This is a genomic window from Spirilliplanes yamanashiensis, from assembly GCF_016863475.1.
GTDB classification, from domain to species: Bacteria; Actinomycetota; Actinomycetes; order Mycobacteriales; family Micromonosporaceae; genus Spirilliplanes; species Spirilliplanes yamanashiensis.
This window is the reverse complement of the sequence record NZ_BOOY01000009.1, coordinates 1-57,671: the sequence shown is the minus strand read 5'-3', so window position 1 is coordinate 57,671 and position 57,671 is coordinate 1. Positions and strand designations below refer to the sequence as shown.

36 protein-coding genes and 2 pseudogenes (1 of these 38 running past the window's edge) are annotated in these 57,671 nt (G+C 73.2%); 15 read left to right on the top strand and 23 right to left on the bottom strand.

All coding sequences use genetic code 11. The features are described 5' to 3' along the window. The 4 genes in view from Sya03_RS08750 to Sya03_RS08735 are tightly spaced (at most 46 nt apart) and all read right to left on the bottom strand, a layout consistent with a single transcriptional unit that may run on beyond the window. Positions 1-292, bottom strand: partial view of an alpha/beta fold hydrolase gene (locus Sya03_RS08750; protein WP_203937706.1) — the 5' end (the start) only. 2,177 nt of this gene lie to the left of the window's left edge; the window shows 292 of its 2,469 coding nt (coding positions 1-292); the start codon lies at positions 290-292; its stop codon lies off the left edge, out of view. Between the two features lie 46 nt (positions 293-338). Beyond that, on the bottom strand, positions 339-1,373 hold the full coding sequence (locus Sya03_RS08745; protein WP_203937705.1) for a glycoside hydrolase family 26 protein: 1,035 nt from the start codon (positions 1,371-1,373) through the stop codon (positions 339-341). Between the two features lie 11 nt (positions 1,374-1,384). After that, on the bottom strand, positions 1,385-2,887 hold the full coding sequence (locus Sya03_RS08740) for a DUF2207 family protein (protein WP_203937704.1): 1,503 nt from the start codon (positions 2,885-2,887) through the stop codon (positions 1,385-1,387). Positions 2,888-2,903: 16 nt separating this feature from the next. Beyond that, on the bottom strand, positions 2,904-4,388 hold the full coding sequence (locus Sya03_RS08735) for a DUF2207 family protein (RefSeq protein WP_203937703.1): 1,485 nt from the start codon (positions 4,386-4,388) through the stop codon (positions 2,904-2,906). 167 nt (positions 4,389-4,555) lie between these two features. Here Sya03_RS08735 and Sya03_RS08730 point away from each other — a divergent pair, with 167 nt between their 5' ends. Together Sya03_RS08730 and Sya03_RS08725 are read left to right on the top strand one after the other, a co-directional pair. After that, positions 4,556-5,128, top strand: coding sequence for a LemA family protein (locus tag Sya03_RS08730; protein ID WP_203937702.1), 573 nt, complete (start codon positions 4,556-4,558; stop codon positions 5,126-5,128). Positions 5,129-5,192: 64 nt separating this feature from the next. Further along, positions 5,193-6,029, top strand: a complete 837-nt coding sequence (locus Sya03_RS08725; RefSeq protein ID WP_203937701.1) for an alpha/beta fold hydrolase — start codon at positions 5,193-5,195, stop codon at positions 6,027-6,029. Here Sya03_RS08725 and Sya03_RS08720 read toward each other — a convergent pair. Further along, on the bottom strand, positions 6,026-8,398 hold the full coding sequence (locus Sya03_RS08720; RefSeq protein WP_203937700.1) for an FHA domain-containing protein: 2,373 nt from the start codon (positions 8,396-8,398) through the stop codon (positions 6,026-6,028). The genes Sya03_RS08725 and Sya03_RS08720 overlap by 4 nt on opposite strands. A 117-nt stretch (positions 8,399-8,515) precedes the next feature. Between Sya03_RS08720 and Sya03_RS30890 the strand changes: the two genes are divergently transcribed. After that, positions 8,516-9,862: a ricin-type beta-trefoil lectin domain protein gene (locus tag Sya03_RS30890; protein WP_239107233.1), complete on the top strand. Its 1,347-nt coding sequence runs from the start codon at positions 8,516-8,518 to the stop codon at positions 9,860-9,862. Between the two features lie 53 nt (positions 9,863-9,915). After that, positions 9,916-10,875 (top strand): TIGR03557 family F420-dependent LLM class oxidoreductase, encoded by a 960-nt coding sequence (locus Sya03_RS08710; protein ID WP_203937699.1) that lies wholly within the window; start codon positions 9,916-9,918, stop codon positions 10,873-10,875. On the opposite strand, the gene Sya03_RS08705 is transcribed toward Sya03_RS08710, so the two are convergent. The 4 genes from Sya03_RS08705 to Sya03_RS08690 all read right to left on the bottom strand — a co-directional run bounded on the left by Sya03_RS08705 (position 10,835) and on the right by Sya03_RS08690 (position 14,528). Then, entirely contained in the window at positions 10,835-11,362 is a 528-nt protein-coding gene (locus Sya03_RS08705; protein WP_203937698.1) for a metallophosphoesterase family protein, read from the bottom strand. The two genes, Sya03_RS08710 and Sya03_RS08705, sit on opposite strands and share 41 nt — an antisense overlap. Then, positions 11,363-12,955, bottom strand: a complete 1,593-nt coding sequence (locus Sya03_RS08700; RefSeq protein ID WP_203937697.1) for a GGDEF domain-containing protein — start codon at positions 12,953-12,955, stop codon at positions 11,363-11,365. A gap of 217 nt (positions 12,956-13,172) precedes the next feature. Then, positions 13,173-13,586 (bottom strand): globin domain-containing protein, encoded by a 414-nt coding sequence (locus Sya03_RS08695; RefSeq protein ID WP_203937696.1) that lies wholly within the window; start codon positions 13,584-13,586, stop codon positions 13,173-13,175. Positions 13,587-13,727: 141 nt separating this feature from the next. Then, entirely contained in the window at positions 13,728-14,528 is an 801-nt protein-coding gene (locus Sya03_RS08690; RefSeq protein WP_203937695.1) for a phosphotransferase family protein, read from the bottom strand. A gap of 84 nt (positions 14,529-14,612) precedes the next feature. Here Sya03_RS08690 and Sya03_RS08685 point away from each other — a divergent pair, with 84 nt between their 5' ends. Then, the gene (locus Sya03_RS08685; protein WP_203937694.1) at positions 14,613-15,236 is read left to right on the top strand and encodes an adenylyltransferase/cytidyltransferase family protein; all 624 of its coding nucleotides are present in this window, start codon (positions 14,613-14,615) and stop codon (positions 15,234-15,236) included. Continuing rightward, the gene (locus Sya03_RS08680) at positions 15,229-16,056 is read left to right on the top strand and encodes a deoxycytidylate deaminase (RefSeq protein ID WP_203937693.1); all 828 of its coding nucleotides are present in this window, start codon (positions 15,229-15,231) and stop codon (positions 16,054-16,056) included. The genes Sya03_RS08685 and Sya03_RS08680 overlap by 8 nt, the downstream gene beginning before the upstream one ends. Here the strand turns inward: Sya03_RS08680 and Sya03_RS08675 are convergent. Genes Sya03_RS08675 through Sya03_RS08625 form a run of 11 tightly spaced genes read right to left on the bottom strand, consistent with a single transcriptional unit; the run spans position 16,031 to position 26,663 of the window. Continuing rightward, positions 16,031-16,462: an HIT family protein gene (locus tag Sya03_RS08675; protein ID WP_203937692.1), complete on the bottom strand. Its 432-nt coding sequence runs from the start codon at positions 16,460-16,462 to the stop codon at positions 16,031-16,033. The genes Sya03_RS08680 and Sya03_RS08675 overlap by 26 nt on opposite strands. Beyond that, positions 16,462-16,989 carry a dihydrofolate reductase gene (locus tag Sya03_RS08670; protein WP_203937691.1) on the bottom strand — a complete coding sequence of 176 codons (528 nt, stop codon included), beginning with the start codon at positions 16,987-16,989 and terminating at the stop codon, positions 16,462-16,464. The genes Sya03_RS08675 and Sya03_RS08670 overlap by 1 nt, the downstream gene beginning before the upstream one ends. After that, complete coding sequence (gene thyA / locus Sya03_RS08665; protein WP_203937690.1) at positions 16,986-17,882, bottom strand: thymidylate synthase; 897 nt, start codon at positions 17,880-17,882, stop codon at positions 16,986-16,988. The genes Sya03_RS08670 and thyA overlap by 4 nt, the downstream gene beginning before the upstream one ends. Positions 17,883-17,918: 36 nt before the next feature. Further along, positions 17,919-18,686: an endo alpha-1,4 polygalactosaminidase gene (locus Sya03_RS08660; RefSeq protein WP_239107232.1), complete on the bottom strand. Its 768-nt coding sequence runs from the start codon at positions 18,684-18,686 to the stop codon at positions 17,919-17,921. Then, complete coding sequence (locus tag Sya03_RS08655; RefSeq protein ID WP_203937688.1) at positions 18,674-19,330, bottom strand: spherulation-specific family 4 protein; 657 nt, start codon at positions 19,328-19,330, stop codon at positions 18,674-18,676. Before Sya03_RS08655 ends, Sya03_RS08660 begins: the two co-directional genes overlap by 13 nt. Further along, complete coding sequence (locus Sya03_RS08650) at positions 19,327-20,196, bottom strand: NAD-dependent epimerase/dehydratase family protein (RefSeq protein WP_203937687.1); 870 nt, start codon at positions 20,194-20,196, stop codon at positions 19,327-19,329. The genes Sya03_RS08655 and Sya03_RS08650 overlap by 4 nt, the downstream gene beginning before the upstream one ends. Beyond that, on the bottom strand, positions 20,193-20,915 hold the full coding sequence (locus Sya03_RS08645; RefSeq protein ID WP_203937686.1) for a sugar phosphate nucleotidyltransferase: 723 nt from the start codon (positions 20,913-20,915) through the stop codon (positions 20,193-20,195). The genes Sya03_RS08650 and Sya03_RS08645 overlap by 4 nt, the downstream gene beginning before the upstream one ends. Before the next feature lie 15 nt (positions 20,916-20,930). Then, the gene (locus tag Sya03_RS08640; protein ID WP_203937685.1) at positions 20,931-21,923 is read right to left on the bottom strand and encodes an SDR family NAD(P)-dependent oxidoreductase; all 993 of its coding nucleotides are present in this window, start codon (positions 21,921-21,923) and stop codon (positions 20,931-20,933) included. Positions 21,924-21,937: 14 nt separating this feature from the next. Next, positions 21,938-23,290 (bottom strand): hypothetical protein, encoded by a 1,353-nt coding sequence (locus tag Sya03_RS08635; RefSeq protein WP_203937684.1) that lies wholly within the window; start codon positions 23,288-23,290, stop codon positions 21,938-21,940. Further along, positions 23,287-24,702: a GT4 family glycosyltransferase PelF gene (gene pelF / locus Sya03_RS08630; protein WP_203937683.1), complete on the bottom strand. Its 1,416-nt coding sequence runs from the start codon at positions 24,700-24,702 to the stop codon at positions 23,287-23,289. Before pelF ends, Sya03_RS08635 begins: the two co-directional genes overlap by 4 nt. After that, positions 24,699-26,663, bottom strand: a complete 1,965-nt coding sequence (locus Sya03_RS08625; protein ID WP_203937682.1) for a hypothetical protein — start codon at positions 26,661-26,663, stop codon at positions 24,699-24,701. The genes pelF and Sya03_RS08625 overlap by 4 nt, the downstream gene beginning before the upstream one ends. 467 nt (positions 26,664-27,130) lie before the next feature. Between Sya03_RS08625 and Sya03_RS08620 the strand changes: the two genes are divergently transcribed. Then, positions 27,131-28,756, top strand: a complete 1,626-nt coding sequence (locus Sya03_RS08620) for a ricin-type beta-trefoil lectin domain protein (protein WP_203937681.1) — start codon at positions 27,131-27,133, stop codon at positions 28,754-28,756. Here Sya03_RS08620 and Sya03_RS08615 read toward each other — a convergent pair. Further along, a complete protein-coding gene (locus tag Sya03_RS08615; RefSeq protein ID WP_239107230.1) occupies positions 28,734-29,126 on the bottom strand; it encodes a nuclear transport factor 2-like protein in 393 nt (130 codons plus the stop codon). The genes Sya03_RS08620 and Sya03_RS08615 overlap by 23 nt on opposite strands. A 78-nt stretch (positions 29,127-29,204) precedes the next feature. Beyond that, on the bottom strand, positions 29,205-30,395 hold the full coding sequence (wecB, locus tag Sya03_RS08610) for a non-hydrolyzing UDP-N-acetylglucosamine 2-epimerase (protein ID WP_203937680.1): 1,191 nt from the start codon (positions 30,393-30,395) through the stop codon (positions 29,205-29,207). A gap of 315 nt (positions 30,396-30,710) precedes the next feature. On the opposite strand from wecB, the gene Sya03_RS08605 reads away from it, so the two are divergent. From Sya03_RS08605 to Sya03_RS08570, 8 genes and pseudogenes are all read left to right on the top strand, one after another. Continuing rightward, positions 30,711-32,831 (top strand): trypsin-like serine protease, encoded by a 2,121-nt coding sequence (locus tag Sya03_RS08605; RefSeq protein ID WP_203937679.1) that lies wholly within the window; start codon positions 30,711-30,713, stop codon positions 32,829-32,831. A gap of 2 nt (positions 32,832-32,833) precedes the next feature. After that, positions 32,834-33,535, top strand: a pseudogene (locus Sya03_RS31840) (glycerophosphodiester phosphodiesterase); the annotation flags it as partial. 103 nt (positions 33,536-33,638) lie between these two features. Then, on the top strand, positions 33,639-34,208 hold the full coding sequence (locus Sya03_RS30880) for a type 1 periplasmic-binding domain-containing protein (protein ID WP_239107228.1): 570 nt from the start codon (positions 33,639-33,641) through the stop codon (positions 34,206-34,208). Between the two features lie 110 nt (positions 34,209-34,318). Beyond that, positions 34,319-45,034 (top strand): LamG-like jellyroll fold domain-containing protein, encoded by a 10,716-nt coding sequence (locus Sya03_RS08590; protein WP_203937676.1) that lies wholly within the window; start codon positions 34,319-34,321, stop codon positions 45,032-45,034. A 965-nt stretch (positions 45,035-45,999) separates the two neighbouring features. Then, a complete protein-coding gene (locus Sya03_RS08585; RefSeq protein WP_203937675.1) occupies positions 46,000-46,593 on the top strand; it encodes a hypothetical protein in 594 nt (197 codons plus the stop codon). Next, on the top strand, positions 46,593-48,617 hold the full coding sequence (locus Sya03_RS08580; protein WP_203937674.1) for an SPFH domain-containing protein: 2,025 nt from the start codon (positions 46,593-46,595) through the stop codon (positions 48,615-48,617). Before Sya03_RS08585 ends, Sya03_RS08580 begins: the two co-directional genes overlap by 1 nt. After that, entirely contained in the window at positions 48,614-53,509 is a 4,896-nt protein-coding gene (locus Sya03_RS08575) for a DNA repair ATPase (RefSeq protein WP_203937673.1), read from the top strand. Before Sya03_RS08580 ends, Sya03_RS08575 begins: the two co-directional genes overlap by 4 nt. A gap of 77 nt (positions 53,510-53,586) precedes the next feature. Further along, complete coding sequence (locus Sya03_RS08570) at positions 53,587-57,306, top strand: TIR domain-containing protein (RefSeq protein WP_203937672.1); 3,720 nt, start codon at positions 53,587-53,589, stop codon at positions 57,304-57,306. 13 nt (positions 57,307-57,319) lie between these two features. On the opposite strand, the pseudogene Sya03_RS08565 reads toward Sya03_RS08570, so the two are convergent. After that, positions 57,320-57,671 (bottom strand): annotated as a pseudogene (locus Sya03_RS08565) (hypothetical protein); the annotation flags it as partial.

Below are 57,671 nucleotides of genomic sequence, written 5' to 3'. Positions count from 1 at the left end.
CGGCGGGCAGCGTCGGGTCGAGCAGCACCACCGGCCGCCCCGACTTCAGCGCCCCCAGCATGCCCAGCAGCCCGTCGGCGGTCTGCGGCAGCAGCACCGCGACGGATGCGGTGACGTCATCACGCCGCAACATCGCGCCGATACGCTCCGACAGGGCATCGGCCTGGCCGAAGGTGTACGACCCCTCCGGCGACACTAGGGCCGGCGTGTCCGGCAGCGCCCGCGCCACGGCGCGGAACCGCTCGATCACCGATCGGGCGTCGCCCGGCACGGTGAGCGGCTCGTAAGACATGAGGGAAGGCTATCCTAAGTCGTTGATGCTCGATACGAGGAGATCGTCACACCGCCCCGCCGAACAGTTCTCTGTAGACCGCCGCCGACCCCGGGTTCGCCCGGCACTCCGGCCCCGTCCGGAACAGGCTCGACTGCACCCCACCGGCCGAACAGTCCGAGAAGTACGCCTCGTACGCCAGCCCGTCCGCGTGCGCCGCGAACCACGCGTGCATCCACCGCACGAACTCCGGGTTCTCCCGCCCCGCGTCCCCCGTCGGCACCACCCCCCACTCGCCGACGGAGAACAGCTTCCCGCGCTCGCGCGCGAACGCGTACAACCAGTCCAGCCCCTCCGGCGCCGCCGCCGTCGCCGCGAACTCCGCCGCACTGCCCGACGCCGGCCAGTGGTCGTAGTTGTCGATGCCGACGATGTCGACGTACTCGTCGCCCGGGTAACAGGTGGTGCTGACCCCGCCGCAGATCCCCGGCGGCGTCCCGTGCGCGTTGATCGTCCAGTCCAGCAGCACGTCCGGGTTCGTCGCGCGGATCCCGTCCGCCGCCCGCCGGTAACAGGTGATCCACGTCCCCGGATCGGCGGCGTGCCACGGCATGAAGTCCCCGTTGAACTCCCACCCGAGCCGCACGACCGAGTCCCCGCGCCCGTGCCGCGTCATCACCGCGCCGAAGTCCCGCCACAGCTGGTCGTGCGCCCCCCGCGCGCAGGCGGCGAGATCGTCCTGGGTGCCGTCCTCGGGCGTCAGCCCCTGCGAGATCACCAGCGCCCCGTCGAACCCGGCGTAGAACTCGAACACCCAGTCCGACCCCCGCGTCATCGACTCCCAGCTCGCCCGGTCGGTGTAGGTGTGCGCGACGCGGCACGGGCGACCGCGGGCGGCGCAGAAGCGCTCGGTGTGGGCCCGGTCGAGCACGGGGTCACCGTTCACACCGGACAGGCCGTTCGCACCGGGCCACGCGCCGACCGTCCGCGGTCTGCTCAGCAGGTCCGAGGCGCCGACCGGGGCGTCCTGCCCGGGGCTCTCGCAGGCGGTGAGGAGGGCGGCGGCGAGCAGCGCGGCGATCGCCGATCGTAGCCGCGCCATGACTCCACCTCTCATCGACCGTCGTGGGCGCCCACGATGCCATGCCCCGGGCGCCGGGGCCCGCGACTGTTGTGCTGCCCACCCGCGGCGGCGTGCGGCCGGCTGTCGACGAGGCAGCGGCTCCACGGCTGGACGACCGCGACCACGTCCGGGTGGGAGCGCAGCACCTCCGCGTCCGCGAGGCTCACCCACCAGGCGCCGATCGGGTCGGACCGGCCGTCGTCCAGCACGGCGACGTAGGCATGCACCCGGCCCACGCCGTCGGCGCCGCGGTGCGACGCGGCCGGTGCCCCGTCGTCCGGCGCCGGTATGCCGTGGATGCTGCCAGGGTCGTCGTACCGGCCCGACGGCACCAGGTGGATCACCCGCCCGGTGATGCGCCGGGGCCGCACCAGGTCACCGGTCGCGCGGACCGCCCGGTACACCAGCCAGGCGCCGGCGGCCGCCGCCAGCAGCCGGCCGGGCACCGGAAGCGGGTGGCCGCGCTGCAGCACCACGGCGCCACCCAGGACCGCCAGCCCGGCGAGGGCCACCGCGAGCCGCCAGCCGGACCGCAGGCCCGCCGTCCGCATCCGGGTGGACCGCGGGTACACGACGCGGACCACCCCGTCGCGGCCGCCGAACGTCGACCGCACGACGTCGACGCGGCCGACCCGCATGCCCACGACGGCGGCGGCCGCGGTCGCGGCGCCGAGGGCCACGCCGTACGGCAGGTAGCGGTCCCACACCGTGACCGAGGCGGGCCGCAGCCCGGCGAACGCCTCGTGCCCGCGCAACCATGCCGCCACCCCGGCCCAGTGACCCGCCAGCCGCCGGCCGTCGGGTGTGAACCGCTCGCGCCGGACGTCGCCCACGATGCGGGGGAACCACACGACCCAGAACGCGAGCAGCCCGAACGAGACGGTCGCCAGCAGCGTGACGACCGCCCACACGGGCAGCCGGCGGACGTCGAAGAACCCCAGGATCAGCGACGAGGCCCAGCAGTTGAGCCAGAAGAGGGCGAAGATCCCGAAGGTGAAGATCCCGCCGGCCGGGCCCTCGCGGCCGGTGGCGAGCAGCCCGCGCCGCCGCGCGTCCGCCCGCACCTCCGCGACGAGCCGCAGGTGCCACTCGTGGCCGTCCTCGCCGTGCCGCTCGCCCAGCTCCCGCAGGGTGAACGGCGCCCGACCGGGCGGTGGCGTCACCCGGCGCAGCACCCGGCGTTCGTAGGCGGCGAGCCCGGCCGGATCGTCGCGGCGCACCAGCACCACCGTGTCTGCGCTGGTCTCGTGCAGCTCCAGGTAGCCGCGGGCTGCCAGGTCGAGCAGCGTCGCGGCCGCCGCGTCCGGGGCATCGGCCAGCCGGTTGACCAGCAGGCTGACGATCGCCGGTGGGGTGTCGACCAGCTCCGGCGTCGGCCGGGCGCGCGGCACGGCCGGCCGGGTCCCCCGGGCCACCACCCGGACGGCCAGCCCGATGCCGGCGATCACCAGCACGTAGCCGGCCAGGGAGACGACGCGTTCCGTCAGGTCCATGGCGCTGCCGGCCGGCTCAGACCCGCAGGAGCGACGACGCCTCGTGCGGGCGACAGCCCACCAGGCACCGGCTCCACGGCTCGACGCGCGCGACGACGTCGGGCGTGCGGCGGAGCTCGGCGGCCTGCCGGGGGGAGACCCACCAGGCGCCGATGGGGTCGGACACGCCGTCGTCCAGCACCGCGAAGTAGGCGTACGTGACCGCGTAGCCCTCCCCGGCCCGGGTCACCTCGGCGTCGCGCAGCTCCGTCGGCACCTCCGGCGGGGTGTCCTTCCCGCTCCCGAGCAGGTCGTGGGGGTCCTGGTACTGGCTGCACGGCACCAGCCGCACCACCCGGCCCGTGACGGTGCGCCGGAGCACCAGGTCGGCCAGCGACCGGACGACCCGGTACGCGAACCACAGCGCGAGCAGCGCGCCCACGGCCGCCAGCGACAGCTGCACCGGCCGCGGCAGGACGTCCGCACGTCCGCGCTGCAGCGCGACGACGCCCGCGAGCACGGCCAGGCCGGCGGCGGCGGTGGCGAGCCGGAGGGCGGACCGCATGCCGGTGATCCGCAACGGTGTCGACTTCGGATAGTCGACGCGGACCAGGCGTTCCCGGCCGCCGAACGTCGAGCGCACCAGGCCCACCCGGCCGGTCCGCAGGTCGACGGTGGCTGCCGCGCGCGGCGCCGCCGAGACGGCGACGCCGTGCGCCAGGTACCTGTCCCAGAGCCCCACGGCGGCGGGCGGCAGGTCGGCGAACGCCTCGTGCCCGCGCAACCACGCGGCCACGCCGGCCCAGTGCCCGGCGACCCGCCGGCCCTCGGGGGTGAACCGTTCCCGGCGCGCCGAGCCGCCCAGCCGCATCAGGGGCACCAGGCTCACCGCGAACAGGGCGAGGACCAGGACGGCCATGGTCACCAGCCCGGCCAGGGGGTGCACCCGCTCCCCGCCGAGCAGCATCAGCAGCGACCCGCTCGCCCCGCAGGTGGGCAGCAGCAGCACCAACAGGCCGACGATGAACACCCAGGTCGCGGGGTTGTCCTTGCCCGTGCTGATCAGGCCGCGTTCCTGTGCGTCCTGGCGCACCTCGGCGACCAGGCGCAGCTGCCACTCGTGGCCGTCCGCGGCGTGCCGCCGGCTGACCTCTTCCAGGGTCAGCGGCTCTGCCTTCCCCGGTGGAGTGACCCGTTCGAGCACCCGACGCTCATACGCGGTAAGGCCGCCGGGGTGGCGGTTGCGGACCAGCACGCGGGTCTCCTCGCCGGCCGGGAACAGCTCGACGCGGCCCCGCGCGGCCAGGTCGAGCAGCGTCGCCGGGGCGGCGTCAGGTGCGTCGGCCAGCCCGTTCATGAGGAGATTGACGACGGCCGGGGGAGTGTCGATGAGGTCGGGCGTCGGCGTTCCGGGTGGTACGACGGGGCGGGTGAGCCGCGCCGTCAGGCGGACGGCCAGGCCCACGACGACGACCACCATGACGTAACCCACGAGCCACGCCACATGCGGCAGCCAGCTCACGACATCCCTCCCCCCGGCAGCGTGCACCGACATGCTGCCGTGCAGGAGCCTCCGGTCCGTGCCCTGTGGATCTGCACTTTCAGGCTGGGGTGCGCGTCCGGCGGCTGCCTAGCCTCGACGGCACGGCGCCGCGGGACACGCGGAGCCATCCCGTCGTCGGAGGAGCAATGACCGTGGGTACGGCAGCGATCACCGCCATCGCGGCGGCCTTCCTGGTCGTCGTTGTGCTCGGATGGGCGGTGGTGGCGTACAACCGCCTGGTGCGGCTGAGGACGCAGGTGCGGTCGTCGTGGGCGCAGATCGACGTGCAGCTCAAGCGGCGTCACTCCCTCGTTCCCAACGTGGTGGAGACCGTGAAGGCGTACGCCGGGCACGAGCGCGAGACGTTCGCGGTGGTGACGGCCGCGCGGGCGGCCGCCGAGTCCGCCGGCACCGGCGCCACCACCCAGGCGAGCGCGGAGGCGGCGCTCAGTTCCGCGCTCGGCCGGCTGCTGGCGGTGGCGGAGGCGTACCCGCAGCTGCGGGCGAACGAGAACTTCGCGGCGCTGCAGACCGAGCTGGCGCGTACCGAGGACAAGATCGCGTACGCGCGGCAGTTCTTCAACACGGCCGTGCAGGCGTACAACGCCGCCGTCCAGTCGGTGCCCACCAACCTGATCGCGCGACTCGGCGGCCACCGCCCGGAGTCCTACTTCGAGGCCACCGCCGAGGAACGTGGCGACGTGGACGTCCGATTCTGAGCCGCGCCGGCGTGGCGGATCCGCCTCCTCATATGGTCGACGAGGGCGGACGAGGGGAATGGCGATGAGCGGCGAGACGATGGTGCAGGTGAACGGCGTCGAGCTGTGCGTGGAGAGCTTTGGTGACCCCGCCGACCCCGCCGTCCTCCTGATCGCCGGCGGCGCCAGTTCCCTGGACTGGTGGGCCGACGAGTTCTGCCGCCGCCTCGCCCACGGCGGCCGCCGGGTGATCCGCTACGACCACCGCGACACCGGCCGCTCCACCTCCTACCCGGCGGGCGAACCGGGGTACACCGGCGCCGACCTGGCGGCCGACCCGCTCGCCCTGCTGGATGCGCTCGGGGTCCACCGGGCCCACGTCGTCGGGTTGTCCATGGGTGGCGGGATCGCGCAGCGGATCGCGATCGAGCACGGCGACCGGGTGGCGACGCTGACGCTGATGTCGACCAGCCCGGGCGACGTCGAGGAGGAGCAGGAGCAGGGCCAGCGCCAGGAGCCGCCGCCCGCGCCGGACTGGACGGACCCCGAAGCCGCCGTCGAGGGGCTGATGAGGGACGTCCGCTCGGCGGCCGGGTCGGTGACGATCGGCGAGGACGGGTTGCGGCGGCTCGCCGAGCGGGTGGTCGGCCGTACCCGGGACATGGCGGCCAGCCAGGTCAACCACTGGGTGGCGGAGGCAGGGCCGGAGCCCAAGGCCGGCCTCGACGCCGTGACCGCGCCGACGCTGGTCCTGCACGGCACGGAGGATCCGCTGTTCTCGCTGGCGCACGGGCGGGCGCTGGCCGAGCGGATCGCCGGGGCGCGGCTGGTGCCGCTGGAGGGGCTGGGGCACGAGCATCCGCCGCCGGCGCTGTGGGACGTGGTCGTGCCGGAGATCCTGCGCCACACGGCGCGGGGCTAACGCACGCGGCGGGGCCGTTCCTCCCGGCGCCGCAGCGCGACCAGCGCCGCCACCCCGAACAGCACCGCCAGCCCGGACAGCACCGCGACGGCCACCGCGAAGGCGCCGCGCGTGTGCACCCACAGCGCGTCCGCGGGCAGCAGCAGCCGGAAGGCGCGCAGGTCCACCGACGACGCCGCCGCGGCGAACCCCCACCGGGTCGGGCTCACCACCGCGATCGCCTGGAGCCACGGGCGGTCGCCGATGCTGAACAGGCCGCCGCTGAGCACGAGCTGCGCCATGACGGACACGACCAGGATCGGCATGGTGTGTTCGGTGCGGGAGACGAGCGCGCTCGCCAGCAGCCCCGCCATCGCCGCCGTCAGGGCGGTGAGGGTCAGCACGAGGGCCAGTTCCAGCCACGCGGAGCGCAGGATGAGGCCGTGCCGGGGCAGGTCGCGGCCGAGCAGGCCGAGGGCCGCCAGCAGCGCCGACTGCACGACGCACAGTGCGGCCGCGGTGGCGATCTTCGACAGCAGGTACACGCCGGGTCGCAGGCCGACGGACCATTCGCGCAGGTAGACGGGGCGTTCGGCGACGAGTTCGCGGACGCTGGTGGCCATGCCCATGAAGGCGGCGCCGATGACCAGGATGACGAGCAGGGTGGCGGCGCCGAGCTGGGGCGGGGCGCCGGGCCGCAGTGCGAGGCCCGCCGACGACGGGGCGGTCTGGACGACGGCGGCCAGGAAGAACGGCAGGCCGAGGAGCAGGCCGAGCTGGCGGCGGTCGGCCAGGGCGAGGGCGGCCTGGCGGTGCATGAGCAGGCCGAACTGCCGCCGCCGGCTCTGCCTCGGCGGCAGGGGTGCGGTGGTACGCGGGGGCGGGGTCACCGCGGGCTGGGTGCCGGTCGCGTACCGGGTGGCCCACGAGGTGGCCTCGTCGCTGAGGGCGGTGAACGCGTCGGCGTAGTCGGCGGCGCCGAAGTGGGCGAGCAGCCGGTCCGGGGGGCCGAAGTAGGCGACGCGGCCGCCGCGGGCCAGCACGAGGACCTTGTCGCACATGTGCAGTTGCAGGGTGCTGTGGGTGACCACGACGACGGTGCGGCCGCGGTCGGCGAGGTGGCGCAGGCCGCGCATGACCTCGCGGTCGAGCAGCGGGTCCAGGCCGGAGGTGGGTTCGTCGAGGTACAGCAGGGACGGCTCGGTGAGCAGCTCCATCGCCACCGAGGCGCGTTTGCGCTGGCCGCCGGACAGCCGGGCGATCTGCAGGTCGCGGCGGGCGGTCAGGTCGAGCTGGGCGAGCACGGAGGTGACGCGTTCGTCGCGGGCGGCGGCCGGCACGTCGTCGGGCAGGCGCAGCGCGGCCGCGTACCGCAGGGCCTGGCCGACCTTGAGCTGGTCGTGCAGGACGTCGTCCTGGGGCACCAGCCCGATGCGGTGCCGGACCTCGTCGTAGGCCGGGTAGAAGTCGATGCCGTCGACCAGCACCCGGCCCTGGTCGGCGGCGCGGGCGCCGGTGAGCGCGCGCAGCAGGGTGGACTTGCCGGCGCCGCTGGGGCCGATGATGGCCAGGAACGTGCCGGGGTCGACGGAGAACGACACGTCGGCCAGCACGGGGGTGTCGCCGTAGCGGACGGTCAGGTGGTCGGCGGTGAGCGCGGCGTGCCGGGCGCGGCCATGTTCGCGCAGGCCGGTGCGGCCGTCGTAGGAGAAGGTGCGGCGGCCGACGGTGAGCCGGTCGCCGGGGCGCAGCGTGGAGCGGTCGACCGGGTGGCCGTTGACGAAGGTGCCGTTGCGGGCGCCCAGGTCGGTGACCTCGGCGCGGCCGGGCCCGGTGAGCGTGACGACGGCGTGGTAGCGGGAGACCAGCAGGTCGTCCACGACGACGCGGTTGTCGGGCACCCGGCCGATCGGGACGGGACCGCGGTCGAGGGGGTGCAGGGCGACGACGTCGTCCGGGCCGGCGGCGGCGAGCGGGTTCGGGCCGGAGACCGTGGGCAGGGCGTGCCGGTTGGGGGCCGGGTCGACGCGCAGGGTCACGGCCGGGCCGGAGCCGGGGCCGCCGAGGCGCAGCACCAGGGTCTCGCCGGGGCCGAGCAGCCGGGTGCCCACGGGGGCGTCCCCGGCGAACGTGCCGTTGCGGCTGGTGTCGGTGACCAGCCAGCCGTCGGGGCGGCGTTCCAGCAGGCAGTGCTCGCGGGAGACGAGCGGGTCGTCGACGACGACCGCGCAGCCGGGGTCGCGGCCGACGACGAGGCGGCCGGTGTCCGCGAAGCGGAGCTCGGGCTCGCCGGAGCGGGTGACGTGGAGCGGCAGCATCACCGTCCAGTCGATCATCCGGCCGGGCCCGCGCGCCGGGAAGCGGGCGAATTGCCGCAGCGGCGGTAACAATTACGCTCCCCGGCATCCCAGATGTTAAAAAATTCTTAGAAACTCATTGACGGGCATCGACGGGCGTCACGATGCTGTGAACACTCCCGTCCCCCTCCGTCTAGGAGCCGGTTCTCGATGAAACGCTCTCTGCTCCGCCGGACGGTGCTCGCCGCCGGCGCCGTCGCCGTGACCGCCGCCCTCACCGCCGTCGGCATCGTCGCGGCCCAGCCCTCCAGCGCCGCGGTCGCCTGCGGCGTGCTGTTCGACGACTTCACCTACGGCTCGAACGCCGACCCCGCACTCGCCCAGCGCGGCTGGCACCTGCGCGGCAACCAGGGCGGCCCCGGCGTGCCGGGCGCGACCTGGTCGGCGGGCAACATCTCGTTCCCGACCGTGGACGGCCAGAAGGTGGCCCGCCTGCAGGCCAGCACCAACGGCACGGCCGCCGGCACCAGCCACGCCGAGTTCTCACTGTCGGACCGGCGCTTCTTCGAGGGCACCTACTTCGCGCGGATCAAGTTCGCCGACACGCCCGTGTCCGGCGCCGACGGCGACATCGTGAACCAGACCTTCTACACGATCAGCCCGCTGCGCTACGCGTTCGACCCGATCTACAGCGAGCTGGACTTCTCCGAGTACCTGCCCAACGGCGGCTGGGGCGAGAGCGGCCCGACCAACTTCCAGACGTCCTGGTACACGTACCAGGCCGACCCGTGGGTGCAGGACCGGCAGTACAGCAAGCAGAACCGCAGCATCGCCGGCTGGCGCGACGTGATGGCCACCGTCGCGAACGGCGAGATCAAGTACTACATCGACGGCCAGCTCGTCGGCACGCACGGCGGCAAGTTCTACCCCCGGCAGAACATGTCGATCGACTTCAACCAGTGGTTCATCGACCTGACCGGGCACTCCGGCGGCACCAGCGTGTGGCACCAGCACGTCGACTACGTGTTCCACGCCAAGAAGCAGGTGCTCAGCCCGGCGCAGGCCACCGCCCAGGTGAACGCGTTCCGGTCGGCCGGCACCACGCACACCGACAACGTCACCGGCGACAACGGCTGCACGCCCGGCACCCCGGGCAACCCGCCGCCCGCCGGCAGCGGCAACCGGCTGATCAGCAACTGGAACGGCAAGTGCATCGACGTGCCCAACTGGAACTACGCGCCCGGCCAGCGCCTGCACGTGTGGGACTGCCTGGACATCACCAGCCAGGCGTTCGAGTTCGTCGGCGGCACGCTGCGCAGCCAGAACAACCTGTGCATGGACGTCGCCGGCGCGGCCACCGCGGACGGCACGCCCATCCAGCTGGCCACCTGCAACGGCCACCAGGCCCAGCAGTTCGTCCTCAGCGCGGCCGGTGACCTGGTGAACCCGATGGCGAACAAGTGCGTCGACATCGCCGAGTGGAACGGCAACAACGGCGCGCTGCTGCACCTGTGGACGTGCGTCGGCGGCGCCAACCAGAAGTGGCGTCGCGGCTGACCCGGATCGACGCGCCCGGTTTGTGTGCCGGTCTGCCGGGAAGGCAGGTCGGCATGCAGATCGGGTACAAGCTCGTCGCCGAGGGCTTCGGCCCGCAGGAGCTGATCCGCCAGGCCGTCCGGGCCGAGGAGGCCGGGTTCGACTTCGTCGAGATCAGCGACCACTACCACCCGTGGCTCGACGACCAGGGCCACTCGCCGTTCGCCTGGACGGTGCTCGGCGCCATCGCCGCGAAGACCACCCGGCTGCGCCTGGCCACCGGCGTGACGTGCCCGAGCGGGCGCTACCACCCGGCGATCATCGCGCAGGCCGCCGCCACCCTGGCGATCGTGTCCGACAACCGGTTCACGCTGGGCGTCGGCGCGGGCGAACGGCTCAACGAGCACGTCGTCGGCCAGGGCTTCCCCAGCGTGCGGGGGCGCCACGAGCGGTTCCGCGAGGCGCTGGAGATCATCCGGCTGCTGTGGCAGGGCGGCTACCAGTCGTACGAGGGCAAGCACCTGCAGCTGGAGGACGCCCGCGTCTTCGACCTGCCGGACCGGCTGCCGGAGATCGCCGTCGCGGTCAGCGGCCCCGCCTCGGTGAAGATCGCCACCGAGCTGGGCGACGGCCTGTTCGCCACCGAGCCGAAGGCCGAGCTGGTCGAGGCGTACACCGCGGGTGGCGGCACCGGCCCGCGCTACGCCGAGGTGCCGGTCGCGTGGGCGCCCGACGCCGACGCCGCGGCGCAGGCCGCCTGGACGACCAGCCGGTGGGCGGTGACCGGCTGGAAGGTGATGGCCGAGCTGCCGAACCCGGTGAACTTCGAGGCCGCGTCGGCCACGGTCACCGTCGACGACGTCAGGAAGCAGTTCGCGTGCGGCCCCGACCCGGAGACGCACGTCGAGGCCGCGAAGCCCTACGCGGAGGCGGGCTTCGACCACCTCGTGCTCATGAACGCCGGGCCCGACCCGGACGGCTTCCTGGACTTCTTCACGAAGGAGCTGCAGCCCCGGCTGCGTTCCCTCGGCTGACCGGGTGCAGGCGGACGTCCGCGAGGCGTCCGCCCGCCACGGCCGCCGTCAGGTACGTGCACTGCGGCTGCCGGCGGCGGTCCGTCGGCGAGCCGGGGTTGAGCAGCCGCAACCCGCCGGGCGCGGTCGTGTCCCACGGGATGTGCGAGTGGCCGAAGACCAGCACGTCCGTGTCCGGGAACAGGGTCGCGCACCGCCGCTCGCGACCGTCCCGGCCGCCGGTCTCGTGCACCACCGCCAGCCGCAGCCCGTCCAGGTCGGCGCGGGCCACCTCCGGCAGGCGGCGGCGCAGTTCCGGGCCGTCGTTGTTGCCGTACACCGCGATCAGCCGCCGGCTGCGCGCCTCCAGGGCGTCCAGCAGCGGCACGTCCACCCAGTCGCCGGCGTGCACCACGACGTCGGCGGCGTCGACGGCCGCCCACAGCTCCGGCGGCAGGTCCCGCGCCCGCTTCGGCACGTGGGTGTCCGCCATGACGACCAGCCGCATCTACGCCCCGCTCCGGTGCCGCCGCAGCCCGTGCGCGGCGCCCGTCACCACGCGGTCGCGGCCGCCGCGCTTGGCCGCGTACAGGTTGCTGTCCGCTGTGGACAGCAGGCCGCGCTGGGTCGGTTCCACCTCGTCGTCGGTGCTGGCCGCGCCGATGCTCACCGTCACCGGCAGGCGCCCGGTCACCTCCGCCCACGGGTACGACCGGATCCGCACCCGCAGCAGGTCGAGGCAGGCCACCGCGGTCGCGGCGGTCAGTCCGGGCAGCGCCAGCAGGAACTCCTCGCCGCCCAGGCGCGCCGCGAACCCGGCCGGCGCCAGCTCGGCCACCTCCGCGTCCAGCAGGCCCGCCACCACGCGCAGCACCTGGTCGCCGACGTCGTGCGACAGCTCGTCGTTGACCCGCTTGAAGTGGTCGAGGTCGAGGATCGCGATGGTCACCGGCGCGCCCGGGTCGGCGATGAGCGCGGGCAGCTGCTCGTCGACGAACCGGCGGTTGCGCAGCCCGGTCAGCGGGTCGCGGCGGGCCTGCTCGCGGAAGCGCTCGGCCTCCTCGCGCGCCTCGGCCGTCTCGAACATCGCCTGCCGGGTGCGCGCCTGCGCCTCCCGCCGCGACGAGTGCAACCGGTCGTAGGCGGCGAAGAACGCCTTGTGCACTGCGTACGCCTGCGCGAACTCGCCCCGGGCGGCGTGCAGCTCGGCCTGCTCCTGGTGCACCCGGACGAGCACCTCGCCGAGCCCGCGCTCCTCGCAGATCCGCCGGCTGGCGTCCAGCGTGTGCTGCGCCCGCTCGGTCGCGCCCAGCCCGCGCTGCGCCCGGCAGAGCGTCAGCAGGTACTCGGCGAGCTGGTCGGCGGTGCCGTGCCGGCCCTCGGCGTGCAGGGCGATGCAGGCGTGCAGCGTGCGCTCGGCGTCCGCGTACCGGTGGTTGCCGATCTGGATGTTGCCGATCGTGTCGAGGTCGGCCGGGTCGAGCGGGAACCCGTGCGCCGCCGCCTTCGCCCGCAGCCGGTCCACCACCGCGGCGGCCTGCTCGTGCTCGCCGGCGGCGTACTCGGAGTAGGCGCGGTTGTTGAGCACCGCCATGTGCAGCCGGTGCGCGCCGTGCGCGGCGGCGAGCTGTTCGGCCTGCTCGTAGCGGGTGCGCGCCGCCGCGATCGAGCCCGCCTCGGCCAGCGCGTCGGCCAGTTTCACCCGGTGCCACACGGTGGCGTGCGGCGTCGCGCCGGCGTCCAGGTACTCGACGGCGCGGATGGCGTGCTCCAGGCTGGTGGCGGGGTCGCCGAGCAGGTGGTGCACGCTCGTGAGCAGCAGCTGGGCGCGCGCTCGGATCATCGACCGGTCGTTCTCGTCCGCCCACTGGTCGATCTCGCGCATGCGGCGGGCGGCGGCCGCGATGTCGCCCCGGCGCATCCACATGTTGGCCTGCACGAGGCGGGCGCGGACCGCCAGCTCCTCGTCGCCGAGCAGCGCCGCCTCGCGCTCCAGGCGCTCGGCCGCGTCGAGCGTCGCCGCGACGTCCCACACGAACCTGTCCTCGAGCGCGGTCAACCCGGCGGCGAGCTGCTCGAACTCGGCGACCGAACCGTCCACCACGGCCCCCTCAACCCCGGATCGGGTTAAAGGTTACCTCTCGGTAGCCAGTTCGCCACGAAACCGCTCACTCATTCGAGGGCGGTCGATCGTGACTCGCGCGCATGATCATCCGTCGGGTGTGGACGGGTGCACAGAGGACCCGCGCGCCCGGTCGGCGTACCCGCGCCGCGGAACGATCTTGCGCGGCATTCGTCCCTTATGTTCATAAACGTCCTTATCGGACGTCGTGCGCGGCGCTCATCATGTGGCTGCTCATCCACTCGTACACCCACAGCCAGGCCGAGCTGGTCGACGCCGACCAGTCGCCGGACACGTCCTGCACCGCGCGCACCAGCGCGTGCCCCACGAACGGGTAGTGCTCCGGCCGCACCGCGTACCGGTGGGCGTGGTCGGCGCCCAGCCGGTGCAGGTGCGCCTCCATGCGCGGGGCGCGGCGCTCCGGGTCGTCGACCAGGGCCCGCACCGCGTCGAACAGTGCGCCGGCCAGCCGGTCGTTCTGCGCCGTCATGTCCGCCGGGAACATGTCGCGCACCCCCGGGGCCAGCTGGAACAGGTGGTGGTAGAACCGCTCGGCCAGGGCGGCGGGCTCGTCGGCCACCGCGGCCGCGGTGCGCTGCACCTGGGCCATGGCCGCCTGGTTCGGGCGCTCCGGCGGGCGGCGGTGCAGCGCCCTCGTTGCCGAATACTCACGGCGATGCCCCGATGACGCTTCGATCATGGCCGCCACCCTATCGTCCTGATAGGACGGGCCGCCCACCCCTCCGAAACGTCAGACGAACAGCCACCCGAGCGACCGCAGCGCCTTCGCCGCGTACGCCGGCGCCGGCTGGTCGAGGCCGAACGCCAGGTCCTCCAGCGTGCCGCAGCGGGCGTGGAACACCGCCCGGTCCCGCACCGCCGGGTCCGCGGCGACCAGGGCGCGCGGGCCCAGGTCCCGGTACACCAGCGCCACGTCCCGGGCCGGGTCGGCCAGCGCCGCGTCCGACCAGTCGAGGATGCCCGTGATCCGGCCGTCCGCGTCCACCAGGATGTGCTCGATCCCCAGGTCGTTGTGGGCGAACACCAGCTCACGCGCCGGTCCGGGCGGCGGCGCCGCCAGGAACGCGTCCACCGCGCCGTGGAAGCGCGCCGGGACCGCCGCCCGCAGCCGCGGCCACGCCGCCCGCGCCTCCGCCAGCCACTCCGCGGGCGGGGTGTCGTCGGCCGGGACCAGCCCGGCCAGGTCCGGGGTCGCCGCCCGCAGCGCCGCCGCCAGGCCCGCCACGGCCGCGCCGACCGCCGCGCCGCCGTCGGCCGGGGCCGGGGCGTGCAGCAGCGGGACGCCGGGCAGCCGGCGGTAGGCCAGGCAGCCGCCCGCGGCGAACACCACCTCCGGCACCGGCAGCGGGCTCACCGCGGCGACGGCCGCGAGCAGCCGCGCCTCGGCGGCCGGCGTCGGGCAGCGGACCACCAGGTCGTCGTCGACCAGCCACGCCGTGTGGTCCAGGCCGGCGCCCAGGCGCCGCGCCGACGCCGCCGGCGCCGCCGGAAGGTGCGCGCGGACCAGGTCGAGGACCTCGGCTGCCTCCATGGGCTGCCACGATATCCGCGTCACTACGATGGGGCCGGCGCGTTGCGTCAGAGTTAGGGTCCGAGCCGTGAGGGAGACGACGCCGTGGTGGTTGAGACCGCGATCGCGCGGCAGGCGGGAGCCGCGATGACACCCGCCGACTGGTCCACGACGCGGCCCATGCTGACCAGCAGCGGGCTGTTCGCCGACGCGTCGAACTTCGAACTGCGCTTCATCCGCGACTACGGGCGGATCTCCGAGATCGTCGCCGCCCTGCGCACGCTGGGCCTGCGGATCGTCCTCACCAGCGGCACGTTCGACATCCTGCACGAGGGCCACTCCATGTACCTGGAGGCGGCCCGCCAGTTCGCCGACTTCCTCATCGTCGGCGTCGACTCCGACGAGAAGGTGCGCCGCCGCAAGGGCCCGTCCCGCCCGGCCGTGCCCGAGCTGGAGCGGCTGCGCATGGTCACCCACCAGCGCGGCGTCGGCCTGGTCACCGTCAAGCCCGCCGACGAGCCCCGCTGGTCGCTCATCAAGGCGGTGCGCCCCGACGTGCTCGTGGCGACCGCCGAGACGTACACCCAGGTCGAGATCGCCGAGCTGGAGAAGGACTGGTGCGGGCGCGTCGAGGTGCTCGACCGGATGGCGACGATCAGCACGTCGAACCGGCTGCGCACGATGCAGCTGCGGCAGGCCGCGGAAAAGGCCGAGCGCCGGGGTGACTGAGCAGCTCCTGCTGTACCTTCCGGTGCTGCACGCCGGCTACGAGGCGCTGTTCGACCGGCACCCGGGCGCCGAGGTGCTGCTGCTCGGGCGCAGCTTCGCCGCCGAGGAGAAGGCGCTCACCAAGGAGATCCGCGCCCTCGACCCCGAGCGGGCCGCGCACTACCTCGTCGCCGCCGGCCGCGCGAAGGCCCGCGTCGTCGAGCGCGGCGACCTGCCCGCGGCGGTCACCGCGCAGACCCTCATCGTCCCCGACGAAGACCTCATGCGCCGGGTCGTCCAGCGGTACGGGCTCACCGCCGTGTACGAGCCCACGTTCCTGCGCTGGGACCGCGCCTGGGCGCAGGCCGCCCGCCCCGCCGGCTTCGACGGCGAGGTCGCCGCCGACGACCTGTCCCGCCTGCTCATGGGCCGCGCCACCGCCGAGGCGGCGCGCAGCTCCGACTGGTGGCGGCAGGTCGGCGCCGTCGCCGCCCGCGACGGCGAGGTCATCGCGGTCGCCCACAACACCCACCAGCCCACCGAGTACGCCCCGTACGCCGACGGCGACCCGCGCAACGAGTACAGCCGCGGCCTGCGCTGGGACCTGTCCACCGCCCTGCACGCCGAGGCCGGCATCGTCGCCGACGCCGCCCGCGAGGGCCGCAGCCTGGCCGGCGCCGACCTGTACGTGACGACGTTCCCGTGCCCGGCCTGCGCCCGGCTGGTGGCCGCCGCCGGGTTCCGGCGCTGCTACGTCGCCGGGCCGTACGCGATGCTCGACGGCGACCGCGTGCTGCGCGAGGCCGGCGTCGAACTCATCTGGGTGGCCGGCTCATCCTGAACCGCACCGGTTCGCCGCCCAGGTCGCCCACGATCACGTGCACGTGCAGGTGCCGGATGGTCGAACCGGTCAGCGGCGAGTCGCCGTTGCGCACCCCGACGCCGTAGTGCACCAGGCCGAACTGCGCCTCCACCCACTCCAGGGCGGTGAAGAAGCCGAGCCGGGCCGCGGGCGCGAGCTGCGTCATGCCCGTCACGTGCGCGTCCGGCACCAGCAGCAGGTGCCGCGCCGCGTTCGGGTACGGGAACCGGTTCGGCGTGACCGCCCAGTGCGCCGCCCGGTGCAGGACCTCCTGGTTCGCCTCCAGGTGCCCGGGGCAGAACAGGCACACCCCCGCCGCGTCGAGCCGCCGCATCTCCGCGGTCTGCTCCTCGCTGCGCGAGTTCTCCAGGTGGTAGAAGGACATCAGGACCGGACGTACTCCGAGTAGGTGACGGCGATCTGGTCGGCGTCGCTCTTCTCCGCCTTGACCAGCCGGAACGCGTCCAGCCAGCCCTCCGGCATGTGCACGTCGCCGTGGGCGTGGGTGTGCACCCGGGTCAGGAACACCCGGTCGACGAACGGCAGCGCCTGTGCGTACACCTGCGCCCCGCCGATGACGAACAGCTGACGCCGGCCGGCGAACCCCTCGATGCCGCGCGCCGTCGTCATCGCCGACGCGATGTCCGGCTGGTACGTCACCCCCGGTACCGGCGGCAGCCCCGTCCGCCGGGTGACCACCACCGTGAACCGGCCCGGCAGCGGCCGCCCCAGCTTCGCCATGATCGAGTCGTGGGTGAGCCGCCCCGCGACCACCACGTGCCCGTTCGTGAGCTGCTGGAAGTGCCGCATGTCCGACGGCAGGTGCCACGGCAGGCTGCCGTCGGACCGCCCGATCAGGTCCACCTCGTCCGCCGCCACGATCAGCGACGTCGACACGTTCTCCCAGCTCACGGCGCCACCGGGATCCGCGGCATCGACGGGTGCGGCTCGTAGTCGCTGAGATCGAAGTGCTCGGCGCGGAAGTCGTGGATGTCCGTCACCGCCCGCCCCGCGTCGTTCAGGTGCACGGTGGGCAGCCGCAGCGCGGGCCGGGTCAGCAGCTCACGCACCGCGTCGGCCTGGTCGGCGTAGATGTGGGCGTCGGAGATCGTGTGGTAATACGTCGCCGCCGGGTAGCCGGTCAGGTGCTCGAGCATCAGCAGCAGCGCCGCGTACTGGATCATGTTGGACGGCACGCCGACCGGCAGGTCACCGGAGCGCTGGAACATGTGCAGGTGCAGCCGCCCCCGGATGACCCGCACGTGCACCCACCCGTGACACGGCGCGATCGTCGTCCGCGGCGTCTTGCCCGCGCCGCGCACCTGGTACTGCGGGATCCACGGCGACACGAAGTGCGTCCGGTCGCCCGGCAGCTCCCGGATCTGCTCCACGAGGTGCGCGAACTGGTCGAAGCCCGGCCCCTCGCTCGTCGGGAAGTCGTGGAACGCCCCACCGTACGAGCCGGGCCCGATGTCGCCGGGCGGCAAGCCGCGCTTGCTCGTCTTCGCCTCGGTCGCCCAGGCCCCCCACCAGTCGCAGCCGAACTTCTCCAGCTCGGCGAGCGTGGTGGCCCCGTTGATGAACGCGCACAGCTCCCCGATCGGCTTGCGCCAGAACGACCGGATGCTGCGGTTCGTGATCACGGGGAACCCGTTGGCCAGGTCGAACCGCATCGCCTGCTGCATGAGCGTGTACGCGGCCGGACCCTGCCGGGTGGGCACCTCCTCCCCGTCGGACAGCACCCGCGCGAGCAGGGAGTGGTACTGCGGGTCGGGCGTGCGCTGGTCGAAGGGAACGTATTCCACGGTCAGCACCGTACTAGGCGACCGCGGGCGGGCGGGTCAGCAGCGCCGCAGCCGGGGGCCCAGGTCACGGTCCTTGCGGATCGAGCTGAGCCCCAGCCGGGTCGTCGCCGGGCAGTAGGCGGCCGGGTCGAGGTCGTACTCGGCGTGGAAGACGGCCTTGCCGGCGGCCACGAACGGGGTCAGGGCGGCGCACTCGGCGTAGGCGGCGCACTCCTCGTTGACCGCGAAGTCGAAGTCGGCGACCAGGGCGGGCACCTGGTCGAGGTCGTTCTTCAGGCCGGCGGCCAGGCCGCGGGCGTGGGCCTCGCGGGCGATCCAGCGGTTGAAGGCGAGCTGGTGGGCGGCGGTGAGAGGGAAGCCGGTGTCGTGGCGGTAGGCGTCCATGATGTCCGGCTCGACGCCGTCGAAGCCCTTGTCGCGGCACATGTCGAGGCGGGGGCGCAGGACCGGGGCGAGCCGTTCGGGGTCGCGGATGTCGAGCCAGCGTTCGCCGGGCCAGCCGGGCAGGGGTCTGCCGAGCACGGCGGGGGGCCAGCGGTGGGCGTCGGGGCGGAAGTCCTCGGCGGAGCCGACGGAGATGTAGCAGATGACCTTGCGGCCGCGGGCGTGCAGCTCGCGGACGGTGGCGGCGGGCGTGGTGAAGCCGTCGACGTCGAACACGGCGGCGTCGACGGTGACGTCGACGGCGCCGGTGAGCTGCCACTGCCAGGTGGTGCCGGGGGCCGGAGCCCAGCGGCCCGCGGGTGGCGGCGGGGGCGCGGGCGGGGGCTGGCAGCCGCCGAGGGCGAGGGTCACAGCGGCCACGAGGGCAGCCCGTCCCACGGGTTCACCCCCCGCCGGTCGGTGGCGTAGACCATGCCCGCGTGGTGGGCCGCGGCGCGGGTGCGCACGGCGGCGGCCTCGTCCGGCGGGCAGTCGTGGACGAGGTGCCAGAACATCGCGGCCGGGTGGTCGCGGACCCAGCGGGGGGCGGCGACGTCGCGGTGCGCGGTGGCCGGGCCCTCGAAGGTGACGAGGGCGTCGGCGAGGGCCGCGTAGCCGTGGTGCGGGTGGACGCCGTGGTTGAAGACGACCTGGGGCAGGCCGTGCCGGCGGGCGGCGGCGGCGAGCGCGGCGCAGTGCGACAGGTGGGCGGGGCCGGCGGGCACCCGGTCGAGGAAGACGCCGGTGACCGGGTACCAGGCGCGGTGCCGGGCGAGGTCCGCGACGACGTCGGCGGCGGGCCGGGCGCCGTAGCCGGCGTCGACGTAGCCGAGCACGGGCACCCGCAGCCGGGCCGCCACGGCGAGCAGTTCCCGCTCGGGGGCGGCGCCGGGCCCGCTGTCCACGTTGAACACGACCGCGCGCACGGCGTCGCCCGCCGCGGCCAGCGCCCGCCACGCCCCGGCGGCCACGGCCGGGTGGAAGTAGGCGGGCACCACCACACCGCCGGTCACGCCGCCGGTCACGGCACCGCGGCCCGGACGCCGAGGCCCATGTCGCGCAGCGACTGCGCCAGCGGCACGCGGGGGCGCCAGCCCAGCGCCGCCGTGACCCGGGCCAGGTCGGCCTGCTGCCACGTCACGGCCGCCGACCGGGCCGACCCGCCGCCCAGCTCGGCGGGCGGGGGCTGCTCGGCCAGCGCCGCCGCCAGCCCGGCCAGGTCGCGCAGGGCGGTGGCGCGGCCGCTGCCCACGTTGAGCAGGGCGGGCAGCGGGGCGCGGGCGGTCGCGGCGGTGCGCACGGCCGCCGCGACGTCGCGGGCGTCCACGAAGTCGCGGTGGCCGTCCAGCGGGCCCGTCGTCGCGGGCGGGCCGCCGTCCGCGGCGGCCCGCAGGCCGGCCACGAGCCGCCCGGGCAGCAGCGCCGCCGGGGTGCCCGGGCCGAGCGGGTTGAACACCCGCAGCACGGTCGCGGGCAGGCCGCGCCGGTGCGCCGCCGCCACCAGGGCGGTGCCGGCGAGCTTGCTGTGCCCGTACGCGGAGACGGGTTCCGGCTCGTCGGTCTCGGCCACCGGGCGGCCCGGCGCGGCCGCGCCGTACTCGGCGGCCGAGCCCAGGTGGACGAGCCGGGCGCCCGGCTCGGCGCGTTCCCACGCGGTGAGCAGGTGCGCCACGGCCACGACGTTCCCGGCGGCCAGCCCCGCCGCCGGGCCCGTCGTGACACCGGCGCAGTTGACGATCGCGTCCGCGCCGCGCAGCAGCCCCGCGATCGCCTCCGGCCCGGCCGTCAGGTCGACGGCGGACCGCGCCGGCGCGACCACGTCGTGGCCGGTCAGCGCCGCGGCGACGTGCCGGCCGAGGAAGCCGGCGCCGCCGAACAGCACGATCCTCACGGCGCCGGCTGCCGCAGCAGCAGGGGGCCGAGCAGCTCGAACTCGGCGTTCGCCCGGTCGTAGTCGTCGGGGCGGCCGATGTCGAGCCAGCGGCCGTCGAAGCGGTACTCGTCCGGGCCGGAGCCGGTGGCGAGCAGGTCGAGGACCAGCTCGTCGAAGCCGAGCGGCAGGCCGGGCGTGTAGTGACCGAGGGCGGACGCGGACATCCCGTAGACGCCCATGCTGACGTGGTAGTCGATGGTGGGCTTCTCGACGAAGTCGACGATGCGCCCGCCGCTGCTGGTGAGGACCCCGAAGTCGATCTTCACCTGGCGCGGGTAGGTCGCCACGGTCAGCGCCGCGCCCGAGCCGACGTGCCGCTTGAGCAGGTCGCCGTAGTCGAGGTCGGTGAGCACGTCGCCGTTCATCACGAGGAACGTCTCCGGCAGCCTGTCCCGCATGGCCAGCAGCGGCCCGATCGTGCCGAGCGGCGAGTCCTCCGACTGGTAGTCGACCCGCTCCAGGCCCCACTGGGAGCCGTCGCCCACGTACGCGCGGATGAGGTGCCCGAGGTGGCCGATGGCGAGGGTGGCGGTGCGGAAGCCGCAGCCCGCCAGCTGCCGCATGATGATCTCGAGGATGGAGTACCGGTCCCCGATCGGGACCAGCGGTTTGGGCAGGGACGTGGTGTACGGCCGCAGCCGCACCCCCTTGCCGCCGGCGAGGATGACCGCGTGCATGGCAGTTCCCTTCGGTTAGAGGACGTACCCGTCGGTGCGGTAGCGGGCCAGGTTGGCCGGGTCGAGGAACCAGTCGATGGTGTGCTTGAGGCCGTCGGCCAGGTCGAACAGCGGCGCCCAGCCGGTGGCGGCGCGCAGCTTGCGGCTGTCGCAGACCAGCCGCATGACCTCGGAGTTCGCCGGGCGCAGCCGGTCGTCCTGCGGGCGCACCGGCACCGGCCGGCCCATCAGCTCGCCGATGGTGGCGGCCAGGGCGCCGATGGAGATCTCGTCGCCGGTGCCCGCGTTGAACGTCTCGCCGACCACCACGTCGGCGGGCGCGGTGCCGACGGCGTGGAACGCGGCGGCGGTGTCCTGCACGAACGTGAAGTCGCGGGTCGGGTCGAGGGCGCCGAGCCGGATCTCGGCCGCGCCGGCCGCGAGCTGGCTGACCACGGTCGGGATGACGGCCCGCGCCGACTGCCGGGGGCCGAACGTGTTGAACGGGCGCAGCGTCACCGCGGGCACCCCGAAGCTGAGGTGGTAGCTCTCGACCAGCTTGTCGGCGGCGACCTTGCTGGCGGCGTACGGCGACTGCGCCTGCAGCGGGTGGTCCTCGCGGATCGGCACGGTGCGCGCGGTGCCGTACGTCTCCGACGTGGAGGTGTGCACGAGCCGCCCGGCCCCGCCCGCGCGCACCACCTCCAGCACGTTGAGGGTGCCGATGACGTTGGTGTTCACGTACGAGCGCGGCGCCCGGTAGGAGTGCGGGATCGCGATGAGCGCGGCCAGGTGGTAGACGACCTCGGCGCCCTCGACGAGCTGCGCGACGGTGGCCGGGTCCTCGACGTCGCCGGCCACCACGTCGACGTCGGCGAGCACGTCGGCGCCGAGGGTGTCCAGCCAGCCGCGGGTGTCGAACGAGTTGTACTGCACCATCGCGCGGACGCGGTGGCCCGCGGCGACCAGGCGCTCGGTCAGGTGCGAGCCGATGAAGCCCTCGGCACCGGTGACGGCGACCGTTGTCATGGCGTTCCCTCTCTCTACAGGTGGCGGTGCGCGCGGGACAGCGCGACCGAGGCGTACGCGGCCAGGCCCAGGAACAGGGCGCCCGCGGTGATCAGCTGGACCCGGTCGGGATCGGGGTGGGCGGTGAGCAGCGCGGCGTCGGCGGCGAGCGCGGCGGCGGCCCCGGCGACGACGGGCCCGCGCACCCGGAACGTCATGAGCAGCAGCGCGACGAACAGGGCCGCGCCGAGGGCGACGTATCCGGCCAGGGCGGCGGGGGCGGCCCGGGTGACCAGCAGCGCGCCCGCGGCGACCCCGGCGACCAGGACGGCGAGGTAGACGGCGGTGCCGCGGGCCAGCGCCAGCGAGGCGCGCGCCGCGAACTGGCGCAGCGTCACGGCGCGTTGCAGCCAGCGGTGGGTGTCGGCCCGGTACCGCACGAGCAGCCACTCGGCGACGCCCATGCTGACCGACAGCGGCACGAGCGCGGCCAGCCCGGCGGCGGCGCCGCCCGGGCCGCCGTCCACCACGCCGGGCGGCGGCAGGGTGCGGGCGGCGGGCACGAACAGCAGCAGCCCGGCGACGCACAGCCCGAACGCGGCGTGCGGCAGGGCGTCGCGCAGCTCGGCCCGGGTGGGCGGGCCGGGCCGGGCGCCGCGGGTCACCCACAGCGCCGCCGCGACGGAGGCGAGCACGGTGCCGACGGCCCCGCACACCACGGGCGCCGAGCGCACCGCGTCGCCGCCGAGCAGCACCCCGGTCACGGCGGCGCCCACGCCCGGGGCCAGCGCGGCCACCAGCAGCCACTCCGCGCCGAGCACCAGCGCCACGGTGGCGGCCAGCAGGTAGGTGACCTGCGCGGCGGCGACGAGCGTCACCGGCGCCGGGACGTGCAGCGCGGCCGCGGTCGCCGCCGTCGCCGCGAGCACGGCCGCGCCGAGGCCGAGCAGCCCGCCGCGCAGCACGCGGGCCGCGCCGTCGCGGTCGCCCCAGCCGAGCCGCACGTGCCCGAGGTACGCGAGCGCCTGGCTCGCCGCCCACGACAGCAGGACGGACACGACGAGCACGACGCCGGCCCGCCGGCCCGCCGCGACCCCGCTGACCGCGAGGTAGCACACCGCGGGCAGTCCGAACAGGACACCGCGCAGCAGGTGCCGCCACGGCTGGGCGCGCCACGGGCCGGGGGCGGGCGGCACGGCGGACGGCCGGCGCGGGTGGTCGGCCCGCAGCCGCCGGGCCAGGTGGAACACGTCGGGGGAGCCGTACAGCCGGTCCGCGGTCGCGTCGGTGACGCCGTCGGACTCCAGGACCGCGGCGACCTCCATGTCGTCGACCGCCTCGGCGCAGACCGGCGCCATGCGCCGGGACAGCTCGGGGTACGCGCTCACGCCGCCACCGCCGGCGCCGCGGCGAGCCCGGCCAGGTCGGCGTAGATCTCGTCGAACGCGTCCACGGCCTGGTCGACGGTGAAGTTCTGCAGCGCCCGGTCGCGGGCGGCCGCGCCCAGCCGGTGCCGCAGCAGCTCGTCGCGCAGCAGCGTGACGCACCGCTCCGCCATGGCGGCCGGGTCCCGCGGCGGCACCACGAAGCCGGTGTCGGCGACCGCCTCGGCGACCCCGCCCACGTCGGTCGACACGGTGGCCCGGCCCGAGGTCATCGCCTCGATGAGGGTGTACGGGAAACCCTCCGAGATGCTGGACAGCACGACGACGTGCCCGGCCGCGTACGCGTCGCGGATGTTCGCCACCCGGCCCTCGAACGTCACCGCGTCCGCGGCGCCCAGCTCGGCGGCCAGCGCCACGCACCGGTCGTGGTAGCCGCGGGCGCCGGCCGGGGTGCCGCCGAAGATGCGCAGCCGGGCGTCCGGGATCTGCTCGCGCACCAGCGCGAACGACCGGATCAGCGTCTCCAGGTCCTTGATGGGGTCGACGCGACCGGCCCAGGTGATGGTCGGCACGGCGGGTTCGCGGCCGGCGGGCGGGAAGTCGGCCGGGTCGACTCCGTTGTAGACGGTGCGGATGCGCTCGGGCAACGCGCCGAACCGCGTCTCCCAGCGGTGGTTGTACCGGTTGCCCGGGGTGATGAGGTCGGCCTCGCGGTACGCGGCCGTGCACAGCAGCCGCTGGAACGCCACGAGCACCGCCTTGACCGGCCACGAGCTGTCGGCCGCCCGCAGGCCCAGGTAGCGTTCCCGCAGGTAGACGCCGTGTTCGGTGAGCAGCAGCGGGGTGCCGCGGGTCCACTTCGCGGCCAGCGCCGGCAGCGCCGCCAGCCCGTTGGTGACGGCGTGGCACACGTCGGCGACGGGCGCCGGCCGCAGCAGCGGGCGCAGCCAGTGCCCGACGATGTCCACACAGGTCAGTGCGTCGAGGATCGACGGGCGCACGTCCACTTCGGACGCGAGCGAGCTGTCCCGCCACGCGTCCAGCAGCCACCGCACCGGCGCGTCGCCCGCCGGCATCGGGGCGGGGGCCAGCTCGCACAACCGCCGGAGCGCCGCGGCGAACGCGGGCTCGGCCTCGCCGGGCGGCGCCAGCAGCGACCGGATCAGCGCCCGGTGCGCGTCGGCGACGTCCACGGTGGACCGGCGCGACTGCCGCGGCGCCGGTCCCCACAGCGGTACATGGTGGACGGTCACGGAGTCGGGCAGCTCCCACGCGTCCGGCTCGCGGCCCGTGACGCTGATCGCGTACACGTCGAAGTCGGTCCGGGGCAGGCCGCGCACGAGCTGGTCACACCACACGCTGACGCCCCCGAACGCCTGCGGGTAGGTGCCCTCCGTGACCATCGCGACCCTCACGGCACGAACACCCGCGCGGTGGTCGTCCAGGCCGAGCGCGATCCGGCGTACGCCGTGCCGAACGCGGCACCGTCCACAGTGCTGCCCTCGGGCACGGTCAGCGGCACGTCGACGCCGTCGGGCGCGGTGACGTGCACGACGCCGTCCTGCAAATAGGCGTGCGCCGTCCCGGCGGCCACCGCGTCCGCCCACCGGGCCTGGCGCCGCAACTCCGCGCCGCTGTCGGCCAGCCGCGCGCACACGATGGGCGTGTTGTCGGCCAGCAGCGAGCGGTACGTGCCGAGGATGCTGTCGAGCAGCGGGTAGAGGATGCGCTCCTCGGCCAGGTTCGACTGGTGCACGTAGTGCGGCCGCGGGTCGTTGCCGAGGATGCGGGCGAGCGCCAGCCGCGTCTCCAGCGGCACGATGACCTCGGCGTACCCGGTGGCGGGGTCCAGCGGCGGCACGCAGGTGACGGTGGCCGGGTTGTCCTCGCAGACGCCGCTGCCGCCGTCGGCGCGGGCGGTGTAGATCCAGTTGTACTCGTCGGTCTCCTCGGCGGCGGTGCCGACGTTGAAGAAGACGTTCAGCGGGTGCCGGGGCACGGTCAGCGCCCCGCCGACGGCCCGCTGGGCGGGCTGCCGCGAGTTGTCGGCGGCCAGCCAGCGGACCTGGGTGGTGTCCAGGGCGGGCGCCAGGTCCGGGTTGTCCGCCGGCTGCTGGGGCAGCACCCGCAGGCCAGAGTGCTCGCCGGTGACCAGCTCTCCCTCGACCAGCGGCAGGCCGCGGGCCAGGCCCCACGCCCGGTTGCGGGCGACCTGGTCGGCGATGTGCGCCCCGGTGGCGTAGCGGACGGCGCCGTCCGGGCCGGTCGCGCACCGCCACGGGACGACGGTGGTGTCCTGGACGCAGCCCAGGAAGTCGTGGCTGTAGGTGTGGTTCGTCCAGCGGAACCTGTCGCGCGCCGCCAGCAGCGCGGCCGTGAGCGGGTCGCCCGGGCCGGCCTCGTCGCTGCCGGCGCCGTTGTAGACCAGGTCGAGCGTGAAGCCGGAGCGCTCCTGCCACTGCGCGGCGTACGCGACGTCGTCCGCCGTCATCCGGATGTCGGCGGTGGTCTGCCCGCCGGTGCAGTCCTCACCCGGGGTGCAGTTGCCGCCGGTGTGCCAGCGGGCGTCGCCGAGGAAGACGTCGTCCACGTGCACCGACAGGTGGTTGCGGTGCAGGCCGAGGTGCACGCCGCGGGTGAGCCACTCGACCATGCCGGGCGCCAGCAGCCGGAACTGCTGCTGGGCGGCGTTGTACGCGAACGTCACCGCCAGCTCCTCGCGCCCGCCGCTGCCGAAGACGCCGGCCAGCACGCCCGCCGTGCCGTCGGGGGCCACCGTGGTGACGAGCGGCGTGAACGTGTCCGGCGCGTCCACCAGCGGCTGCGCCAGGAACCCGTAGCTCTCCCACAGGCCCGGGTCGTTGTCCTCGAACGGGACGTGCCCGCGCAGGTAGCGGAACGGCCCGGCCAGCCCCTCGGCGGTGGCGGCGGCGGTGGTGCCGTCGAGCGGCCCCGAGTACGCCGGGTAGTTGAGCCCGACCTGCGGCGTCGGCCACAGGTACGCGTCGACCTGGCGGACGCCGTACCGCGCCTCGAACGCGTGCAGCGCGGCCAGCTCGGCCTGGTCGGCGAACGGGTTCGCGTTGGGCAGCACGACGCCCTGGAAGTTCGCGCCGTCGGCGTCGGCCAGGAAGGCGGCGTCGATGGCGGGGCGGCCCGGGTCGTCGAGGCGCACGGTGCGGTGCGGCACGCCCTGCGCGGTCAGGTGGGCGGCGACGGCCTGGGTGGCGGCGCCGCCGTCGGTGACCACCAGCACCGCCAGGTCCACGCGCGGGTCGGCGGGCGGGTCCGCGGTCGGGTCGGCCGCGGCCGGCGCCGCGCCGGTGGCCACGAGGGCCGCGGCCACGACCGCGGCGACAATGCGACGACGATTCATGATCTCTCCCGGAAATGGGCGCGCCGGAGCTCCCGAGGGGCCGCCCCGGGAAGGAAATGCGCGCGCTGACCTACCGCCGGCCGGAATGGCCCAGCGGTTACGCGGAAATGTGAAGAAAAATGCGTGTCATCCGGCGGCGGCGCCGCCGCGCTCCGGTCAGCCTGGCGCCGACCGAACATCACCCCTGGTCACGTCCACCTCCGCGCGCCACGATGCCCCCGCCTGATCCCTCAAGCGTCGTCCCACAGTGGACAAGCTAACGACCCGGTGCACCGTTGGGAATACGCCGCGTGGTCAGGTCAGCTTTCCGTCACGTGAATGGGAGATCCACATCGGACCGTCAATTCGCTGACGAGCGCATATTGACACCCGGCAGTGCTGTGACCGGTGTCATGCCCGGGGCGTTTTCTCAGCATCCGCTCCGGCGTGCCGATAGGAGGACACCTGGTGTGGCGGAAGGGGGCGGGATGCGGCAGCGGCCGGCGTGGGGCGACCACTCGGACGATCGGGGCAACATGGTGCTCGCCATGCTGCTGACCGTCGTCGGCCTGGCGCTCAGCGTGCTGCTGTCCAGCACCGTCGTCGTGCAGGTGAAGACCTCCGGCCGGGTCAACAGCCGCCAGGTCTCCGTCAGCAGCGCCCAGGCCGGCCTCGACGCCGCGCTGTCGCTGCTGCGCTCGGCCGTGACCGGGGGCACCGACAGCCAGAACAACCCCGTCGGTGACATCGCCAAGCTGCCCTGCACCAGCACCAAGACGGTCGCCCAGTACACCGACGCGGACCACAGCTACGTCGTCACGGACCGGACGGTCCCGGGCACCACGCCCGCCGTGCGCTACTCGATGACGATCGACTACTACGCGGTCGACCCGACCGGTTACCAGGACAATCCGGGCGTCATCCGGAACAAGCGCGTCGTCTGCGACGGCACCGGCGGGGTGGGCACCGTCGCGGTCCCCGGCTGGGCGCTGCTGCGCTCGACCGGCCTGGTCGAGGGGGCCGGCCGGTCGCTCCACGCCACGTACACGATGGGCAGCAACAACGAGAACATCCCCGGCGGCCGCATCCAGGTCAGCGGCGCGGGCCACCTGTGCGTCGGCTCCGACACCGACCCGCCCGTCGCGGGCGCCTACGTCAAGCTGGTCGACTGCGCCGGCACTCCCCGCGGGCAGCTGACGTTCACGTACCAGAAGAACCTCAACCTGCGCATCGAGCCCGCCGGCCTGTGCCTCACCGCGAACCCGGCGCTCAACGCGTACGTCATGTTCCAGGCCTGCGCGGCGGCCACGATCCCCAGCCAGCAGTGGGCCTTCCAGAGCGACGCATTCGTGTTCCAGGGCACCACCAACGGCTCCTCGTGGAACGGGATGTGCTTCACCAACGAGGGCGCCGTCGCCGTCGGGAGCCGGATCAAGATGGGCGACGCCTGCAAGACCAACAGCTCGCAGCACAGCTACTTCCCCGACGCGGGCATGGGCGCCGGCGCGGCCGGGCCGGACTCCGACCAGCTGGTCAACCGGGCCAACGTCGGCTACTGCCTGGACCTGCCGCAGGACGACGTCACGGGCGCCCGGCAGTACGGCACGGCGACGCCCGCGCTCATCACGTACCCCTGCAAGCAGGCCTTCTCCGGCGTGCCGCACTGGAACCACGTCTGGAAGATCGAGCCGCTGCCGGCCGCGCAGCAGGTCGCCGGCGCGCTGTACTACCGGGCCCGCATCACCATCACGCCCAACGACCTCGCCGACGAGAACGACAACGACCCGAAGAAGGGCATCAAGCACTGCCTGAGCCTGTCGCCCGCGCCCAACGAGTACCCGTGGGTCGTCGACTGCAACGCCGGCCAGGTCACCGCCGCCACCACCTGGCGCCTCTACGGCCGCAACCCGAACGGCAGCGAGGCCTACCAGATCCAGGACAACAGCGGGAACGTCTGCCTGCAGGCCCTCGGCTTCGGCGTGCCCAACATCCAGAAGGTCAGCAACGCCTGGCCGATGGTCGTGACCCGCGCCTGCGACGGCACCGACTCGCAGAAGTGGAACGTGCCCGCGAGCTGGACCGCCGCCCCGCTCAAGGGGCTGGGGGAGGGCTGACGTCCTCCAGCAGGTCCGGGAAGTAGCGGCGCACGGCCGTCGGATCCCACACCTGGCGCACCTCGGTGATCCGGCCGTCGGCGACCACCAGGAACTCCGCCACCCGGGCGCTGCCGAACACCCCGGCGCAGTCGTACAGCATCGTGGCCCGCTCGCCGGCGTACGTCTCCGACACCAGCGCGACCGACCGGGCGCTCGCCGCGAGCCGGTCGAGCGTCTGCACGAGCTGCTCGTCGTCGACGGGCAGGTCGAGGTTCCACTCGATCTCGGCGCACGGCGCGATGATCCGGCGGACCGCGGACGGGTCGCGCTGGGTCCACGCCTCGGCGTAGAACCGGGCGACGTTCGCCGTCGGGGACTCGATGGGCAACGCGTACCTCCAGCAGGTGTGATCCGATCCTGACACGCGGTGACCGCGGGCGAGCGTCACTTCACCGTCCGCGCGGCCTCAGGCGGGCACCCCGGTCGAGGCGGCGGCGGGCACGACGGCGGGCATCGCCTCGGGCGGCTCGGCCAGGCCCAGCAGGGCGGCCGTCGCCTGGGCGGCCCGGGCGGCGGCCAGGCCGTCGCCGTACGGGTTGCCGGACGCGGTCATGGCGTCGCGGCGGCGGCGGTCGTCGAGCAGGACCGCGGCCTCCTTGACGATGAGGTCGGTGTCGGAGCCGACGAGCCGGGCGCAGCCGGCGTTGAGTGACTCGACCCGCTCGGTGACGTCGCGCAGCACCAGCGCGGGCACCCCGAACGACGGCGCCTCCTCCTGCAGGCCGCCCGAGTCGGTGAGCACCAGGTACGCCTCGCTGAGCAGCCGGGCCAGGTCCGGGTACGGCAGCGGGCCGGTGACGGTGACCCGCTCCATCCCGCCGAGCGCGGCGTCCACCTGCGCCCGCACGGCGGGGTCGGGGTGGCTGGGCAGCACGACCTCGACGTCGGAGTAGCGGCGCACCAGCGCGCGGACCGCCTCCAGGATCCGGTCGAGCGGGGCGCCCCAGGACTCGCGGCGGTGCGCGGTGACCAGGATGAGCCGGCGGCCGTGCGAGGCGGCCCGGGCGGCGGCGACGTCCGCGTCCTCGTAGGGCAGCTTGCGCGCGGCGACGGCGAGCGTGGCGTCGACGACGGTGTTGCCGGTGATCAGCACGCCGTCCGCGCCGACGCCCTCGTCCACCAGGTTCATGGCGGCCGGCGGCGTGGGCGCCAGGTGCAGGCGGGCGATCTGCGCGACGAGCCGCCGGTTGGCCTCCTCGGGGAACGGCGACTCCAGGTCGCCCGACCGCACCCCCGCCTCCAGGTGCACCACCGGGATCCGCAGCGCGTACGCGGCCAGCGCCCCGGCCAGGCTGGTGGTGCTGTCGCCCTGGACGACGACGGCCGCGGGCGGACGCGCGCTCCACAACGCGTCCAGCCCGCGGACCAGCTCGGTGAGCAGTTCGGCCCGGCTGTCGCCGCCCGGCTCGACGTCGAGCGTGACGTCGGGCTCCAGGTCGAACGCGGCCAGCGCCTGCCGCAGCCGGGCGGGGTGCCGGCCGCCGGCCACGAGGACCGGTGCGACGAGGCCCGCGGCGCGCATCGCCACGGCCACCGGGGCGAGCTTCACGGCCTCGAGGCGGGTGCCGCCGACGAGGTGCACTTCGGAGTGGGTCATGGTCGCGGAGCGCCTTCCGGGGGGACGGGACGATCGAGCGGTCACTCAGCGTCATTAACGTGCTGGAAACACCGTAGGACAGCTACTGAGCGTCACACAAGAGCCGCGAGCTGAAGTGTGCGGGCGGCTGACCTTTCGGCGGAGGCCAGACGGAACGGACATCGCAGCTGGTCCGAATGCGGACAACCTTCCCGTAACGCTCGGTCGCTGCCTGCCACCACATTGCGTGAGTATGTGCGCGCGCACGCGGACGGGGTGGACAGCCTCGCGCCGCATCCGTGAGGATTCCGGCGGTCAACACGGGGGAGTTCATCAATGCGTACCACCATGCCCACATCCGGCGGGCGGCTCACCGCCGCCTGCGCGGCCGCCGCCACCGCCGCGGCCCTGCTCGGCGCCCCGGCCCACGCCGCCGGCGGTGCCGCCGGCGGCGACGCCTTCGGGTTCGCCGTCCGCCTCCAGGCCGGCACGCCCGGCGCCGACGGCGCCCGCAACTGCACCGGCGCCCTCATCGGCCCGCGGGTCGTCCTGACCGCGCAACAGTGCGTCGCCGGCGTCACCGCCACGCTCACCGCCGTCGCCGGCGGCCGCACCGTCCGCGTCGCCGACGTCCGGCAGAACGCCGCGCCCGGCCTCGCCCTGGTCGCGCTCGCGTCTCCCGTCACCGCGCCCACCGCGCGCCTCGCCACCCGGGCCGCCGCCACCGGCGAGCGGCTCACCGCCGCCGGCCTCGGCCGCACCAGGACCACCTGGATCCCGGACGCCCCGCACACCGTCGGCCTCGACGTCACCGCGGCCCGCGACGGCGGCGTCGACCTCACCCCCGCCACCGAGGGTTCCGGCCTGTGCCGCGGCGACGCCGGCGCGCCCATCGTCCGGTCCGCGGGCGACGACCGCTACGAGATCGTCGCCGTAGCGACCACCGCCGCCACCGAAGGCTGCCTGGGCTCGACCGACACCACCGGCGCCGTGCAGGCCGCCCCGGTCGCCGGCTTCCGCTGGGCCGCCCCCGGCGCCGACGCCTACGACCAGCTCACCCTCACCCCGGTCGACGCCGGCCGGGCGCCCACCGCGGGCGCCGGCTTCGGCTCCGCCGTCGCCACCGCCGACTTCAACGGCGACGGCCACCTCGACATCGCCGTCGGCGCCCCGAACGCCCCCTCGGCCGCCGGGGCCGCGTCCGGCACGGTGACCGTCTTCAACGGCGGCAAGAACGGCCCGTCCACGGGCCGCGTGCTGTCGCAGACCGAGTTCAACGCGGCCGACGAGGCGGGCGACCGGTTCGGGGCCGCCCTGGCCGTCGGCGACTTCAACAACGACAAGCGCGCCGACCTCGCCGTCGGCACCCCCGGCGAGGTCGTCGGCACGACGAAGGCCGGGTCGATCGCGATCTTCCACGGCTCCGCGAACGGCCTGGAGAAGGCCCGCGGCATCGACCAGAATGACATCGGCCGCACTGACGGCGCCAACGACGAGTTCGGCGCCGCCCTCGCCGCCGGGGACTTCAACGGCGACGGCCGTGCCGACCTGGCCGTCGGCGCACCCGGCCGCCGTCTGGGGGGTCTCGCCAGCGGTGAGGTCGTGATCCTCAAGGGCACGGGCACCGCGCTCGCCGCCGGGTGGACGATCAACCAGACCGAGATGGGCGGCGGGGACGAGGCCGGCGACCGGTTCGGCGCCGCCCTCGCCGCCGGCAACGTCGTCGGCAACAAGTCCGGCGCCGGCGTCTACGCGGACCTCGTCATCGGCGTCCCGAACGAGGCCCCCGCCGCCGACCCGTCCGCCGGCTGCATCTTCGTGATGCCCGGCGACGCCGACGGCAAGGGCGCCGGCTTCGGCAGGAACCAGAGCGGAAACGGCGGCGTCAACGAGGCCGGTGACCGCTTCGGCGCGGCCGTCGCGGTGGGCGACTTCAACAAGGACGGCTGGGGCGACGTCGTCGCCGGCGTCCCCGGCGAGGCCCCCGGCGACCTGCCCCGCTCGGGCGCGATGACCGTCTTCCCCGGCGGCCAGACCACCACCGGCAAGGCGTTCACGGCCGAGCCCCGCCAGTTCGAGAACCTCGGCAACAACGCCGGCGACGAGTTCGGCAGCGCCTTCGCCACCGGCGACGTCAACGCCGACGGCTACGCCGACCTGCTCGCCGGCATGCCCGGCCACGCCAACGGCTTCGGCGCGCTGACCGTCTTCCACGGCGGGGCCGTCACCACGGCCCGGCCGCACGCGCTCACCCCGTACACCTGGTTCGGCCAGGACGACCTGTGGGGCACCCCGGAGGCCGGCGACCGCTTCACCGCGGCCCTCGCCCTCGGCGACCTCAACAAGGACGGCAGGGCGGACGCCGTCGTCGGCACCCCCGGCGAGGCCTTCCCGGGCGAACCGGCCGCCGGCGCGGTCACCACCCTGTCCGTCCTCCAGGTCCGCCTGTCCAGCTGACCATGCTCCCCCTCGTCACGGCGCTGGCACTGCTCGTCCCCCCGGCAGTGCCGGCGCCGGCCCCACAACCCTGCGCACCCCCACCGGCCGCCCACCGCGGCGGCACCGAACACGCCCTGGAGAACACCCTCGACGCGTTCCACGCCGCCGCCGACGCCGGGATCCCCACGTGGGAACTCGACGTCCGCTTCGACGCCACCGGCACCCCGGTCGTCCTGCACGACGCCACCGTCGACCGGATCAGCCCCCGCACGGGCCCGATCACCCGCTTCACCACCCCGGTCCCCACCGACGACGGCCAGGTCGTCCCGACGCTGCGCGCCGTCTACGCGGCCGCGCCGCCCGGCACCCACGTCCTCACCGAACTCAAGGTCACCCCCACCCCGGCGCAGTGGGCCGCGGTCGCCGCCGACATCGACGCCACCGTCGGCCGCCCCGCCGTCACCCTCATGTCCTTCGACCGCACCACAGTGCTGGCGGCCCGCACCGCGATCCCCGGCACCGTGACGGCCCTGGTCCACAACGCCGGCCACCTGCCACCCGAAGCGGTCATCCCGCTCGGCACGTCCTTCGTCAAGGCCCACGGGTCGATCACGGCGGCCCGGGCGGCGACGTGGCGGGCGGCGGGCCTGAAGCTGTACGCGTGGACGCCGAACGGGGCCGCCGACTGGTCCCGCCTCCAGCCGTGGGTGGACGCGGTCATCACGGACCGGCCGATCGCTTACGCGCAATGGGCCGCAGGCCGGTCGTGCCCGGGGCCGACTGACGGGGCCGCCCGGCCGGGCGGCGCGTTGTACTCTCTCCGCCATGCTCGGCGGAGGAGTGGGTCAGAAGCTGCGCGCCAGGGCCGGTCGGGCCGGCGCGCCGCGATGGCGCCTGCCCGGCGGCCGGCGCACAGCGGTCATCGCCGGCTCGGCCCTCGCGCTGCTCGTCGCCTCGGTGGTCACCTGGCTCGTCTGGCCCGAGGGCTCGCCCGATCCGCGGGCGCGCGTGTACCGCGACGTGAGTGCCTGTCTGCTCACCGGCAGTGGTGGCGTGAACGATCCGGCGGCAGCGCCGGTATGGGCCGGCATGCAGGCCGCGTCGCTGGAGACCCGCGGCAAGGTGCAGTACCTGGAGGTCGACGGACCGCAGACGCGCGAGCAGGCGGCCACCTACCTGGCGACGCTGGTGAACAGCCGATGTGACCTGATTCTCAGCGTCGGTGACGCCGCGAACGGGGCGGTCGTCGCGGCGGCGCCGACCTACACGAACGTCCGGTTCGTCCTTGTGGGCACGGGCGCCCGCCGCGACAACGTGTCCGTTGTGGAGGAGCAGGAGCCGGCCGCCATCAGCCGAACGGTGGAAGCGCTGGTGGCCGAAGCGTTGAAGGGCTGACAGTCGGAGCGACCGGCGTCGATTTAACGGCACTCTGACGTATTGCCGGATGTCATAGCCGTACAGCAGACTCCCTTCCGTCTCATGTGATCACGGGGGAGGAGACGGGGATGCTGCGTGCCTGGAAACGGGTCGGTGTCGTCGTTGCGGCGGTGCTCGGGCTGAATGTGGCCGTACCGCCGGGCGCGGTGCCGGAAGGCGACTTCCCGATCTCCTGGATGTGGTCGTGGCTCGGCCAGTCGTCGGCGCTCGCCTCGGTGACGGGACTGCCACAGCAGGAACGCGGACCCGGCGCGCTCGACGGCCGCCCGGCCTCCGCCGCCGACACCCGCGCAGGTGGTGGCACGGGCCGTAAGCCGGTCCAGGCCCCGGGCACGCTCGACCCGTACGTTCCGCACGACCCGTCGGCGGCGAAGACCGTCGCCGACGGCGAGGGCACCTTCGACGCGAGGACCAGCAAGCGGCTCGCGAACCGCTCGACGGCGTCGACCGACGTCTTCCAGAACGCCGACGGATCCCGGACGACGCGCCGCTACGGCCGCCCCGTGAACTACGAGGCCGCCGACGGCACCTTCCAGCCGATCGACCTCGACCTCGTCAAGCGCGCCGACGGGCGCCTGCACATGGCGGCCAACAGCATCGGGGTCTCCGTCACGAGCCGGATCGGCCGCCCGACGGCCTCGGCCGTGCGCGCTGCCGCGGCACCGGCCGCTCAGGCGGAGGACGTCCGCCGCACCGAGGAATTGGCCACCGTCACGCTGCCGACCGGCGAGTCCTTCGGCTACTGGCTGGAGGGCGCGGCACCGGCCACGGGCGTGGTGGACGGGATCAGGTCCACGTACCCGGCCGTCCTGCCCGCGACGGACCTCGAGCTGGAGACCTTCGACGCCGGCGTCAAGGAGACGCTGGTCCTGCACTCCCCGGACGCGCCGTCGTCCTGGGTGTTCCCCCTGCGCCTCAAGGGGCTGACGCCGCACCTGGGCGAGCACAACGACGTCGAGCTGCGCAACGCCGCCGGCGAGACCGTGGCATGGTTCCCGGCCGGCTACATGTACGACTCGAAGGTCGACCCCCGGTCGGGTGCGCCGGCCGACTCCGGCGACATCACCTACGCACTGCTCGAGCGCGATGGCGGCTGGGCGCTGCGGGTCGACGCGAGCCAGGCGTGGCTGCGCGACCCGGCCCGCGTCTTCCCGGTGCGGGTCGACCCGACCGCCAGCACGGTGGCCACGGGCGACGTGATGGTGGACAACCAGCCGGCCGCCAACGGCAACGGCAACGACCTGCCGGTCGGCACCTGGGACGGCGGCACCCACAAGTACCGGTCCTTCATCCACTTCGACAAGTTCGACGACCAGGGCTTCAAGGGCATGCGGATCACCGCGGCCAAGCTCAAGCTGCACATGACTTGGGCGTACCGGTGCAACAGCACCCAGCCGTTCACCGTCCGCCGGATCAGCGAGAAGTGGACGGTCGCGGGCCAGACCGACGGCGCCTGGCCGGGACCCGCGCTGACCTCCGCCACCGTCGGTTCCCTCAATCCGACGCCGACGTCGGCGACGTGCGGCAACACGGGCGGCGACCCGACGATCGGCCAGTGGGTGACCGTGCCGTTGAACGTCACCACCTTCAACGACTGGTCGAAGGGCGCCGCCAACAACGGTCTCGCCCTGGTGGCCGGCGAGGGTGCGGGCGACGAGCCGGCGTTCAAGCGGTTCACCTCGGCGAACGTCTCCGGCGGCAGCTTTTCGCCGGTTCTGGAGCTCACGTACGCGGAGAACGTCAAGCCGCAGATCGATGCCCGCTACCCGGCCGCCAACGCGGTCATGCCGACGCTCACCCCCGAGCTGATCGTCCGTGCCAAGGACGGCGACGCCTGGCCCAACAAGGGCTTGAAGTACCAGTTCACGGTGTACGACATCAAGAGTCCCAAGGTCGCGGTGGCGGACTCCGGGTCCATCTCGTCCGCCGCCTGGACCGTGCCGGCCGGCAAGCTCGCCTGGAACGGCACGTACCTGTGGAGCGCTCAGGTCGACGACACCGTCACCAAGAGCGGCATCACGCTGCCGTGGTCGTTCACGACGTCGGTGCCGCAGCCGCTCATCACCTCGGGCCTCGCGCAGAACCCCGGCAAGGGGTACGACCCGAGCACCGGCAACTACACGACGTCCGCGACCGACGCCAGCGTGCCGACCGTCGGCCCGTCGCTGGCGTTGACCCGCAGCTACAACAGCCTCGACACGCGCCGCACCAACGCGTTCGGCACGGGGTGGGCGAGCGTGCTCGACATGCGCGCCACCCAGGTGAAGGACGCCGCCGGGACTGTGCAGACCGTCGCGGTGACGTACCCGACGGGGCAGGACCTGGCGTTCGGTCGCAGGCCCGACGGCTCCTTCACGCCGCCGCAGGGCCGTTTCGCCACCTTCACCGAGACCAAGAGCGGCACGACGCTTACCGGTTACACGCTGACCGACAAGGACGCGAGCGTCTACGCGTTCGGCCGCGCCGCAGGTGCCGGCGTCTACCGGTTGACCTCCATCACCGATGCGAACGGTCGCAGGCTGACCGTCACGCACGACGCGGCGGGCAACCCCGAGAAGCTGACCGCGGCGTCCGGCCGCAGCCTCACGTTGCGCTGGGCCACGCCGACCGGCTCCACACAGCCGCACGTCACCCAGGTGATCACCGATCGTGCCGACCCGGCGCGGCCGGAGAGCGCCGGCACGTGGACGTACACCTACGGCGCCGACGACCGGCTGGAGCGGGTCTGCCAGCCCGACGGCGCCGACCAGTGCTGGAAGTACGGTCACGCCGACACTTCCCAGTACGCCAACACGGTGCTCAACGCCGGCCCGACGTCGTACTGGCCGCTGCGGGAGACCGCCGGCCAGACCGCCGCCAGTGCCGTGCTGAGCAACGCCGGGACGGACAACGCGCGGTACGCCGACGTCGCGCTCGGCCAGCCTGCCGGCCTCGCCGGATCGGAGGCGACGACCGCCGGCTTCAACGGCACGAGCTCGCACGTCCAGCTGCCCGGAAAGCTCATCGCCAACGGGCAGTACCAGACGGTCAGCATGTGGTTCCGGACGTCGACGCCGAACGGCGTGCTGTTCAGCTACAACGGCACACCCGTCACCAAGGGCAGCGCAACCAGCGACTACACCCCGGCGCTGTACGTCGACAAGAACGGCAATCTCCGCGGCCAGTTCTGGATGGGCAGCGCCGCCAAGACGATGAACTCGGGTATCAAGGTCACCGACGGCAAGTGGCACCACGTCGCGCTCGCCGGTGCGGGTGACTCGCAGACCCTGTACGTCGACGGTGTCGCCCGGGCCACGCTTGCCGGCACGATCGTCACGTGGTCCGCGGCCAGCAGCAACAACGTCGTGGTCGGCGCCGGTTTCGTAGGTGGCAGCTGGCCTGACCACGCGAACTCCGGCAAGGCGCCCGCTCCGGCCACCTACTTCAACGGCGCCATCTCCGACGTGGCGGTGTTCAACCAGGCGCTGACCGGTGGCACCGTCGCGCAGCTGCGCAACGCCGGCGTGACGAAGCAGCCTGTGCTGGACCGGGTCGTCCGGCCCTCCGGCGGCGTGACCGCCGCAGTCGCCTACGACCGCGTCACCGGCAACGTCGCACAGGTCACCGACGAGAACGGCGGCACCTGGAAGCTGGCGGCGCCGACGGTGGTCGGCAGCAGCGACGTGTACGCCGCCTCGGTGCTCGGCGCCCGCCCGGCCGACTACTTCCGGCTGGCCGAGAGCGACGTCGGGGACCCGGTCAACGAGGTCGCGGGCGGCGACGCCGGCTTCAACCAGGTCACGCTGGGCGTGCCCGGGCCCTTCGAGGACGCCACTGCGGCGAGCTTCAACGGCACCTCGTCGTACCTGGAGATGCCTGAGGCCGACGTGCCGAGCACCGACCCGGCGTCCATCTCCATGTGGTTCAAGATGGCGAACAGGAGCACCGCGGGCGGCATCCTCTACGGCTATCAGACCGTCGAGATGAGCGAGGTCGCCAGCAACGAGGGCGCCTGGGTGCCCGCCATCTACGTCGGCACGGACGGCAAGCTTCGGGGCGGGCTCTGGACCGGCAAGGTCCAGTCCATCGTCAGCAAGAACGCCGTGAACGACGGCAAGTGGCACCACGTGGTGCTGTCCGCCGCTCCGGCCACCCAGTCGCTGTATCTCGACGGCCAGCTGGTCGGCAAGCTCGACGGCGATCTGAAGCCGACCGCTGCCGTGCACGCCTACGTCGGGGCCGGCAAGTGGTCGGCCGGGTGGACGGGCAGCACGACGACGCCCGCCGCCGGCTACTTCCCCGGCTCCATCGCCGAGGTCGCCTACGTGCCGTCGACGCTGAGCGTCGACCAGGTGAGTGCGCACTGGGCGGCGGCGAAGCAGACCGCCCCGGTCGCCGTCACCATGGTTGCCGGCGTCGCCAAGGCCGTGCCGATGCCCGTCTCCCGGGTGACGGTGACCGGCCCCTCCGGCGAGCAGCTCGTCTCCAGCTACGACCTGGTCAACGGAAACCGCCTCGTGGCACAGGGCGACGCCCTCGGCAACGAGACGAGGTTCGGCTACGACGTCGGCGGCTTCGGCAGCCTCATCTACGACCCGAACGGTGTGTGGACGCAGAACCTGCAGGACGTGCGCGGCAACACCAAGCAGACCATCACCTGCCAGAACCAGGCCGCGAACAAGTGCTCCTCGGTGTACTTCACGTACTACCCGGACGCGACGAGCACCACGCTGGCGCCCGACGCCCGCAACGACCTGATGCTGACGTCGCGCGACGGCCGCTCCGCTTCCGCCACGGACAACACGTACCTGACGTCGTACGCCTACGACGCCCAGGGCAACCGGACGGCGGTCACCGACCCGCTCGGCCGGGTGACGGCCACGACGTACACGACGGCCACCACGGCCGCCGTCGGCGGCGGCGTCACCCCCGCCGGCCTGCCGACCACGGTTGTCACGCCCGGCGGCGCCAAGCAGACCGTCAGGTACTACGCCACCGGCGACGTCGCCGAGGTGACCGACCCGGCCGGCAAGGTCACCACCTTCACCTACGACGGCCTCGGCCGCCGCGCCACCCAGACCGAGGTCACCGACACCCACCCGCAGGGCCTGGTCACCACGTACACGTACGACGCGATGGGCCGCGCGAAGACCGTGCGGGACCCGGGCGTCACAAACCGCGTCACGGGGGCGGTCCACACCAAGCTGACCACCAACGAGTACGACCGCGACGGCAACACCACCGCCGTCATCGAGCAGGACCTCACCGGCGGCGACGCGACCCGCACCCAGCGGCACACCTTCAACGAGTACGGCCAGGAGACCAGCGACACGTCTCCGGGCGGCCGCACGACGGTCTACCGCTACGACGCGTACGGCCGCATCGCCGAGGAGGAGAGCGACGACGGCGGCGTGGTCCGCAACGCGTACGACGCAGCGGGCCGCCTGCTCACCTCAACCCTGCTCGGCTGGACGGGCGACCCGAACGACCCCCAGCCCGCCAAGGACCTGGTGGTGGTGTCCCGCTCGTACGACCCGGCCGGCCGCCTGGCCTCCGAGACGGACGCCATGGGCTGGACGACCAGCCACACGTACACGGACGACGGCCTCCAGGCGAAGACGACCCGCACCGACGGCGAGAAGACCGTCGTGCTGGCGGAAAACTTCTACGACGCCGCCGGCAACGTCACGAAGGCGATCACGAACCAGGGCGCCACGGCCACCGAGTACACCTACGACGCGGCGAACCGCCAGACCAGCTCCCGCACCGACCCGACGGGCGTCGACCGCCTGACCGAGCTCACCTACGACGCCGACGACAACGTCGTGTCGACGGTGCACCGTGAGGGCGACGGCAAGGGCGGAGCGTACTTCGACGTCAGTTCCGTCCTGTCATCGTTCTCAGCGACCGGCGCCCTGCTCACCGAGACGACGCACACCGGGAGCCGGTACGACCCGGTGGCTCGCTGGTCGCTCGCCGAGAAGGCGGGCAATAGCGCACCTGACTCCGTGGGCAGCCTCACCGGCGCGCTCGACACCGGCGCGAGCTGGTCCGCCGAGCGTGACGGGGGCCTGCTCCTGAACGGTTCAGGCTCCGTCGAGACTCCTGGACCCGCGCTCAACACGACCAGCAGCTACACGGTTGCGGCCTGGGTCAAGCTGACCACGAAGAGTGGCAACCGCACCGTGCTCTCCCAGGACGGCGAGCGCGCCAGCGCCTTCTACCTGCAGTACAAGGCCACCAGCGACCGGTGGTCGATGACCGTTCCTAGCGCCGACGCCGACAGCTGGTCCGGCCAGAACACATTCTCGACGTCCGTGCCGCAGCTCGACACATGGACGCACCTGGCGGCTGCCTACGACGCGACCGACCGGTCGATGAAGCTCTACGTCAACGGCAAGCTTGAAGGTTCGACGATCCTGAACAAGCCGCTGCCGAGTCACAACGCCTTCGTCATTGGCCGGGGGAAGTACGCGGGGGGAGCCACGGACCGCTGGGCGGGCGCCGTCCGCGACGTCAGGGTCTACCAGCACGCTGTGACGAACATCGAGCGCAACATTCTCAACGGCGGGCTGGACAGCGGCCAGGTCGTCCGGACCATCCACAAGCGCGACCGCAACGGCCGGATCGTCTCCACGGTCGATCCGAACGGCAACACAACTTACTTCGCCAACGACGAGGCCGGGCGGCCGGTGAGGACGACGGCTCCGGCGGCGCTCAGCGAGACCGCCACCGGTGGCTCGGTCATGGCGAACGCGGTCAGCTGGACCGGCTACAACACTTTCGGCGAGACGACCGACACCAAGGACGAGAACGGAAACTGGTCGGTCACCACCTTTGACGCCGACGGCAGGGCCACGTCGTCCAAGCTGCCGCGCTACACCGCGCCCGGTACGTCGGAGGCCGTGGTCCCCGAGGTGGTCAACAACTACGACCCGTCGGGTCGCCTGGAGTCGGTGCGCGACCCGCTCGGCAAGACCACCCGGTACACCTACGACCAGCTCGATCGCCTCGCGAAGGTGACGGCGGCGAACGGCGGCGAGACCCGCTACCGCTACAACCTGGTCGGCGACGTGCTGCAGATGACCGATCCCAACGGAGCAGTGAATGCCGCCACTTGGGACTTCCTCGGCCGGCAGGTCACCACGACAACCGCGGTGCGGCAGACCGGCAAGCAACTGACCACCGACTATCGCTACGGCTACGGCGGGTGGCTCGCAGAGACCGTCTCGCCCGGCAAGGTCACTACCAAGACGACGTACGACGCGACCGGCCGGCCGCTGACCGAGACAGACGGCGCCGGCAACATCACCCGCTTCGAGTACGGCGGCGGGTACACGTCGACGTACCTGCCGGACGGCACGGAGATCACGGAGAACCGCGACTCTGCCGGTCGGGTGACGAGAGTTCTCACGCAGGGTGCCGAGGGCGAATGGCACACGGCCCATACGTCGTACGATCCGGCCGGCAACGTGGTCGAGAGCACGGATCCCAACGTCAACACGACGACCTTCGAGTACGACGCTACCAACATGCTGGTCAAGCAGATCCAGCCGATCTCCGACTCCGACCACATCGAGACCACGTTCGGCTATGACCTGGCGGGCAACCGCACCCGGTTCACCGACGGCCGCCGCAACGCGTTCTGGACGACGTACAACTCGCTCGGCCTGCCGGAGTCGCAGATCGAGCCTGCCACGGCCGCGCACCCCGACCTGGCCGACCGCACCTTCACCACGGCGTACGACCGGGCAGGCCGCCCCGCCAAGCAGGTGCTGCCCGGCGGCGTCACGCTGACCAGCGAGTACGACGAGATGGGCAAGCTGCGCAAGCAGGTCGGCGCGGGTGCCGAGGCGGCGACGGAGAACCGCGAGTTCGACTACGACACCGGCGGCCGGATGACGAAGTTCTCCGGCGTCGGCGGCACGAACGTCCTGTCGTACGACGACCGCGGACTGCCCACCTCAATTACGGGCCCGTCGGGCAACACGACGTTCTCCTACACCGACGACGGCGAAGTTGCGGAGCGCGAGGACGCCGCCGGCCGGACGTCGTTCACCTATGACAGCGCGGGCCGGGTCAAGACCCTCGCCAACACGACCGCAGGCATCCGGGAGAGCTACGACTACAACAAGCTGTCGCAGGTCGAGAAGGTCACGTTCGGCACGGGCAACACACGCAACATCGCCTTCGACGACTTCAACCGCCCGATCGTCGACGAGCTGAAGACCGGCGCGGGCGCCTCCATCGCCAAGATCGAGTACGAGTACGACGACAACGACAACCTGCTCCGCAAGAAGACCACCGGCTTTGCCGGCTCCGCAGACAACAGCTACGAGTACGACTACGCCGACCGCCTGGTGGCCTGGAACGACGGTACGAAGATCACCGCGTACGCGTACGACAAGTCCGGCAACCGCGTGCAGAACGGCGAGAAGTTGTTCACGTACGACGAACGCAACCGCCTGAAGACGGCGAACGGCACCTCGTACGCGTACACGCCGCGGGGCACGCTCGCCTCGGCGGGCGGCCAGACCACCCGCTCGGACGCCTTCGGGCAGGTCGTCAACCAGGCGAGCCAGACCTACCGCTACGACGCGCTCGGCCGCTCCATCCGAGACGGTTTCTCGTACTCAGGCCTGGGCAACGACCTGGCGGCCGACGGGTCGGCGACGTACGTGCGCGACAGCGCCGGCGACGTGGTCGCGACCAGGTCCGCGGGCGCCACCCGCAACGTCTGGACCGACCAGCACGACGACGTCGTGGGCCAGTTCACCGCCGACAGCCCCACCCTGATCGGCTCGGCGACGTACGACCCGCTGGGCGCAGTCCTGCAGTCGACCGGCCTGGTCGGCGGCCTCGGCTACCAGTCGGAGTGGAAGGACACCGCGACCAACCGCGTCAACATGCACGCGCGCTGGTACAACGTCGACACCGGCCAGTTCGACACCCGGGACATGGCGTCGGTCAGCCCGGTCCCGGACTCGGTCAGCGCCAACCGCTACCAGTACGGCGACGCCAACCCGTTGAAGAACACGGACCCGACAGGCCACTGGAGCTTCAAGGGCGCGTGGAACAAGGCCAAGAGCGCGGTGTCGTCGGTGGTCTCGACGGCCTGGACGGCGACGAAGAACTACGTGCAGTCGACGGCGTTCTACCGCGGTGCCGTGTCGGTCTACAACTACGCCGCCCGGGCGGTCAAGGCGGTCGGCCGCACCATCAGTAAGGCGGTCCACAGCGTCTCCAAGGCGTGGAGCAGCGCCAAGAACTGGGTGCAGAAGACGGCGAACAGCGCCCGGAAGTGGGTCGCCCAGAAAGCGAAATCGATCGCCGCGGCGGTCGAGCGAACGAGAATCTTCCAGGCGCACAAGAAAGCGTTCGCGAAGGTAGCCAGAGGGATCGGCAAAACCGTCAGCGTCATCCAGGACGGCGTGGCCGCCACGAAGAAGTTTGTGCAGAACAACAAGAACATGCTGCTGGAGATCGCGGCGATCGGTGGCGCGATCCTGGCCGGCGTGGCCTGCACGGCGGTGACAGCCGGCGTGGGCGCGATCGCCTGTATGGCCGGAACGGCCGCGCTGATCAACCTGGCCAAGGACGGCCTGCAAGGCGACATCAACTCGTTGGGCGACGCACTCGGGTCGCTGGGCACCGGCGCGCTGTCGGGTCTTGCGGGTGGCGCGGGCGGTCTCATCGCCGCGAAGGTCGGCACCGCGGTGGCGGCGCGTGTGGGCACGGGCTGGGCCGGTCGTCTGGCGACGGAGGCGGCCCAGAACGGCGTCGAGGACGTCGTCGGGCAGGCTGTCACGACGGGCCGGGTGGACGTGAAGTCGTCTGTTCTCGGTATGGTCCCGGGCCTCAGCCTGCTCAACCGCAAGGGTGGTGGTTCCGGTGGCAGCGGGCTGCAGTCGGCCGTCGGCGTGGCCGGCGTCTCGGTCGGCGGCGGGCACGGGTGCCTGACAGCACCTGCCAAGGGAGCGAAGCACAGCTTCGACCCCGACACCGAGGTGCTGATGGCAGACGGCTCAACCCGTCCCATCAAGGACGTCAACGTCGGCGACAAGGTCGAGGCGAAGGACCCGGAGACCGGGAAATCTGGTGACCGGCAGGTCACCGCGATTCATCGCAATCTCGACCGTGAGCTGACCGACCTCAAGGTCCGGAACAACAAGGGCAAGACGTACGTCCTGAAGACGACGCAGAACCACCCGTTCTGGAACGCCACTGACCGGAAGTGGACAGACGCCAAGAACCTCCGGCGGGGCACGAAGCTGGGCGTGGAAGGAAGCGGGGTCGTCGTCGCGGCGGTCCGCAATTATCACGGTAAGCGCGAAATGCGCGACCTGACCGTGGCCGACATCCACACGTACTATGTGACAGCCGGCGACACGCCGGTACTGGTCCACAACAACAACAGGAGTAGGAACAGCGCGGACTGTGGGCCAACGGTTTACCGGCAGCTGAACTATGATGATCGTACGGCATTCGACAAGGGCGAAGACCTGCAGCCTCGCGGTACCACCGGGTCCATAACCGACCATATTTTGAACCGGCCGACCAAGCACATCTCTGCGTCGGTGACTGAGGGAGCGACCGAACGGTTCGCCTCAGGTCAAGGAATGGTTGCAATCGATGTCAATAAGGCAATTGCGGGCGGGGCCAAGTTTATTGATCACAATAACGTCATGCAAGCCGCCAACAGGAGTGGTGACTCACGCGTGGTGCGCGATGCGCGGCGTGCTGAGGAGGTTCTCTTCGTAGGCTCGATTCCGCACGACGCGATAACTCTCATCCGGAACAGATAGGGGTAGGGATGCCAGCGCTGAGCGAGCACGTGAATGTCTACACGACGGCGATCGCAGTCCTGGAGAATAAAGGATTCTCCGTGTGGTACGACCGGAAGCAGGATGCGTATTGCGCTGAGCGAGATGGCTGGGATTTCTGGGCGGACAGTCCGGTCTCCCTGCTTGGCCTAGTAGCGATCTTCGAGTACAAGAATCCGAGCGAGTATACGAGCCGCTGGTGGGAGACTGAGGGCACCATTCGATACCCGGATGTTCCTGAGACTGCGCCCGAGTACACCCCTGTCTACGATCGAATTTGACACGACAACGACGGCGAGCAAAGGGCGCCGTCCATAACGTTGGACGGCGGTGTCCCTAGAAGTCCGCACTCAATGGCTGCGAGGAGTGGCGCCAGCGCCGAAGGGTGGTGGCCGCATGCTCAATTTGCCGTCAATGTTCTGTCAAGTCCCGGCATTGTCGGCAACCGGCTAATGCGTCGATCCCGGGAATTGCCTCCGCCGGGTGATGGGTGGAGGGACCGTAACGGCCTTGACGGTCCACCGTCTTGGCCTTCATTGGGGTACTTGGTGTTGGTGGGCGCGCGAGGCCATGGACCTTGAGTGCGTGCGTACGGTCCGGCTTCGGCCAGGCCGTTCTTGATGACGTGAAGCTGCTTCGGCCGGCGCTACGTGTGGCCAGGGCGTCGGTCCGCGATGGGCCGATCGAGAGGTGGGCAGTGAGCACCGCCGCCGAAGAACCATGCGCACAGACACGCGCGTGATGGAGGATGCCGACGGTCGCCGGGCGCGGCGTCGTTTATATGGCGTGAGGTTGCGCTGCTTGTGTCACATCTCTGACCGTGCCCCCTCAACGTTGCGTTGAAATGTCCGTTCGGACGGATCCGTCCGGCCGTCGACGGGGCAACGGATCTTGCACCCTCCTGCCATCATCTAGGGCGGCACCAGGACAACTGAGACGGGGGCGGGATGGGCGGGTTCGTCGAGGCGGCGTTGAGCTTCCCGACCGTTCTGTTCACCTTCCTGCTCGCCGTGGTGGTCGTCTACTGGCTGGTCGTCATGGTCGGCGGGGCGGACACCGACAGTCTCGGTGAGGACGCCTTCGGCAGTGTCGGGCTCGGGGGCGTGCCCGTCACCGTGGCGCTGTCGTTGCTGATCGCCGTGGCCTGGTTCGTCAGCCTGGCCGGTGCCGTCCTGCTGGAGAACGTGCCCGGCGCCGGTGCGATCGCCCTCGCGGCGGCGCTCGTCACGGCGTGGGTGACGACGCGCCTGCTCGTCGCGGTGTTGCGCAGGGCGATGCCGACGGGCGTGGAGCCGTCGCGGCAGCACTTCCTCGGGCGGACGGCGGTGATCCGCACGCAGCGGGTGACCGACCGGTTCGGTCAGGCGGAGGTGGCGGCGGCCGACGGGTCGACGGCGCTGGTGCAGGTGCGCCAGGCGGGGCAGGACGAGCTGCGGTACGGCACCGTCGCGGTGCTCTACGACTTCGACGCGGACGGGGAGTTCTTCTGGGTGGTCCCCGCCGACGTCGCGCTGGAACCACGAGACTCTAAGGACAGCTGATGGACGTCATCTCCACCGGGCTCGGCATCCTGCTGGCCGTCATTCTCGTCGTCGTCATCGGCATGGCGCTCATCGTCAGCCGGCTGTTCCGCAAGGTGGAGCAGGGCAAGGCGCTGATCGTGAGCAAGACGCGGCGGGTGGACGTGACGTTCACGGGCGCCGTGGTGCTGCCGGTGCTGCACAAGGCCGAGACGATGGACATCTCGGTGAAGACGATCGAGATCGCGCGGACGGGCCGGGAGGGTCTGATCTGCCGCGACAACATCCGGGCGGACATCCGGATCACGTTCTTCGTGCGGGTCAACAAGACCGTGGAGGACGTGGTGAAGGTGGCGCAGGCGATCGGCACGGCGCGGGCGAGCAACGAGCTGACGTTGCAGGAGCTGTTCAGCGCGAAGTTCTCGGAGGCGTTGAAGACGGTCGGCAAGCAGCTGGACTTCGTCGACCTGTACACGAAGCGCGACGAGTTCCGCGACCAGATCATCCAGGTGATCGGCACGGACCTGAACGGTTACAGCCTCGAGGACGCGGCGATCGACTACCTCGAGCAGACGCCGATGTCGTCGCTGGACCCGAAGAACATCCTGGACGCGCAGGGCATTCGCAAGATCACCGAGCTGACGGCGATCGAGGCGATCAAGACGAACGACTACAAGCGCAACGAGGAGAAGGAGCTCACCCGGCAGAACGTGGACGCCAAGGAGGCGATCCTCGAGCTGGAGCGCCGGCAGGCGGACGCGGAGATCAAGCAGCGCCGGGAGATCGAGACGATGCGGGCCCGCGAGGAGGCGGAGATCGCGCTGGCGCACGCCGAGGAGCGGCTCCGCGCCGAGGGCGCGCACCTGCGCACCGAGCAGCAGCTCGGGGTGCAGAAGGAGAACAAGGCGCGCGAGATCGCCGTGGCGGAGAAGAACCGCGAGCGGGTCATCGCGATCGAGACGGAGCGCATCGAGAAGGACCGGATGCTCGAGGTGATCGGCCGCGAGCGGGAGACGGAACTGTCGACGATCGCGAAGAATAAGGAGGTCGAGGCGGAGAAGCGCTCGATCGCCGAGGTGATCCGCGAGCGCATCGCCGTCGAGAAGACCGTGGCCGAGCAGGAGGAGAACATCAAGCGGCTGCGCGTCGTCGAGGAGGCGGAGCGGACCCGGCAGGCCGTCATCATCGCCGCCGAGGCGGAGGCGCAGGAGCACCTGGTCAAGGACATCAAGGCGGCGGAGGCCGCCGAGGCGGCCGCGAAGCACAAGGCGCGCGAGGAGCTGACGCTGGCCGAGGCGCGGCAGCAGACGGCGGAGCTGGACGCCCGGGCGAAGATCCGGCTGGCCGAGGGGACGCAGGCCGAGGCGGCCGCGGCGGGGCTGGCCGACGTGCAGGTGCGCGAGCGCAACGCCGAGGTGGTGGAGAAGACTGGCCGCGCCGAGGCCGCCGTGGACCGCGAGAAGGCGCTGGTGGCGGCGGAGGCGATCCGCGAGAAGCTGAAGGGCGAGGCCGAGGGTCTGCAGGAGAAGGCCGGCGCGATGGCGGCGCTGGACGACGCGACCCGCGAGCACGAGGAGTACCGGCTGCGGCTGGAGATGGAGAAGGAGATCCGGCTCGCCGGCATCGACGTGCACCGGCAGATCGCCGAGTCGCAGGCGATGGTGGTCTCCGCGGGCCTGGAGAAGGCGAACATCGACATCGTCGGCGGCGACTCGGTGTTCTTCGACAAGCTGCTCGGCTCGATCACGATGGGCAAGAGCCTCGACGGGTTCGTCGGCCACTCCACGGTGGCGCAGGGCATCGGGGCGCGGTACCTGGACGGCTCGGCGAACCTCGCCGAGGACCTGGGCCGCGTGCTGGGCGGGGTGTCCACGGGCGACATCGCGAATATGACGCTGGCCGCGTTCCTCACCCAGCAGATCAAGGCCGGCGGCGCCGACGCCGGCAAGCTGCGGGAGCTGCTCGACGCCGCGCAGCAGCTCGGCGTCGCCGACCGGAAGATCTCGGCCCTCACGGGTACGGCCAACGGCACGGTCGTGAGGTGACCGATCTGCAGGAGGCGCCGACGCTGGACGCCGGCACGTACGAGGTCCTGCGCGGCCGGCTGTCCACGCAGGCGCAGGCGCTGGCGCGGCGCGCGGAGGAGCTGAACGCCCGCCGGGTGGAGACGTTCGGCGGGCAGCAGATGCGCCTGCTCGGCACGGAGCGCATCCGCACGGCGAACAACTGCGTGCCGCGCGACGTCGCGCAGGTCGGCGGCGCGATGCTGTTCGGCTACAACGTCTTTATCGGACTGAAGACGGAGACGTCCATTGCGGACGTCTTCGACGTGCACGCGTTCGCCCGGGACGGCGACGCCGTGCGGTTCGACGCGGGCGCGGTGCCGGGCCTGCTCGACGATCCGGGTTTCCAGCGCGACTTCGCCGAGCTGTACCGCTACTACCGCGACACCCGGCTGTTGCAGCTGCGGCGCCTGGAGGGGCTGCTGCTGGCGGTGTTCCAGACGGGCGCCCGCGCCGACGACCTGAAGGTGCTGCGCTGGAAGGTCGGCACGGACGGTTCGGTGTCGTACGTGGACAACCGCGGCGAACGCGACCACGTGTTCCCGCCGAGCCACGATCTGGAGTGGACGCTCACCACGCGCGAGCAGCACGTGCTCGGCCGGCACCCGCACATCTCGATCGGCGACGAGGTGTTCGTGGAGACGGTCGGCGGCACGCTGACCGTCAAGGTGGAGAACAACACGGAGGACGGCGAGGGCATCTGGTCCGAGCCGGTCGACGAGCCGTTGCAGAGCCTGGCGGACGCCGAGATCGCGTACGCCCGGGTGGGGCCGTTGATCCTGCTCAGGGTCCTGCCCTACAAGGAGACCGTCCAGCGGTACCTGGTGTTCAACACCCGCACGAAGGACGTGCGGCGCCTCGACGGCATCGGCCAGGCGTGCCAGCGGCTGCCCGAGGACCAGGGCCTCATCTTTCCCGGCGGCTACTACCTGTCCACCGGGGTGGCGAAGACGTTCGACGCGGACGTGGCCGACCTGGAGTTCGAGCGGGTCGTGCGCAGCGTCAACGGCGAGGACGTGCTGTACGTCTTCCACGCCCGCGCGGCGGGCCACTACCTGCTGCTGCCGTACAACGTGATCCGCAAGGAGGTCGCCACGCCGATCCCCTGCCACGGGTACTCGCTGTTCGACGACGGCACCCTCGTCGCGTTCCGGTCCACATCGGACGAGCCGACGCGGGTGCACCCGATGCAGGTGTGGCAGACCCCGTACGTGTCCGACACGCACGCGGCGGCGCAGCCCGTCGGCACCGGCCCGCTGGAGCGGGTCGGCAACGCGGACCTGGTGCGCGGCATCGCCGACAGCCTGTCGGTGGCGCGCATGGTCGACGAGATGACGCCGTCGACGGCCGTGTTCGAGGCGATCATCGCGGCGTGCACCCGGCTGTTCGACCACTACCACTGGCTGGGCGAGCGCGAGCTGGGCGACCTGCGCACGCCGCTGTCCGAGGTGCGGGCCACCGCCGAGCAGGTGCTCGACGAGTTCGAGGCCGTCCAGGCCCTGACGGACCAGGCCGCGGGCGCCGTCGCCGAGGCCGAGGCCGCGACCGGGTCGCTGGTCCGCCGGGCCCGCGGCGAGGTGCCCACCACGACCGATGCCTGGGTGCGCCAGCTCGCCGCGCTGCGGCAGGCGCGGGGCCGTGTGGTGTCGCTGCACGAGCTGCGGTACGTGGACACCGCCCGGCTGGACGCCCTGGAGGCGGAGCTGGCCGGCGAGATCGACGCCGCCGCCCGCCGCGCCGTCGAGTTCCTCCAGCGCGCGGACGCGTTCGCCGGCTACCAGGCCGCCGTGGAGCAGCTCGTCGCCGACGCGGCCGGCATCGCCACCGTCGCCGAGGCGGCGCCCGTCGCGGAGCGGCTCACCGAGCAGGCCGACGGCCTGCAGGTCGTCACCGAGGTGGTCGGCGGCCTCGACATCGCCGACGCCACCGTGCGGGTGGCGATCCTGGAACGCATCGGCGAGGTGCTGGGCGGCGTCAACCGGGCCCGCGCCACGCTCGACGCGCGCCGCCGCGACCTGGGCTCGGTGGAGAACCGGGCCGCGTTCGCCGCCGAGTTCGCGCTGCTGGGGCAGTCCGTCACCGGCGCGCTCGCCGCCGCGGACACCCCGGACCGCTGCGACGAGCAGCTCGCCCGGCTGATGCTGCAGGTGGAGGCGCTGGAGTCGCGGTTCGGCGACGACTTCCTCGACCAGCTCGCCACGAAGCGCGCCGAGGTCTACGAGGCGTTCTCCGCCCGCCGCCAGGCGCTGCTGGACGACCGCGCCCGCCGCGCCGACCGGCTCGCCGCGTCCGCCCAGCGCACCCTCGCCAGCGTGCAGCGGCGGGTCGCCGCGCTCGGCACGCTCGACGAGGTCAACACGTACTTCGCCACCGACCCCATGGTCGGCAAGCTGCGCGCGGTCGCCGACGAGCTGCGTGCCCTCGGCGACACCGTGCGGGCCGAGGAGCTGGACGGCCGGGTCAAGGCCGCCCGGCAGGAGGCCGGACGGTCCCTGCGCGACCGCCTCGACCTGTACGGCGACGGCGGCGCCACGATCCGGCTCGGCCGGCACAGGTTCGCCGTGAACACCCAGGCCGTCGACCTGACGCTGGTGCCGGACGGCGACGAGCTGGCGTTCGCCGTCACCGCCACCGACTACCGCGCGCCCGTCACCGACCCGGCGTTCCGCGCCACCCGCGACTTCTGGTCGCAGACCGTCGTGTCGGAGACGCCGCAGGTGTACCGCGCGGAGCACCTGGCCGCCGCGCTGCTGGCCGAGGACCCCGCCGGGGTCGCGGCGGCCGCCGCCGACGGCACGCTGCGCGACGTGGTGCGCCGCGCGGCGGAGGCGCGGTACGACGAGGGATACGAGCGCGGCGTGCACGACGCCGACGCGGCCGCCATCCTCGACGCGCTGGTGCGCCTGCACGCGGCCGCCGGCCTGCTGCGCCACCCCGCCGCGGTGCGCGCCGACGCGCAGCTGTTCTGGGCGTTCGGGCCCGGCCCGAAGGACGCGTGGGCGCGGCGCGCCGCGTCGCTGGTGCGCGCCCGCGACCTGTTCGGCTCCGCCGGCCCGGCCCTGGGCGAGCTGTGCGCCGAGCTCACCGCGGCCGCCCGCGACTTCGCCGCCGCCGCCGGGCTGCCGCCGGCCGCCGACGTCGGCGAGTACCTGGTGGAGGAGCTGGCCGACCCGCACGCCGGGTTCGTCACCAGCGCCGCCGCCCGCACCCTCGTCGAACGCTTCCACCAGGCGCTGCCGGCCGCCGCGGCCCGCGAGTACGCCGACGACCTGCGGCTGCTCGACGGCGACCTGGCCGCCCGGCGGCAGCTCGTCACCGCGTGGCTGTCGGCGTTCCTGGCCGCCAGGCCGGACACCGCGTCGCCCGAGGACCTGCCCGAGGCCGTCGCCGTGGAGCTGACCGGCGCCGCCCTCACCCGGCACGACTCGGCCGCCGCGCTCACCGAGACGGTCACCGGCCTGCTCGGCACCCACCCGCGGATCACCGCCGGCCGGACCCTGGACCTGCGCCTCGACGAGGTGCTCACCCGCACCCGGGCGTTCCGCGAGCAGCGGGTGCCCGCGTACCGGGCGTACCAGAAGCAGCGCACCGCGCTGGCCGCCGCCGAACGCGACCGGCTGCGCCTCGACGAGTACAAGCCGGGCGTGATGAGCGCGTTCGTCCGCAACCGGCTCCTCGACGAGGTCTACCTGCCGCTCATCGGCGACAACCTGGCCCGCCAGCTCGGCGCCACCGGCGACGGCAAGCGCACCGACCAGTCCGGCCTGCTGCTGCTGATCTCACCGCCCGGCTACGGCAAGACCACCGTCATGGAGTACGTCGCCAACCGGCTCGGCCTGGTCTTCGTCAAGGTGAACGGCCCCGCCCTCGGCCACGCCGTCACGTCCCTCGACCCGGCGGAGGCGCCCGACGCCACCTCCCGCCAGGAGGTCGAGAAGATCAACTTTGCGCTGGAGCTGGGCAACAACGTCCTGCTCTACCTCGACGACATCCAGCACACCTCGCCCGAGCTGCTGCAGAAGTTCATCTCCCTGTGCGACGCCCAGCGCCGCATCGAGGGCGTCTGGGACGGCCGCACCCGCACCTACGACCTGCGCGGCAAGCGGTTCGCCGTGTGCATGGCCGGCAACCCGTACACCGAGACCGGCAGCCGGTTCCGCATCCCCGACATGCTCGCCAACCGCGCCGACGTGTGGAACCTCGGCGACGTGCTGTCCGGCAAGGAGGACGTGTTCGCGCTGTCCTACCTGGAGAACTCGCTCACCGCGAACCCGGTGCTCGCCCCGGTCGCCGCCCGCGACCGCGGCGACGTCGAACTGCTCGTGCGCCTCGCCCGCGGCGACACCTCCGTGCGCGCCGACCGGCTCGCCCACCCGTACCAGCCCGTCGAGCTGGAGCAGATCCTCGGCGTGCTGCGCAAACTGCTCCGGGTACAGCAGGTGGTGCTCGCCAACAACCAGGCGTACATCGCCTCCGCCGCGCAGAGCGACGACGCCCGCACCGAGCCGCCGTTCAAGCTGCAGGGCTCGTACCGCAACATGAACAAGCTCGCCGAACGCGTCGTGCCCGCCATGAACGACGACGAACTCGACGCCGTCATCGACGACCACTACGCCGGCGAGGCGCAGACCCTCACCTCGGGCGCCGAGGCGAACCTGCTGAAGCTCGCCGAGCTGCGCGGCCGCCTGACGCCCGAGCAGGCCCAGCGGTGGGCCGACGTGAAGGCGGCGTACCTGCGGGGCCGCGCCCTGGGCGGCGCGGAGGACGACCCGCTGGTCCGCGCGGTCGGCGCGGTCGGCCTGCTCGCCGACCGGGTGGCGGGCGTGGAGGCGGCGATCACCTACGCCGCCGAACGCCGTCCGGCCGGGGCGTGACGCGCATCGCCCTTTCCCCGGTCGATGCGCCGTGAAAGCCTGTGCGCCCACGAAACGCTCATCGATCAGGGGCTCCATTGAGGTTCGACGCGTTCATCTCGTACAGCCACGCGGCGGACGGCCGGCTCGCGCCGGCGCTCCAGCGCGGTCTGCACCGGTTGGCGAAGCCGTGGCACCGCCGTCGCGCCCTGTGGGTCTTCCGGGATCACACCGGACTGTCGGTGTCGCCGGCCCTGTGGTCATCGATCCAGGACGCGCTCGACAACTCGGAGTTCCTGGTCCTGCTGGCCTCGCCGGAGGCGGCGCGCTCGGACTGGGTGAACAGGGAGATCGAGCACTGGGTGGCGACCAGGTCACCGGACCGCATCCTGCCGGTCGTCACCGACGGTGAGTGGCAGTGGGATCCGGCGCGGGGCGACTTCACGGAGGACTCGTCCGCGGTGCCGGCCGCGCTCCGCGGGGTGCTCGCCGAGGAGCCGCTCTACCTGGACCTGCGGTGGGCGCGCGAGGGCGGTCCGCTGACGCTGCGCGACCCGCGGTTCCGCGACGCGGTCGCGCAGCTGGCGGCGCCGATGCACGGCCTGAGCAAGGACGAGCTCGAGGGCGAGGACGTCCGCCAGCACCGGCGCGCCCGGCGGTTGTGGTCGGCCGGCGTCGGCGGCCTGACGGTGCTGGCGCTGGTGGCCGCGCTGACCGGTGTCGTCGCGGTGCGCAACGCCCGCGAGGCGAAGGTGGCGGCGGAGGCCGGGTTCCAGGAGGCGCGCGCCGCGGAGCAGGAGCAGGTCGCGGGCCGGTCCGCCGCCGAGGCGCAGGCGCAGGTGCGCAACGCGGCGGCCGAGCGGGAGCGGGCTCGCGCGGCGGCGGCGGAGGCCGGCCGGCAGGCGACGCGGGCGCAGCAGCAGCGCGTGCTGGCGAACCAGGCGTCGGCGGAGGTGCAGCGGCAGCAGGCGAACGCGCGGCGGCAGGAGCAGATCGCCCGGGAGCAGCAGCAGGTGGCGCGCGAGGCCGGGCGGCGCGCGCAGGAACAGGCGGCCTTCGCGAAGGAGCAGGCGGCAGCCGCGGCCAGGTCGACGGCGGAGTCCGAACGGCAGAAGAGGATCGCGGCGGACCAGACCCGGCTGGCCAACGACGCCACGGCGGTCGCCGAGCGGCAGCGGCAGATCGCCGTCGAGCAGACGCGGCTCGCCGAGGAGGCCAGGGCGGCCGCGGAGGACGCGGGCCGGATCGCCGCGGAGCAGCGGCGGCTCGCCGAGGACGCCGCCGCCGAGGCCCTCCGTCAGCAGCGCCTCGCCGAGCAGTCGGCCGCGGACGCCACGAAGCAGCGGGCCGTCGCCGACGAGCAGCAGCGGATCGCCATCGGCCGCCGCCTGTTCAACGAGGCGCAGGAGCTCGCCGATCGGGACATGGCGACGGCGCTGCAGCTCGGCATCGCCGCGACGAAGCTCCAGCTCGGTGCCGACGCTCCCGGGCGCCTGGCCGGAATGGTCGCGTCGACCCGGTACGCGGGGCCGATGGCGGGCAGGAACGTCAGGTACGCCGGCAACGACGTCGTCATCGGCGAGGCCGGCGAGCTGACGGTGTGGACCGTCGCCGACCGGGCCGTCCCGAAGGAGCTGTCGAGGCTCGGCAGGTTCGAGCGGTGGGACGTCAGCGGGGACGGGCGGATCGTCGTCGCGGCCACCAGCGGCGAACCGTACGCCACGGTCTTCGACATCTCCGCGCCGGCCGAACCGGAGATCGTCGGGCAGATCCCCGTCCACCACACCGTGACCGACGTGACGTTCGGTCAGACCGGCCGGCGGTTGTTCATCGCGACGGCCGACCTGCGCCTCCGCGAGGGCGGCTCGCTGTGGGACCTCGCCGACCCGCGGCGGCCCGCCGTGCTGGCCCCGCAGATCGGCAACGCGGCGGGCAAGGTCATCGAGCTCGCGGCGTTCAGCGCCGACGGCACCATGCTGGCGACCCACGCGGTGGGCGGCCGGACCGGCCTCTGGGACCTGTCGAGCCCCGCCGCCCCGAAGCTGACCGGCATGCTCGACGACGTGATCGGCCGGGACGCGGTCGGGGCGCTGGCCTTCCTGCCGTCGACGCCGGAGCTGGTGATCGGCGCGAAGCGCCAGACCTACGTCCTGGACCTGACCTCCCGAGCCGTTCCCACGTCGGCCGAGACCTTCCTCAACCAGGGCGGGATGGTGACGTCCATCGCGATCGCCCCGGACGGGAGCCGGATGGCGATCGCCGAGGGCGACGGCGCCGTCATCTCCGTCATCGAGCCCTACGAGATCGGCTGGGCGAAGTCCGCGGCCTTCCGTGACCGCATCACCACCGTCGCTGACGCCGGCTCGGCCATCGCGCTGAGCCCGGACTCCCGCACGCTCATCGCCGGCGGCGCGCAGTGGGACACCTCCGCGCCCGCGGCCCCCGAGCGGGTCGCGACGTTCCGGGACGCCGGCGAACCGCAGGGCCTGGCGTCGGCGTTCACGGCGTCCGGGCAGCTGCTGACCGTGGGCTCGCTGCCGACGGCCGTGCTGCGGGCGGCGCCCGGCGGCGCCCGGACGGAGATCCCCGTGTTCGACGCGCCGGTGCACCGGGCGGCCCTCACCCCGGACGGGCGGTTCGTGGCGGTGGCGGACGCGTACGGCCGGGTGCGGGTGACGGACCTCGCCGACCCCGCCCGGCCGGTCCGGGTCGCCGAGTTCGCGGCGGCCGAGGAATGGTCGGTGGCGGCGCAGGCGGAGCTCGGCATCAGCCCGGACGGCTCCACGGTCGCCGTGGGCGACGGCCGGACCCGGACCGTCGAACTGTGGGACGTCGCGCCCGGCCGGCCGGCGCGGCGACTCGACCCGCCGGCCGACCTGCGTCTCCCGGTGGCCTTCGGGCCGGGCGGCCGGCTGGTGGCGGCGTCGCGCACGTCCGACACCACGGCAGGGGTGTGGGACCTCCGCGCCCCCTCCGGGCCGGCGCAGCTGGGGAAGATCTCCGGCGCGCGCGGCGCGCGGATCGGACACCTCGCGATGTCGTCCGACGGGAACACCGTGGCGGTGGCCCAGGGCCGGTACTCGACGATCTGGACCATCACGTCGCCCGAGCGGCCGCGCAGCGTGGGACGCTTCGCCGAGGACCTCACGCACGCCGCCGCGATGGCGTTCTCCCACGACGGCTCGACCGTCGTCGCCGTCGACTCCGGGGCCGAGACCCTGTCGGCCTGGAGCCTCGCCGGCGGTTCCCGCCCGATCCTCATGGGCGAGCAGGACGTCGACCGCGCGGACCGGTGGTCGGCCGCGATCAGCCGGGACGGACGGTCCGTGCTGATCGCCGACGCCAACGAGTCCGGCAACGCCGGCCGGGCCACCCTGTGGAACCTCGGGGCGATGAAGGACCTGATCGCGGATCCGAGCGTCCGGGCGTGCGCACTCGCGGGCGTGAGCCTGACCAGGGAGAAGTGGTCGACGTACCTGCCCGAGCTGGACTTCGCCCAGATCTGCCCCGCGAGCGGAGAATCGGCCGGCGACCTGCCGTCGGCGGGCTCGCGCGGCGGTGGTGCGGGGAACGCGGTGCCGTCCTGCGCGGCCCGGCACGCACCCGACTACGTGGAGGCGACCAACAGGTACGGCGCCGTGGCGTGGTGTTCGACCGGGGGCTACGTGTACGTCAGCGTCCGGTGCGTGTCCGAGAGCACCTTCCGGCGATACACCGCCAACGGTCCGCGCATCTGGTCGCTCTCGTCGTCGGACATCAGCGCCGCGCACTGCCGGCCCGGCGACGGCATCCAATCCGTCACCGCCTCCGTCGGTTGACGCCGCCGCGCGGTCAGTCCTGCAGCAGGGACGGGTCCTCGCGCAGCAGGGCCGCCAGCCGCTGCGCGGCCTGCTCCGCCTGGCCCGGGTCGACCTGGTACGGGATCGGCTCGGCCAGCGGCGGCGGCTGTGCCGCCGCGGGCTGCGACGGCTGGTACAGGTCGGCGAACACGACGGTCTCGCCGCCGTCGTCGTCGGCGGACCCGGTGAAGCCGACGAACTCGGGCGCCTCGAACGGCGGGGCGGGCGACGTGGGGCGCTCGGCCCCGGGCGCCGGTGCCTGGGTCGGGGCCTGGGTCGGTGCCTGGGTCGGGGCCTGGGTCGGGGCCTGGGTCGGGGCCTGGGTCGGGGCCTGGGTCGGGGTC

Coding starts and splice junctions, on each gene's coding strand:
- Sya03_RS08730 (WP_203937702.1), top strand. CDS start 4,556: ATGACCGTGGGTACGGCAGCGATCACCGCCATCGCGGCGGCCTTCCTG.
- Sya03_RS08745 (WP_203937705.1), bottom strand. CDS start 1,373: ATGGCGCGGCTACGATCGGCGATCGCCGCGCTGCTCGCCGCCGCCCTC.
- Sya03_RS30880 (WP_239107228.1), top strand. CDS start 33,639: ATGCTCGGCGGAGGAGTGGGTCAGAAGCTGCGCGCCAGGGCCGGTCGG.
- Sya03_RS08620 (WP_203937681.1), top strand. CDS start 27,131: ATGCGGCAGCGGCCGGCGTGGGGCGACCACTCGGACGATCGGGGCAAC.
- Sya03_RS08640 (WP_203937685.1), bottom strand. CDS start 21,923: ATGACAACGGTCGCCGTCACCGGTGCCGAGGGCTTCATCGGCTCGCAC.
- Sya03_RS08690 (WP_203937695.1), bottom strand. CDS start 14,528: ATGGAGGCAGCCGAGGTCCTCGACCTGGTCCGCGCGCACCTTCCGGCG.
- Sya03_RS08740 (WP_203937704.1), bottom strand. CDS start 2,887: ATGGACCTGACGGAACGCGTCGTCTCCCTGGCCGGCTACGTGCTGGTG.
- Sya03_RS08710 (WP_203937699.1), top strand. CDS start 9,916: ATGCAGATCGGGTACAAGCTCGTCGCCGAGGGCTTCGGCCCGCAGGAG.
- Sya03_RS08590 (WP_203937676.1), top strand. CDS start 34,319: ATGCTGCGTGCCTGGAAACGGGTCGGTGTCGTCGTTGCGGCGGTGCTC.
- Sya03_RS08580 (WP_203937674.1), top strand. CDS start 46,593: ATGGACGTCATCTCCACCGGGCTCGGCATCCTGCTGGCCGTCATTCTC.
- Sya03_RS08625 (WP_203937682.1), bottom strand. CDS start 26,663: ATGAATCGTCGTCGCATTGTCGCCGCGGTCGTGGCCGCGGCCCTCGTG.
- Sya03_RS08605 (WP_203937679.1), top strand. CDS start 30,711: ATGCGTACCACCATGCCCACATCCGGCGGGCGGCTCACCGCCGCCTGC.
- Sya03_RS08725 (WP_203937701.1), top strand. CDS start 5,193: ATGAGCGGCGAGACGATGGTGCAGGTGAACGGCGTCGAGCTGTGCGTG.
- Sya03_RS08645 (WP_203937686.1), bottom strand. CDS start 20,915: ATGCACGCGGTCATCCTCGCCGGCGGCAAGGGGGTGCGGCTGCGGCCG.
- Sya03_RS30890 (WP_239107233.1), top strand. CDS start 8,516: ATGAAACGCTCTCTGCTCCGCCGGACGGTGCTCGCCGCCGGCGCCGTC.
- Sya03_RS08695 (WP_203937696.1), bottom strand. CDS start 13,586: ATGGCCCAGGTGCAGCGCACCGCGGCCGCGGTGGCCGACGAGCCCGCC.
- Sya03_RS08705 (WP_203937698.1), bottom strand. CDS start 11,362: ATGCGGCTGGTCGTCATGGCGGACACCCACGTGCCGAAGCGGGCGCGG.
- Sya03_RS08585 (WP_203937675.1), top strand. CDS start 46,000: ATGGGCGGGTTCGTCGAGGCGGCGTTGAGCTTCCCGACCGTTCTGTTC.
- wecB (WP_203937680.1), bottom strand. CDS start 30,395: ATGACCCACTCCGAAGTGCACCTCGTCGGCGGCACCCGCCTCGAGGCC.
- Sya03_RS08675 (WP_203937692.1), bottom strand. CDS start 16,462: ATGTCCTTCTACCACCTGGAGAACTCGCGCAGCGAGGAGCAGACCGCG.